The following is a 48,550-nucleotide window of genomic DNA, read 5'->3' as shown; positions in this document are numbered from 1 at the left end:
CTGCTAATCTCCCCCCTTGCGGGGGAGATGGCCGGCAGGCCAGAGGGGGGTGGGCGGGAACTCGACGCGGATAATGCTTCCGTCCTATTCACGCTATCCCGTGTGTTTGGTTAGGCGGAATGCCAACACCCCGTCCCAGCGACCCCCGCGTCACCGCCGGCATTGTCGCGCTCGCGGCAATCGCGCTGCTGATCGGCGGCGCCTTTGCCGGCCTCATCCTCGAAGGCGCGCACGATCTCCGCGGTGCTGCGTCCGCCTTCGATCTCTATCTCCTGCGCGTCGTCCGCTTCACGCTCTGGCAGGCAGTCCTTTCGACGCTGCTTTCCGTCGTGCCGGCGCTGTTCGTGGCGCGTGCTCTGTCGCGGCATCCGCGCTTCTTGGGCCGCGGTTTCATCCTGCAACTGTTCACCGTGCCGCTGGCACTGCCGGCCATTGTCGCGGCGCTGGGCATACTGGCGCTCTATGGCCGGGCCGGCTACTTCGCCGCGACCGGTGGCCAAAGCTGGCCCGATATCTATGGCCTGTCGGGCATCCTCGTCGCTCATGTCTTCTTCAATCTGCCGCTGGCAACACGGCTGTTCCTTGAGGCACTGGGCACTGTGCCTGCCGATCAATGGCGGCTGGCAAGCCAGCTCGGCATGGGGGCGAGACCAGCCTTCAGGTTGATCGAATGGCCGGTGCTGCGATCGGCTCTGCCGGGCGTCGCCGGCCTTGTCTTCATGCTTTGCATCACCTCCTTCACCATCGTGCTCATCCTCGGCGGCGGGCCGGCGGCGACGACGCTGGAGGTCGCCATCTACCAAGCGCTGCGCTTCGACTTCGATCCCGCGCGTGCTGTGACGCTGACGGTGCTGCAGATCGCGCTGACCTTCGCCGTTGTACTGGCGCTGACGCGGCTTGGCGCCAATGTGACTGGCGACGCCAACCTGCCCGTGGCGCCGCGCCGCTACCTCTCGGCCGGCACAACTGAAACGGCGCTCAACGCCACCCTGATCGTGTTCGCCTTGCTGTTCGTCGCCGGGCCGATGGCGGCAACCGTCACTTCAGGCCTTGGCGCCGATCTCAGCCGGCTGGCCGGCGAGAGCGCGGTGCGCCAGGCGACGCTGACCAGCGCCATTCTCGGCCTGCTGGCGGCGTTGCTTTCGGTGGCGCTGTCGCTGTCGCTGATCATGGCGCGCCGGGCGCTGTCCCTACACCGCCGTGGCGGCGCTCGCCCGCTGCTCGAACATGCCACCGACACCGGCGCCGGTTTTGTCCTCGTCGTGCCGCCTATCGTCGTCGGCGCCGGTTGGTTTCTCCTGCTGCGCACGATCAGCGACGTCTTTGCCATCGCGCCCGTCATGGTCGTCACCGTCAACGCGGTGATGGCGATGCCCTTCGCCATCCGTGCGATGCGTCCGGCCTATGATGCGGCAAGCGAACGCCATGAAAAGCTGTGCGCACAGCTCGGCATTTCGGGCTGGAGCCGGCTGCGGCTGGTCGACTGGCCGTCGCTGCGGCGGCCGCTGGCCACCGGCTTTGCCTTCGCCATGGCGCTGTCGCTCGGCGATCTCGGCGTCATCGCGCTGTTCGGCAGCGATTCAGTGCAGACATTGCCCTATCTCCTCTTGGCGCGCATGGGCAGCTACCGCACAGCCGACGCCGCCGGGCTGGCTTTGCTGCTCGGGGCGGTCTGCCTGGCTCTGGTGGTCGCCGCGGATTGGTTGGGACGAGGAGAAAGATCGTGACTTCCGCCATGGAAAAAGGCGCGGTCGTGCGGCTAGACAAGGTGTCGTTCAGCTATGGCGAGGCGCCGTTCCTGTTCGATGTCGAATTCGCCGCCTCGAAAATCACCGCCATCATGGGGGCGAGCGGTTCGGGAAAATCGACCCTGCTCAACCTGGTGGCCGGCTTCGAGACGCCGCAATCCGGCCGCGTTCTGATCGGCGGTGCCGATGTCGGCGCTTCCGCGCCATCGGCTCGACCGGTGTCGATGGTGTTCCAGGAAAACAATCTGTTTGCCCATCTCTCTGTCGAGAAGAATGTCGGGCTCGGCCGCTCGCCGTCGCTTAGTCTGACGCAAACCGACCGCGCCGCAATCGCCGAGGCCCTGAGCCGTGTCGGCCTTGCCGGCAAGGAAAAGCGCCTGCCGCGAGAACTCTCCGGCGGCGAAAGGCAGCGTGTGGCGCTCGCCCGCGTGCTGGTGCGCGACCGGCCGGTGCTGTTGCTTGACGAGCCGTTCGCCTCGCTTGGGCCCGCACTGCGCGACGACATGCTCGACCTCGTGGTCGGCGTCCATGCCGAGCGGGCGATGACGGTGTTGTTCGTCACGCATCAGCCGGAAGACGCGCGCCGCATCGGAGAGCAGATGGTTTTTCTGGACAATGGCAGGGTTGCCTCAACGGGATCTGCCGCCGATTTTTTCGACGGCACTGGTCCTGAAGCGTTTCGGCGCTATATCGGCGCAAGTTCGGGCGGATCACGCGATATTGCCCGGAAGCGGACATAATTTACGACCAAACCGGCTACAGGTGATGTGGCGCTTGCTTGCCATGGTCCAACTGATGTGGCTAGGTCCGGCCAGTATTGGTCCGGCACGAGCCGTGATTTGCCCCCTACAGCGCCGCATCCATCCGGGTGTGTAAAACGCTGTAGGTTTTTTTGATTTGTGCAGGATTGCCACCGAAAAATTCGATTTTCGCTGGCGCGGACCCTTGGGTCCAGGTCATGCGCCGAGAGCTGAAGGGACGCCGTGCTGTCGACCGGCACTGACACTTTGAGACGCAGGCCGCTGGCGCGCTTCCTCGCGCTGGCCGGCCTTGCCGTGGCGCTGGCCAGTTGCCAGATGTTCACGCCTCCGGAAGTGCAGGAATCCGGCTTCCAGCCGTCCGACAAGCCGATCACCGTCGACAATGTCGCCGCCAACAGCAAGCTCGCCGAACTCGCAAAGGCGCAGCATCCGCGCATCCTCGCCACCTATGGCGGGGAATATTCCGACCCCAAGCTCGAGCGCATGGTGGCCAAGGTCGTCGGCAGCCTGACCGTGGTGTCGGCCAATCCGACCCAGACCTATCGCATCACCATCCTCAATTCGCCCAACGTCAACGCCTTCGCGCTGCCGGGCGGCTATCTCTACGTCACCCGCGGCCTCTTGGCGCTGGCCAATGATTCGGCCGAACTCGCCGCCGTCATCGCGCATGAGATGGGTCACGTCACCGCCAATCACGGCTTGCAGCGCCAGCAGCTCGAGGCCGAGGAAGGACTGGCGACCAAGGTGGTTTCCGATGTGCTCGGCGACAGCCCGACCGCCAAGGCGGCATTGATCCGCGGCAAGCTCAGGCTGGCGCAGTTCTCGCGCAACCAGGAGTTGGAGGCCGACGCCATCGGCATCAAGTCAATCGGCGAAGCCGGCTACGATCCCTATGCCGCCGGCCGCTTCCTGCAGTCGATGTCGGCCTATACCGATTTCCGCTCGATCAGCGGCGCCACCGATGCCAGCCTCGACTTCCTGGCCACGCACCCCAACACGCCGCAGCGCATCGATCTGGCGCAGCGCCACGCCCGCCAGTTCGGTGCGCCGGGCGTCGGCACGCGCGACCGCGATTCCTTCCTGGCAGGCATTGACGGCCTGCTCTACGGCGACACGCCGGAAGAAGGTTATGTGCGCGGCCAGACCTTCCTGCATCCGGGGCTCGGCGTATCGTTCACCGTGCCGGACGGTTTCATCATCGACAATACGGCCGCAGCGGTGACGGCGACCGGGCCGGGCGACATGGCGATCCGCTTCGACGGCGTGTCGATCGACAAGGATCGTGCGCTCACCGACTATATCAGAAGCGGCTGGGTGGCCGGTCTCGACGAGACCAGCGTGCGCCAGGAGACGATCAACGGCAATGAGGCGGCGACCGCGCATGCCGGCGCCGATGGGTGGCAGTTCGACATTGCGGTAATCCGTGCCGGCGGCCAGGTCTACCGGCTGTTGACGGCGGCGCCCTCGGCAAGCACCACACTCGATCCGGTGGCGCGCTCGGTCAGCGGCTCGTTCCGCATCCTGAGTGCGGCTGAAAAGGCGGCGCTGAAGCCACTGCACATCCGCGTCGTCACCGTTCAGGCCGGCCAGACCATGGGCTCGCTTTCGGCGCAAATGGTCGGCGTCGACCGCAAGCTCGATCTGTTCAGGGTGCTCAACGCGATGTCGCCGGGCGCCTCGGTTTCGGCCGGCGACAAGGTCAAGATCGTCACGGACAAGTAGCGCAGCCCGGCTTCGGTGGGGCCTGCCGTGCGAAGCAGGGCTGCGGTCACTGTACGCTCAGAGGTTGCTGTCGGTGTCAGTGTCGGTACCGCTACCGGTACCGCTGTCGCCATCGGTGCCTTCGCTACTGGTGTTCTCGCCACCACCGGGATTTGCAGAACGGTGCTCGGAACCATCACCGTTGTTGCCGGCCCACGATACCCGGCCGGTTTGCGGCTCGGGTTTCGGGGCCTTCGGTCTTGGCGCGGGTATGGGAACTACCTTTATTTTCGTGATGATTTTCGGGGGCCGGACCTTGCACGCCGGGATCGCCAAGGCGACCCGCTTCGGTGTGCTGAGAACACCCAGGGAATACATCTCTTGCCGCTCCATCCCGGCCCTGAAGAAGGCGAGCGCACGGTCCGGATCAGCCGGAACACCATTGCGACCTTCCATGAAGATCGACGCGAGATCGTTCATGGCATCGATATGCCCCATCGCCGCGGATTTGAGCAGCAAGTCCAATCCCTTGGCGGCATCACGCTGGACGCCTCTGCCATTGAACAGGGTGCGTCCCCACGCGGTCATGGCGTAGGGGTCACCCTTTTCGGATGCGTCTGAATAGAAGCGGTTAGCCTGTTCGGGATCCGCGGCCGTCCCTATTCCCGACGAGACGATGGAACCGAGCGTGAAAACCGCGCGGACGTATCCCTTGTCGGCGGCCTGCTGGATTGCCTGCCTGGCCTCATTGACCTTGCCCGAGGCCAGCAACGCCCGTCCGAGTTGGTAACGGAAGCGGGCAATCTCCGGATAGGCCTTCACCGAGGCCTGGCAGAGCTCAACCGCGTCGTCGCCAATCTCGTTCGCCAGCCGGCCCGGGACAATGCCTTGCAGGTCGAGAGGTTCGCCCGCCGCTCGATCGCAGGGATCGACGCTTGGGGACAGTTTCAGCGTCGCCTGCTTCGATGCGTTGTCGGCACGGATCTGAAAGCCGATCTCGACCGGCGTTGCGGAACCGATCTGCGGCTCGTAGCGCAATTTGTCGACATCGTCGGCCATCAGGCTCGATTGAGGCGACAGGATGCGGTCCGGCAGGGACAGTGTCCCGGTTGCCGGATAGCTTGCAAGCTTCACGGTGATCGACGGGTCCTTGGCCGGGAAATCCAGCTTGAGCGGAATCGGGCCGACGCCGACGGGGATTTCGATGTCGCGGTTTTCGATCGCTTCGGCGGCGCCGGCGATACGAATGCCGCGCTCAACCACCGCCTGCTTTTGCTCGGCGGCGATTGAGGCCATGAGTTGCTTGGCCTCGGCGCCCGCGCCGTTTCTGATCCGCAACAACAGAACGCCTTGGGATTCGCCACCCCACTCGTTGTGCGTGGTGTAGGCAAGCGTATCCACCTGTTCCTGCCAACCCGCCAATTCGGGGGCGTCCATGCGCAGACGCGGCAGGTCGGTGCCCTCGATCCTTTCGCCCCTGGCCAAGGGCTTGCCATCAAGCGTCAGCCGTCCGAGTGCCGGCAGGCTTTCGATGCTGACGCTGACCGCGCCACCATCGACGTCTACCGGCGCCGGCAGATCCAGCGCGACTGGCCCGATGCCGGACGGCACGATTTTCTCCAGCACCGGCGGCAGCGCCGGGCGGTTGGCGCGGGGCATCAGAAAGACATCGTCGAGAAGCGAGGAATTCTCCCATGGAACCTGCTTGCCATCGGTTGCCTTGACGACGTCGCGGCGCACAGCAGCCATGACCGCCCTGATCTCCTGGTTCGGCGCCAACGCACGACGGGAGAAGGCGGAGGAAAATGGGCTGAGATTGCCGCTCCCGTCATAGGCAACGGCTCCCGGCTCGGTGGCAAAGGCGATCAGCGCGTTCTCAGACCCCTTCACCTGCGCCAACCCGCTACTGCTGGCGACGATCAGCTGGTCGCGAAGCCAATAGTTCTTACGCGGAAAAGGATTGTTGCGGCAGGCGTCGAGGATGATCACCTGGATTTTCGATTTCGAGCGCAACTGCTGCAACATGTCGTCGAGCTTGATTGCCTGGACTTCCACGTCGGCGGCATCCTTAAGCGTGGCGTCGACCGGGATGAGAAAGTTCTCGCCGCCGATCTGGAAGCCGTGACCCGAATAATAGACCACGGTGAGATCAGCGCCGTCGGCCGCCGCGAGATAGGTGCGGAAGCGCACCTCGAACTGAAGCCTGGTCAAATCCTTGGCGACGAAAACGTCGAAGCCGGCCGTCCGGAACGTGTTTGCGATGTCTCCGGCGTCCTTGTCCGGGTTCTTGAGCGCCGGAAGCTCCCGGTATTTGGAATTGCCGATCACAAAAGCAACCTTTCGATCGGCACTAGCCTCGAAAGTCGTCAGGGTCACAAGGATCAAAGCTGCAAGAAACACGCAGAGTCGCGACATGGCAAAATCCTCATCCGCTATGATCTGGTGAACCCCAACAGACACCCTGCAGCTCAGCAGGTCTGTTAAAGAATTCACAATCTGCGAATGAGAGGCGAGGAAATCTGATGTGCTGGTCTTATATGCTGATCGGAAAATATCTTAATACTGCTGCCAACCGGGAATTTCAGGCTGCCTGCGTCTGAAATTCCGGGTTCTGCTTGACCAGCGCGACCTTCAGCTTTTCCATGGCGCGGGCCTCGATCTGGCGGACACGCTCCTTGGAAATGCCGAGCGTCTCGCCGAGCGCTTCCAGCGTAGCGCCCTCGTCGGTCAGCCGGCGTTCCTCGATGATCCTTAGTTCGCGGGCATTGAGCGCGCCAAGCGCTGCTCTCAGCCAGAGCAGGCGGCGTTCGAAATCGATGGTGTCGCTGGCGACTTCGTCCGGCAGCGGATCGTCCGAAATCAGGAAGTCCATGCGCTCGGTGGTGCCGCTGTCGTCGGCGAGCGGCGCATTGAGCGAGGAGTCAGGCGCGGAGAGCCTGGAATCCATCATCGCCACGTCGGCCTCGGAGACGCCGAGCGCTACCGAGACTTCGCGATAGAGCGTGGCATTGGAGATCGGCTCGGCGCCATTGGCCAGCCGGGCGCGCAAGCGCCGCAGATTGAAGAACAGCGCCTTTTGTGCCGAAGAGGTGCCGCCGCGCACGATCGACCAGTTGCGCAGGATGTAGTCCTGCATCGAGGCGCGGATCCACCAGGTCGCATAGGTCGAGAAGCGCACCTCGCGCTCCGGCTCGAAGCGCGCCGCCGCTTCCAGCAGCCCGACATGGCCTTCCTGGACCAGATCGCCGAGCGGCAGTCCGTAGTGGCGGAATTTCGAGGCCATGGAGATGACCAGCCGCATATGCGCGACGGTGATCTGGTGCAGCGCCTGCTGGTCCTGGTCTTCCTTCCAGCGCAAGGCGAGAACATGTTCCTCGTCGCGCTCGAGATAGGGGGCCTTCATCGCCGCGCGGACTATGGTCCGTCCTGCCGTGTCTTCGATCATGCCGCGCTCCTGCTCCCGGACATTTTCGGACGGCCTGGCGGCCGCTGGCTCTATCTTGACGCAATCCCGGACGGAAAACCGGTTTCCCACTTTTCCTGGAATTGCTTTGGGTCTGGCGCAGCTAGGGTTCTTGAAATGGAAACGCAGCGCCCTACAACAGGGCATGAACGTGCCACACCGGGGATTGGTTCCGCCGCCGATGGTGGTTGTTTTATGCTATCCGACAGGGCGCGCCGACAGCACAAAAAACGGGGCGATCGGCACCAATCTGAGTTACTCTGAGAATCTGATTTCTGGATCGCCATTTTTTTGAAATCTGGTTCCTTATTTTGCGGCTCTCTATCTGTCAGTTTCCGGCTCTCACAAGCGCCGGACACCGGCCAAGGACGGGATCACAGAAAAATGAAATGGCTCAATTCGCTCATCGTCGCCGGAACGCTGCAGGTTCTGGCTGTCACAGCCGGCCATGCCGGCGCCAACCTCGACCAGATCAAGCAGGCCGGCACCATCAAGGTTGGCACCGAAGGCACCTACGCACCCTTCACCTACCATAATGATGCCGGCGCGCTGGTTGGCTTCGACGTCGAGATCGCCAAGGCGATCGGCGACAAGCTTGGCGTGAAAGTCGAGTTCCTCGAAGGCAAATGGGACGGGCTGATCGCCGGTCTCGACGCCAACCGCTACGACGCCGTCATCAACGAGGTCGGCATCACCGACGCACGCAAGGCCAAGTACGACTTCTCCGATCCGTACATCGCTTCCAAGGCGGTGCTGATCGTGCGCGGCGACAACACCGACATCAAGACCTTTGCCGATCTCAAGGGCAAGAAGGCGGCGCAGTCGCTGACCTCGAATTTCGGCAAGCTCGCCGAGACCAATGGCGCCGAGCTGGTTGGCACTGACGGCTTCGACCAGTCGATCCAGCTTTTGCTCACCGGTCGCGCCGATGCCACCATCAATGACAGCCTGTCCTTCCTCGACTTCAAGAAGCACAAGCCCGACGCCAATGTGAAGATCGCCGCGCAGGAAGAAAACGCCGACTATTCCGGCGTCATCGTGCGCAAGGGCGATCCGGAGCTAGTGGCCGCGATCAACAAGGCGCTGGCCGACATCAAGGCCGACGGCACCTACAAGAAGATCGCCGACACCTATTTCGGCCAGGACGTTTCGCAGTAACGAAGGTCTCCCGGCGGTTTGCCGGCAACGACACAATAGCGGCGGGCCGTCTTTGACGGCTCGCCGTTTTTCGCATGATATGACAATCGCACAATTGCACTGCCGGACCGGTCTAGACGGCATTTGCAAGGAGAGGAGCCGCTCGTGCCGCACTGGCTGCAACTGATGCTGGACTCGTTGCCGACACTGTTGTGGGCGGCGCTGATCTTCACCGTGCCGCTGACTCTGCTGTCGTTTGCGCTCGGCCTGTTCGTAGGCCTGGTTGTCGCCTTGGTGCGGCTGTTCGGGCCGAAGCCGCTGGTCGCCGTAGTCCGCTTCTATGTCTGGATCTTTCGCGGCACGCCGCTTCTGGTGCAGCTGTTCCTGATCTTCTACGGCCTGCCCTCGGTCGGCATATTGCTCGATGCCTTTCCGGCGGCGCTGATCGGCTTCACCCTCAACATCGGCGCCTACAGTTCCGAAATCATCCGCGCCGTGATCGGCTCTGTGCCGAAGGGCCAGTGGGAGGCAGCCTATTCGATCGGGATGACCTGGAGCCAGGCGATGCGGCGCACCATTCTGCCGCAAGCCGGCCGGGTCGCGGTGCCGCCGCTCTCCAACACCTTCATCTCGCTGGTCAAGGATACGTCGCTGGCTGCGGCCATCACCGTGCCGGAAATGTTCCAGGCAGCGCAGCGCATCGTCGCCACCACCTATGAGCCGCTGATCCTGTATGTCGAGGCGGCGATCCTCTATCTGGCAATGAGCTCGGTGCTGTCTGCCCTGCAGACGCGGCTGGAGGAACGGCTCAACCGTTACGGCGGCTTCCTGGAGGCGCGCTCATGATCGGCCTCACCGACATCGAAAAGCGCTTCGGCGACAATCTCGTGCTGAAGGGCGTAACGGTCACCATTGCCGAAGGCAGCGTCACCGCGCTGGTCGGTCCGTCCGGCGGGGGAAAGAGCACGCTGCTGCGCTGCATCAACCTCCTGGAGATCCCGACCTCGGGCATGGTGCGCATCGGCGACGAGACGCTGGAATTCCGTCCCGGCATCAAGATCCCCAGCCGGGACATCCAGCGCCTGCGGCTGCAGACCGGCATGGTGTTCCAGAATTTCCAGCTGTTCCCGCACCGTACCGCCATCGAGAACGTCATGGAGGGGCTGGTGACGGTGCTGAAATGGCCAACGGCAAAGGCGCGTGAGCGGGCGCTGGCGCTGCTCGAGAAGGTGGGGATGGCGCACAAGGCCGATGCATGGCCGGCGACTCTGTCGGGCGGCCAACAGCAGCGCGTGGCGATTGCCCGCGCGCTGGCGCCGTCGCCCAAGGTGCTGCTCTGCGACGAGCCGACCTCGGCGCTCGATCCTGAACTGGCACAGGAAGTGGTCGACGTGCTGGGTAAACTCGCCAGCGAAGGCACGACCATGGTGATGGCGACGCACGACCTGCGCCTCGCCTCGAAGATCGCTCAAGAAGTGGTGTTTCTCGACGCTGGCGTGGTCGTCGAGAAGGGGCCGTCCGCCGTGGTGTTCAGCAATCCGGAGCGCGAACGGACGAAGCGCTTTATCGCAACACTGAAGCAGGAAGCGGCGAAGGAAGCCGGCGGCTGAGCCCTCTACCTCCCCCTTGTGGGGAGGTCGGACCGAAGGTCCGGGTGGGGGGCCGTGCCGCACCTCAGGCCCAAGAACAAAAAACCCGGCGCGAGGCCGGGTTTTTCATGAATTCAAATGTGAAAGCGATCAGGCAGCTTCTTCCTGTTCGGATTCCTCATTGTCGGCCTTGGCGCCGCGCTTAGGGCCCTTGTTGAGGTTGACCTCGATCAGGCGCACGGCTTCGGTTTCCGACATGCGATTGACCGCGGCGATCTCACGGGCCATGCGGTCGAGTGCCGCCTCATAGAGCTGACGCTCGGAATAGGACTGCTCCGGCTGGTTGTCGGCGCGGTAGAGGTCGCGCACGACTTCCGAGATCGAGATCAGATCGCCCGAATTGATCTTGGCATCATATTCCTGGGCGCGGCGCGACCACATGGTGCGCTTGACCCGGGCGCGGCCCTGCACGACCTTCAGCGCGCGCTCGACATAATCCTCCTCCGACAGCTTGCGCATGCCGATGGAGGTCGCCTTGGCGACCGGCACTTTCAGCCGCATCTTGTCCTTCTGGAAGTCGATGACGAACAGTTCCAGCTTGTGGCCCGCAACTTCCTGCTCGTCGATCGAGACGATCTGGCCGACGCCGTGCGCCGGATAGACGATGTACTCGCCGGTCTTGAAACCGTGACGTGCCGCGGTGGACTTCTTCTGCGGGGTGATCGTTGCCATTACGCCCTGAACTCCTTGTTGTGGCACCGGCGGCCTGCCGGTCCGAACGCGTGCGATCGGGGACGCCGATCGTTAGCCGCACAACAGATGAACCCATCGGAAAAAGCCGGGACCGGCAAACCGCGTACATAGCGACTGCCTAGCCCAGATTGCTCTGGTCCGATTGGGGAGTTCACCTTTCAGTGATTTGGGGCGCTTGCGCCATAAATCGACGTTGTGTCACCGGCATGTTTCAGCAGATGTAGCACAAAAAGTAGGAAGAATCAAGGTTTTGCTGCAAACGCGAAGGTCGAGCGACATCACCGCCTGTCAAGGCCGTTGATGTATGGTGCGCGTTACGCTGCGTTATGACGGCCGAGTCGGCCGTAGCATCAGTCGCCTTCGCCTGGCTCAGCGGAGAAATATTTCTCGAACTTGCCGGCCTCGCCGTCGAAGGTCTTGGCGTCTGCCGGAGGCTCCTTCTTGGCGGTGATGTTGGGCCACTTCTCGGCGTATTCGGTGTTGACCTGCAGCCACTTGTCGAGACCCGGCTCGGTGTCGGGCTTGATCGCATCGGCCGGGCATTCCGGTTCGCAGACGCCGCAGTCGATGCACTCGTCGGGATGTATGACGAGCATGTTCTCGCCTTCGTAGAAGCAGTCGACCGGACAGACCTCGATGCAGTCCATGTACTTGCATTTGATGCAGTTGTCGGTCACGACATAGGTCATTGGTCGGCTCCGGGACGTCCCGTTCTAGTCAGGCTTTTTTGGTGAGGTAACGCCTTTGCCTGCCGCTTGCAAGGGCGGCCATGCCTGGCGGGACCGGCGCTTCCGAAATGGAATTCCAGATCGCGGGCATGGCGAAGAGCGCCAAGGCTTCAGTCTTCACCGAACAGGCGGTCGGTTTGTCTGCGCTCTTTCTTGGTCGGCCGGCCGCTGCCGGCCTCGCGCAGCGGGGGAATGGCATCGGCAACAGCCTCACCTTTCGGCGCCGGCGGCGGTGACATGTCCTCGTAGAGCGTGCGGGCTTCCTCGGCCGGGCCGCGCCGCGTCCCGGTGCCAAGCACCTTCCAGACGAAGATGCGGCGCTCGTGCGTGATGGTCAAAACATCGCCGGCTTTGACCAGATCCGACGCCTGCGCTGCTTTGTCGCTATTGATGCGGACGCGTCCGGCGACCACCAGCTTGGCCGCCAGCGAGCGCGATTTGACCGCACGCGAGAAGAACAGCCATTTGTCGATGCGCTGGCGACCCTCAGCAACCATCGAACCGTGCCGTGCCTACTTCTTCAGCTGGTCGCGCAAGGCGGCGAGCTTGGCGAAGGGCGAGTCTGGATCGAAACGCACCGGACGTTCCTCGCGCGGCTTGGCCTGGAAGGCCGGCTTGCCGCCTTGTGAGCCGCCTTTGCCCTCCGGCCTGCCGCCTTTCCAATCCGGCCGGCCTTCGCGAGGACGCTCGCCTGGCGGCTTGCCATCGCGGCGCTGTTCGCCTTCGGCCTGCGGCTTGGGCTTGAACTTCGAGCGGTCGAAGCGCGGCTTGGCGGCACCGTCGCGCTGGTCGCGCCGGCCCTGATAGGCCGGCCGCCCGCCCGGTGCCGGCTGTCCGCCAGCAGCGTCGGCAGGCGCATCGGTTCGGGCTGCCTGGCCGTTGCGCGGGCGATTGTCTCTGCGGTTTTCGTGGCGATGACGCGGGCGCTGCTCGAAACGGCCCTGCCGCCACAACAGGATCGGTTTTGGCTCTTCAGCCTCTGGCGCGGCTTCGCCAGTCCCACTCTCCCCCTCGTGGGGAGGGTCGGCGCGCAGCGCCGGGGTGGGGGCAGCGCCGGCGTCGTCAGTTGCATCTCCAGCGTCGGCGGCGTCAGCACGACCTGCTTCGTCAGCGCCGTCACCCCCACCCGCGTCGCTTCGCGCCGCGACCTCCCCCATCGAGGGAGAGGTAAGGGCGTCGGCGCTTTCGGCGACGGTGACGTCGGCAACAGCTTCTGTAACGGGCGGGACTCCTTCAGCGATTTCCGCGGGAGCTTCGATTTGATCTTCAGAAACAGCCGCTGCCGGTTGGGCGACGGACTCTGCGGTATTCTCTGACGTAACTTCTGCGGCGGTAGCTTCAACAGCCGCATCCGGCTCCGCACCCTCGGCCGGTGCTTCGGTGACAGCATCCGCTGCGGCGGCTTCCGCCGCGGCCTTTGCAGCCGCTTCCGCCAGCTTTGCCGCAGCCGCTTCCCGCGCCGCATTGTCCTGCGCTTCCAGCCGCGCCTTCACCTCTGCAGGCGGCTTCGGCTCGGCGCGGTAGCCGAGACCCTTCAGGATCTCTTCCATGTCGTCGGCGGTGGCGCCGAGGATCGACATCATCGGCGGCGTCACCATGAAGGACTGGCCGTCATAGGCGCCATCCGGGCGCTGGCCGAGGCCGGGCTTCCAGTTGGTCGCGGGGCGGATCAGGTCGGCCAGCCGTTCCAGAATGTCGATGCGCACGGCGCGGCGGCCGAGATTGCGGTAGCCGGCGAGCTTGTAGAAGGTCTTGTCGAAAGCCGGGTCGATGACCACCGAGGTGCGGCCGGAGGCCAGCGCGTGCACCACGTCGCCGAAGCCGGGCTTGTCCTTGCCGTCATTCTTCAGCGCCCACAAAAGCGTAATCAGGCCGGCGGGTGCAGGCTTGATCAGCGCCGGCACGAAGACGTGGTAGGCGCCAAAACGCACACCGAGCCGGCGCAGGGCAGCGCGTCCCTCCTGGTCGAGCGACTTCATCTCTTCGGCGATGTCGCGGCGGTTGATGAGGCCGAAATGCTCGACGAGCTGGAAGGCGATGCCACGGCCGATGCCGGTGATCTGCTCGGCATTCTTCAAGTCGACCAGCGGCTTCAGCAGCGACTCGATCTGGAAATTGACGAAACGCTCGGCGCGCGCAGCAACCTTGTCGCGGGCGGGGCCGGTCAGCTGCTCGTCGGCCAAAAGCACGAGGCGCGGCTTCAGCGCGTCCTCGCCGGCAACCAGCGTGCCGATCGGCGCGCCGATCCAGCGCAGCGTGCCGTCGGAGCCGAGCGCCAGGTCGCCATTGGCGCAGGCGCCGAAGCGTTCGGCGCGCGCCTCGAACTCGGCGGCCAGCGCCTTTTGCGCTGCCGTACGCACGGCCTTGGCGTCTTCGCCGCCGGCGCTCTGGTCGGCGGTGAAGCGGAACCCTTGCAACTCGCCGACATGATGGCCTTCGACAAGGACGGTTCCGGTAGGACTGATTTCGGCTTCAGGCATTGTATTTTCTCTAAGGCGCCGCATGAGGACGGAAGTCCTGCGGTCTACAAACCGTTTCGTCAACCGCTCATGCAGCGCATCCGACAATCTGTCTTCGATTTCGCGCGTCTTTTCCTGCCAGTGTGCCTGATCGGCCAGCCAGCCGGGCCGGTTGGACACGAATGTCCAGGTGCGGATCTGGGCAATGCGGTGCGACAGCGTATCGATATCGCCTTCGGTCGTGTCGGCCCGGCGCACCTGCTCGGCCATGTAGTTCTCGTCGACATGGCCGTGTTTGGCGAGGTCCGTGTAGATCGAGGCGATGAGGTCGGAGTGCTGGGCCGGCGCGATCTTGCGGTAGTCGGGCAGGGCGCAGGCTTCCCACAGCAGCGCCACGCGCTTGGCGTTGGTGGCGAGCGCGCGGATGTCCTCGTCGCGGGAGAGATGCTCGAGCGCCTGCGCATCGACCGCCGGCAGCGCCCGCGTCAGCCCGTCGACCGGGGCGTTGATCTCGATCGAACGCTTCAGTGCGTCGAGGCTGGCAAAATCGAAATGCGCGGTGCGCCATTGCAGCACCTTCACCGGGTCGAACTCATGACCCTCGATGCGCTTGACCAGTTCCTCGTCCAGCGGATCGACCTGGCCGGTGACGCCGAATGTGCCGTCACGCAAATGCCGGCCGGCGCGGCCGGCAATCTGGCCGAGCTCAGCCGCCGTCAGATTGCGGTACTGGTAGCCGTCGAATTTGCGGTTCTGGGCAAAGGCGACATGGTCGAGATCGAGGTTGAGACCCATGCCGATGGCGTCGGTGGCAACGAGATAGTCGACGTCGCCCGCCTGGAACATTGCCACCTGGGCGTTGCGGGTGCGTGGGCTGAGGGCGCCGAGCACGACGGCAGCGCCGCCCTGCTGGCGGCGGATCAGTTCGCCGATGGCGTAGACCTCGTCGGCGGAGAAGGCGACGATGGCGGTGCGACGCGGCAGGCGGGTCAATTTCTTCGAGCCGGCATAGGCGAGGTGCGACAGCCGCGGCCGCGTCACCACCGAAACGCCCTTCAGCAGGCGCTGCAGGATGCCATGCATGGTGGCGGCACCAAGCAGCAGCGTTTCCTGGCGGCCGCGCAGGTGCAGGATGCGATCGGTGAAGATGTGGCCGCGTTCGAGGTCGCCGGCAAGCTGCACCTCGTCGATGGCGACGAAGGCGGCGTCGGTCTCGCGCGGCATGGCCTCGACGGTGCAGACCGAATATTTCGCGCCGGGCGGCTGGATTTTTTCCTCGCCGGTGATCAGCGCCACCTTGTGAGCGCCGACTTTTTCGCAGACGCGGGCGTAGACTTCTCGCGCCAGCAGCCGCAGCGGCAGGCCGATGATGCCACTCTCATGCGCGACCATGCGCTCGATGGCGAGATGGGTCTTACCGGTGTTGGTCGGACCCAGCACGGCGGTCACGTCGCGGCCCGACAGGATCAGTGGCTGGGTGTGTTTCGGCTGGATGTTCATCGGCCTGGAAATGAGGCTTTCTGCATCGTGTTGTCGGGAGCGCGCCTCGCATGGCGCGTATGACAGGCGACACATAGGGATTTCGGGCGCGAAGCGAAAGCGGAATGTTCCGGCCGTCAGTTCGGGAGTCTCGTTCGAGGTCCGGATTGGCTCCCGATTAACAGTTGGAACGAGTCTGGAACGAATCGGCTACGAATCAGTGACTCCAGCAGATTCAGCTTTTGTTCACGGCTACATGTGGATTTTGCGACCGGGAGTCTCACCACATGCTGAATCCATTGAACTGGCCCGATTCATGCAGGGCGGGCTTTGCCATTAACCTTCGCCGGCGAAGAATGGCCACTGCTCAGCGGTCGTTGGCCAAGGTTATGAAATTATTGTCTTTTCTTAACCAGCTTTAACCATTTGGCAGAGCTTTTCGGCCTTCGCCATTAACGTTTCGGTCAAAGCCGGAACGAATCGGAGACGAATCAGCGATGGGCGGGTTTTCCCGATTTGTTCACCCCAATATGTTGTGTTATCCACAGCTTGCCCACCGAGAATTCACAGCTTTTGAAGCGGGTTTCGCACAGGCCAGGCGGACCCCGTTAATCTTTGCGTGCCGGAACGGGGCAATCGCCACGACAGCACTCTCGGTGACCGACGGTCAACCCGCGTCGTGGCCTGTTGCATAACGTTGCAAAACCGGTCCGACATTTCGGATGATTTCCTCATGCGATAGGGCCACGACGGGCGCAAGCCGCAACAGATATCGGCACGTCGCCAGGCCCAGCAACTGGCTGGCAACCAGCCCGGCGCGCCGTCCGGCGTCGGCTGGGTCGCCTATCGACGCAACCATCGGCCTCACCTGGTTGGCAAAGACGTCCCGGACCTTCTCGGCCGCGTGCTCGTTCGACGCAGCCGAGCGCAGCAGGATTATCATGCCGGGCCCGTTGGCCGGACCTTCCCAGTTTACGAGAAAGCGCCTGATCAGCGTGTCGCCGATCATAGCCGGGTCGGTCCGCTGATCGGGCAGTTTCAGGTCGACGACCGCCGCCCTGGCGAACAGCTCATCCTTGCTGTGGAAATAGCGGATCACCATGGCTGGATCGATCGAAGCCTGCGCGGCGACATCCCGAATGGATACCCCGTCATAGCCGCCCTCGGCGAAAAGGCGGCGCGCAGCTTCGAGGATCTGGGCCCGTGTGCGGTCCGACTTGGTGATTTTTTTCGGGTGATTCTCGGTCATGAACATGCATATGCCAACACCTGTTGACAAATGCAACCGGGCTCATTAGAAAGTCAACGATTGTTGATAAATGGAGATGGGGAAATGCTGCCCGAGACAACGGAAGTCCTGATCATTGGCGCCGGCCCGACCGGCCTGGCGCTGTCCATCGCGCTGCATCAAGCCGGCGTCGATCATGTGCTGATCGACAAATTGGCGCACGGCCTGCAGACCTCGCGCGCCGGTGTCATACATGCGCAGACGCTGGAATCGCTTGAGCCGTTGGGCGTCACGCAGCGGCTGAGCGAGCTTTCGGTGAAGCTCGAGAATTTCGCCATCCGCGACCGGAACCGGGCGCTGCTCAAACTCGATTTCGGCAAGCTTCCATCAAGATATCCCTACCTGATGATGCTGCCTCAGAACCTGACCGAGCAGGTGTTCGCCGAACGGATCGCAACCTTGGGCGGCGTCATTCATCGCGAAGTCGAGGCCGTGGCGGTCGTTCAAGACAGGGACGGCGCTCGGGTAACAGTGGTGGAGCATGGCAGCGAAAAACTCATATCGGCACGCTACGTCGTCGGCGCCGACGGCATGCAAAGCCTCGTGCGCAAATCGACCGGCATCGAGTTCGACGGCGAGGCCTATGACGGTTCCTTTGTGCTGGCCGACGTTCGACTCGACTGGCCGGTCGGACCGACCGAAGTGTCGCTGTTTTTCGCATCGGCGGGACTGGTCGTGGTGGCGCCGCTGCCGGATGGATCATACCGTGTGGTCGCGACAATGGAGGACGCTCCAGAAAAGCCTGATGTCGTCGACATCCAGGCATTGCTCGATAGCCGTGGGCCAACCACGACGAGGGCCCGCGTGCTCGACCTGACGTGGAGTTCGCGTTTCCGGGTGCATCACCGCCTGGTCAGGGCATATCGCAAGGATCGGCTGTTCCTGATGGGCGATGCCGCGCATGTCCACAGTCCCGCAGGTGGGCAGGGCATGAATACCGGCATCATCGATGCGGTTGTGCTCGGCCAGTTGCTGGGCGATGTGGTGAACGGTGCGCGCTCGGAGGCCGAACTCGACCACTACGAGACGCTGCGCCGGCCGGCGGCGCAGGAGGTCCTCGACCTTGCGGGCCGGATGACCGGGATGGCGCTTGCGCGAAATCCGGTGAGGCGGTTCGTGCGCAATCTGGCGCTTTCGGTGGTGAACCTCAGCCCGTTCCTGAAGCGCCGCATCGCGCTGAAACTGTCGGGGCTCAGCCGGGCGCTGCTCGCGCGGCTGCCGGCGCCCGCAGGCAAGCCGGGATTTTTCGATCGTGCCAAGCCTGCTGAAAAACCGAACCTGAAACACGCCGCCTGACGACGTCAGGCGGCTGGCCTCAGATCGGGGGGCTCACATCGTGCCGGCTGCAAGGATTTGCAGCGGTCGAAGTATCAGGCGAAGTACTGGCCGCCATTGGCGGTGATGGTCGAGCCGGTGATGAAGCCGGCGTCCTCGGAGGCGAGGAAGACGACGCAGCGCGCGATCTCTTCCGGTTCGCCGAGGCGGCCAACCGGGATCTGCGGCAGGATGCGCTCGTTGAGCACCTTCTCGTCGATCGCTTTGACCATCTCGGTGGCGATGTAGCCGGGGCAGATGACGTTGACGGTGATGCCCGCGCGAGCGCCTTCCTGGGCAAGCGCCTTGGAGAAGCCGATGTCGCCGGCCTTGGCGGCGGAATAGTTGACCTGGCCGGCCTGGCCCTTCTGGCCGTTGATCGAGGAGATGGTGATGACGCGGCCGAACTTGCGGTCGCGCATGCCGCCCCACAGCGGATGCGTCATGTTGAAGACGCCGGAGAGGTTGGTGTCGATGACTTCTTTCCACTGCTCGCGCGTCAGTTTGTGGAACATGGCGTCACGGGTGATGCCGGCATTGTTGACCAGCACCGAGACCGGGCCGAGGTCGGCCTCTACCTGTTTGATCCCGGCGGCGCAGGCATCGTAGTCGGCGACCGACCATTTGTAGGTCTTGATGCCGGTTTCCCCGCTGAACTTCCCCGCAGCCTCGTCATTGCCGGCATAGTTGGCGGCAACCGTGTAACCCGCATTCTTCAGACCGATCGAAATGGCGGCGCCGATGCCGCGCGATCCACCGGTGACGAGCGCTACTTTGGTCATGTATCCTCCCAGGCATTAAAGTTGATCGCATGTTCGAGTGGGTATTCCTCTTTCCCCACTCGATTGTCCGTCGATACCTTGTCTCGTTCTTACAGCGCTTCCACGCACAAGGCGACGCCCATGCCGCCGCCGATGCAGAGCGTGGCGAGGCCTTTCTTGGCGCCGCGGCGGTGCATTTCGAAAACCAGCGTGTTGAAGACGCGCGCGCCGGAGGCGCCGATTGGATGGCCGATGGCAATCGCCCCGCCATTGACGTTGACGATCGACGTATCCCAGCCCATGCCCTTGTTGACGGCACAGGCCTGTGCGGCGAAGGCTTCATTGGCCTCGACAAGGTCGAGATCCTTGACCGACCAGCCGGCCTTCTCCAGCGCCCGCTTCGAAGCGGGAATAGGTCCGGTGCCCATGATCGCCGGATCGACGCCGGCAGTCGCCCATGACGCGATGCGCACCAGCGGGGTGATGCCGCGCCGCGATGCTTCGGCCTCGGTCATCAGCAGCGCGCCGGCAGCGCCGTCATTGATGCCGGACGCGTTGGCGGCGGTCACCGTGCCGTCCTTGTCGAAGGCCGGCTTCAGCTTGGTCATGGCGTCAATGGTGGCGCCGTGGCGGATGTATTCGTCCTGGTCGACGACAGTGTCGCCCTTCCTGCCCTTGATGGTGACGGCGACGATCTCGTCCTTGAACTTGCCGGCCTTCTGTGCTGCTTCAGCCTTGTTCTGCGAGGCCAGCGCGAACTGGTCCTGGTCGTCACGGGTGATCTGGAACTGGCGGGCGACGTTCTCGGCGGTGTTGCCCATGTGGTAGCCATTGAAGGCGTCCCACAGGCCGTCCTTGATCATTGTGTCGATCATCTTGTAGTCGCCCATCTTGACGCCGGCGCGCAGGTGCTCGGCGTGCGGCGACAGCGACATCGATTCCTGGCCGCCGGCGATGATCACCTTGGCGTCGCCGGTGGCGATCTGCTGCATGCCGAGTGCGATGGCGCGCAAGCCCGAGCCGCAAACCTGGTTGAGCCCCCAGGCGGTGGTCTCCTTGGGCAGGCCGGCATTGATCGAAGCCTGGCGGGCGGGGTTCTGGCCCTGGGCTGCCGTTAGCACCTGGCCAAGAATGACCTCATCGACTTCGCCCGGCTCGACACCGGCGCGCGACAAAAGCTCCTTGATGACGACCGCGCCAAGCTCATGCGCCGGGGTGGCGGCGAAGGCGCCGTTGAAGGAGCCGACAGCGGTGCGCGCGGCGCTGGCGACAACGATTGAATTGGCAGCGGACATGTTTCTCTCCAGACTTCGAGGTCGTGTTCTCTAGTGTTGTTGGGACTTTTCTTGCCCGTTCCACACCCCAAGTCAAACCGGAAATGGGCATGCCGGCCATGCGCCGCAAGCAGGGCACGAGCGGCCAGCGCGGTCCCCGGGCCTTTGCTGCGCAGCATATTTTGCCTGCCATGCAGCATTAAATGATGCCGCACTGCACAAACCGCTTGGAATTATGGAGCTTTTGCGGATATCCTTAAAAATGGCGCAATCGTTACCGGCGGCTTACTCAGGCACGCCGGTGTCCCGGGAGGATGCTGATGGCCGCGAAAGACGACCCAATCATTATCAAGAAATATGCCAACCGCCGGCTCTACAACACCGGCACCAGCACGTATGTGACGCTCGAGGACCTGGCCGAAATGGTCAAGAAGGGCGAGGAGTTCACGGTGCAGGACGCCAAGACCGGCGACGACATCACCCATCCGGTGCTGACCCAGATCATCTTCGAGCTGGAGAACAAGGACGGGCAGAACATGCTGCCGATCCCGTTCCTGCGTCAGCTGATCGCCTTCTATGGCGACCAGATGCAGATGATCGTGCCGAGCTTCCTCGAACAATCGATGATCGCCTTCTCCAAAGAGCAGGAGCGCTTTCGCGAGCAGATGAAGGGCGCCATCGGCAAGTCGCCGCTGGATGTGATGAAGATCGCCACGCCGATCAAGGCGCTGGAAGAGCAGACGCGGCGCAACATGGAAATGTTCCAGAACGCCATGCGCCTGTTCACGCCGTTCCCGCCAGCCGCCTCGAATGGCACTGCCGCGGCTGCGCCCGAGCCGGCCCGCAAGGAAGCGCCGGAAAAGGGCGGCGACGACCTTCAGGAGTTGAAGGAACAGATCGCCGCCATGCAGCGCAAGCTCGACACGATGTCGTAAGCGACCGCCGCATGGTCGGCCGCCTCGATTGGTTGAGGCGGCCTTGCCCTCACGGGTCGATTTTCAGCTGCCACGGTTCCCAGATATCGTCGGGCTGCCCGCTGAGTGAGCGGTAGAAGGCCTTCGCCGGCATGTTGGATTTCAGCACCGTCCATTTGATCGCGGACGCGCCGATGCCGGCGGCGTATTGGCGAAGCTGTTCAACAAGCGCATGGCCGACCGCCATGCCGCGCGCTGCCTCGGCGACGTAGAGTTCCTTGAGCCAGACAACCGGCTTCAGGTCGTAGGTCCACGGGATAATGTAGTGGACGGCGATGCCGACGATCACGCTCTCTCGCTCTGCCACGAGCACGCCGAACCGGGGCGATGGCCCCAGCCCGTGTTCGACAAGGTCCGCTTCGGTGAGGCGGAACTTGTCGTCATAGCCCTCGAAGATGGCCAGCGCCCGCATAAGCGCGAGCACCGCGCCAACATCCTGCCGTCCGAACGGACGGACCATAATCGCCGCCATCTGCCTGCCTTCGCTTGTCTGCAAGGTCGACCATATCGCGTACACGCTCCCGCGCCAGCCTAGAGCATGATCCCGAAAAGTGGAATCCGGTTTTAGGAAAAGATCATGCTCAAACAAAGAGATAGAATGGTTCGGCGGTTCCGTGAAACGATGAGCCGCTCTGGTGCTGAACCAAGGCTCATGCGTGCAAGACGCCTGGCTCCTTGCCGGAAGTGAAGGGGAGTTCCTCGTCCTGCCAACCGGTTATGCCGCCGATCATGATCTTCACGGGACGACCAAGGCCGGCCAGCTTGAAGGCGGCCCGATCCGCGCCATTGCAATGCGGTCCCGCGCAATAGACGACGAACAGCGTCTCTACCGGCCACTCTGCCATCCGTTCGGCCGATATTTCGCGGTGCGGCAGACGCAGCGCGCCCGGCACGTGCCGGCGTTCATAGGCTTCCGGCGAACCCACCACATGCAAAAGGACAAAATCTTGATCGCCGCTGCGCAGCGCCGCGGCGACGTCGGAACAGTCGGTCTCGACGGAAAGCCGGCGCAGGAAATGGTCCCGGGTGATTTCCGGCGATGCCGCCGGAATGTCTGTCACGTAGCTCATTCGCGTATCTCCATTGCTGATGCGTTGGAGATAAAGCAGGAAGCAGAGCGATTGCAGCTGGCAGCTTTGCCATATATCGTCAAGATCATGCCAAATATGCCTTCCGCCAATCCGCGCCCTGCGAACCCTCTCGTCGTTGCCATTGCCTATGACGGTCTGTGCACGTTCGAGTTTGGCGTGGCGGTTGAGATCTTCGCCTTGCCCAGGCCGGAAATGGGAACGGATTGGTACCGTTTTGCCGTTGCCGGGATCGATGCCGGCGAAATGCGCGCGCTGGGCGGTGTGCGCATCGTTGCTGACGGCGGGGCTGATCTGATCGGCCAGGCCGACACGGTGATCGTGCCTGGCTGGCGCGGATCGGAGGCGCCGGTGCCGCCGGCGCTGATCAAGGCGCTTCGCAAGGCGAACGAGCGCGGCGCCCGCATTCTTTCGATCTGCTCGGGCGTGTTCGTGCTTGCCGCCGCGGGCCTGCTTGCCGGCAAAAGGGCGACAACGCATTGGCGCTATAGCGATAAGCTGACGGAGATGTACCCAGACATCACCGTGGTTCCAGATGTTTTGTACATCGATGAGGGAAAGGTCCTGACATCGGCCGGCAGTGCCGCGGGCATCGACCTTTGCCTGCATCTGGTGCGGCGCGACTTCGGTACCAAAGCGGCAAACATGGTGGCGCGTCGTCTGGTGGTGCCGCCGCACCGCGACGGCGGTCAGGCGCAATATGTAGAGAGTTCCGTTCCCGAGCCACATGAGCGCAGCCGGCTCGGGCCTTTGATCGACAGAATGCGCGCCAATATTTCGGCCGACTATCCCGTCGCCGTCCTGGCCGAACTAGCCGGGATGAGCGAGCGGACATTTCTGCGCCGGTTCGCGGCCGCAACCGGCGTTACGCCGGCGCGCTGGCTGCTCTCGGAACGGCTTTCGCGGGCGCGCACGCTGCTGGAAGACACCGCCATGCCGATCGAGCGGATTGCCGAGACTGCCGGCTTCGGCGCGGCAGGCACGTTGCGGCATCATTTTCGTCAGCAGTTCGCCACGACGCCCGTCGCGTACCGTGCGCGGTTCGGGAGCACTTTCAGGTCGGGCTGAGGGGGTTCTATTTTACGCAATTCCGGACGGAAACCGCTTCACACTTTTCCTGGAATTGCTCAGGTCAAAGACCCTTCATAGCGGCCGCGCGGCCTGATGATGCCGCCGCTCACGATCTGCTCGACCGTATGCGCGGCCCAGCCGACGCTACGCCCAAGCGCAAACAGCTGGAATGGCGCATCGCGCGGCAGGCCGAAACTGCGCGTCAGCGCGGCCAGGGCGAAATCGATGTTCGGGTGCGTGCCGGTCGCGGCAATGGCAGCTTTTTGCAGCTGCTGCAGCGTCTCGTCGACTGGAATAACTGCAAGAAGTGCGGTGGCACGGGGGTCGCCATCGGGATAGAGCGGATGGCCGAATGCCGGCAAGGGCCGGTCGTGGCCGAGCCAGCGCCGGGTCGCCGCCTCGGCGCCATGCCGAGCCGCATCCTCCGCCAGTTGCATCACCGCTTCGCCGGCGCCGCCATGGCGCGGGCCGGTCAGCGTCGCCAGGCCAGCCAGCAGGCATGCGGCGGGCGAGGCCCCGGTCGAGGCGGCGACGCGGGCAGTGAAGGTCGATGCGTTGAGTTCATGATCGGCAAGCAGGACAAGGGCGCAACGGATCGCTTCCGCGCTGGTATCGTCCGCCGACCAGCCCCGCGCCAGACGCCGATGCGTAGGCTCCGTGCCGCCCGCGGCTCCTAGCGATTGCGCCAGCGCCCCTATTGTGTGCGCGGCCTCGGTACACAGCGAGGCGGCGCTGCGTCCAAGCGACGGCCGCCCCTGGCTTGCAAGCATGGCAAGCTGCGCAAAAGCCGAAGCGCGACCGGCCGGATGAGGCGCCTCAGACGATGGTGTTTTGAAAGCCACCGGTTCGGGCAGGGCCCAGAGCAGAGCGGCGGTTTCCTCCAGCGTGGCGGATTTGGACAGCGCGACGGCATCCTGCCCCCGGTAGATGAGGCGACCGCGCAAAACAGTCGAAATCGCCGTTGCGATCGACGGCTCGCCCCAGGCGATCGCGCTCTCGGCGATGGCCGACGGACTGCGGCCGCGCGCGCGCCGGGTGGCAAGTGCAGCGATGTCGTCAAGGCGATATTGACTGCGGCGCGGGTCGGTCTCGTCGGGCCGCATGCCGATGCGGCCACGGCTGACATAGGCGTAGAGCGTCTGCGGCCGGACCTTGAGCCTTTCCAGCGCCTCTTCCCGCGACAGCCATTCGGACATTTTGACCCCTGATATTGATTATGTTGATCAAGATTGATGAGCGCGTGGTCAACTTTTATATTTCGCCGAGCAAAGCTGCAAGGAGATGAGACATGGCGAACGGGCTCGATGATGTGGTGGCGGCGGAGACGGTGCTCTCCGATGTCGATGGCCTCGGCGGCCATCTGACGATAAGGGGCCATGCCTTGCCGGAATTGGCCGGCCGGTGGCGCTACGCGCAGGTGGTTCGCCTGCTGCTAGACGGTTTCTTCGACGATCTGCCCAGCGATGCGGAACTGGCGGCAAGACTGGGCGAAGCTCGCGTCGAGGTGTTCGAGCGGCTCAAACCTTCGCTGCCGCTTCTGGCGCCGCTTGACGTCTACAGCGCCATGCGCGCCGGCATGGCGCTGCTGCCGGACGGCGAGACGCTGGCGGACGCCCTGCGGCTGATCGCGGCGCCCACGGTGCTGACGCCGGCCCTGCTGCGCTTCAAGCGCGGCGAGCGGCCGATCGCACCGGACGCCAAGGTCGATCATGCAGCCGACATGTTGCGAATGCTCAAGGGGGCGGTCCCGTCGCCGGCTTTGGCAAAAGCGCTCGACACCTATCTGGTGACCGTCTGCGACCACGGCCTCAATGCCTCGACTTTTGCTACCCGCGTCGTCGCTTCGACGCAGGCCGGGCTGACATCTTCTATCCTGGCCGGGCTTGGCGCCCTCAAAGGGCCGCTGCATGGCGGCGCCCCCGGCCCGGTGATCGAGATGCTCGATGCAATCCAGGCGCATGGCGATGCCGCCACCTGGCTGCGCGACGAAGTCCAGCATGGCGAGCGCATTATGGGCTTCGGCCATCGCATCTACCGCGTGCGCGATCCGCGCGCCGATGTGCTGAAAGCGGTGGTGCGGCAACTTGGCGGTGAAGGCGATACCGGCCGCCGGCTGGCCTTTGCCGAAAAGGTCGAGCAGACCGCGCTCGAGGTGCTTCGCATCGCCAAGCCGCAGCGCTCGCTGCAGACCAATGTCGAGTTCTACACCGCATTGGTGCTGGAGGCGGCGGGCTTTCCGCCAGCGGCGTTCAGCAATGTCTTTGCCGCCGGACGCGTCGCCGGCTGGATCGCGCATGCGCGCGAACAGCAGACCACGGGCCGGCTGATCCGGCCGCAGTCGCGCTATGTCGGGCCGGTGCCGAAGCTTGTTGCCTGAGGCTCCAGGCCTATTTCGGAAAAACATGGCCTCTCCGCCTCACGGCGGAGAGGCTTTTCTTTTATGACCAAAATTTCATGTGATCACGCGACCGTGTTCGTGTTCTTGCCTCGGCCATCCCTTATATGCTGCACTGCAACATAAGTCCGCTGCAGTCGAACCCGCCCGATTCCCGGGCGGGATAAGGCAGCAGCGACCAAACCGATACAGGAACGCCATGACGAAGAACGGCAAGGCGGAGGAAACCAAGAAGATCAACATCGCGCTGCAGGGCGGCGGCTCGCATGGGGCTTTCTCCTGGGGCGTGCTCGACCGGCTGCTGGAGGATGGCAGGCTCGACATTGCAGCGGTGTCCGGTACCAGCGCCGGCGCCATGAATGCGGTGGCGCTGGCCGACGGGTTGGTGCGCGGCGGCGTCGACGGCGCGCGGCAGAAGCTCGACGATTTCTGGCGCGCGGTGGCGGCGAAGGGCCGGTTCAGCCCGGTGCAGCGCATGCCCTGGGACGTCGCCTGGGGCAACTGGTCGATCGAAAACACGCCCGGCTATTTCTTCTTCGACACCATGTCGCGGGTATTTTCGCCCTATGTCGCCAATCCGCTCGGCCTCAACCCGCTGCGCGACGTGGTCGAACAGGAGATCGATTTCGCCAATGTCCGCGCCTGCAAGTCGATGGAACTGTTCATCTCGGCGACCAATGTCGAGACCGGACAGTTGCGCGTCTTTTCCGACGGCGAGATCGATCTCGACACGGTGATGGCCTCGGCCTGCCTGCCGCAATTGTTCCGCGCCGTCGAGATCAAGGGCGTGCCCTATTGGGATGGCGGCTATGGCGGCAATCCGGCGCTGTACCCGTTCTTCAAGACGGCGGCTTCCGAGGACGTGCTGCTGGTGCAGATCAATCCGGTGGTGCGCGAAGGCACGCCGAGAAGCGCCAACGAGATCCAGAACCGCATCGACGAGATCACCTTCAATGCCGGGCTGCTGAACGAATTCCGTTCGATCGCCTTCGTCAAGGAACTGATCGCCGCCGGCCGCCTGCCGCGTGGCGAATACCGTGACATCCGCATGCATCGCATCGATGCCGACGAGGCGTTCAAGGATCTGTCGGCGTCGTCGAAGGTCAACGCCGAATGGGCCTTCCTGACCTATCTGCGCGATCTTGGCCGCATAGCGGCGAGCGACTGGCTGGAAGAGAACTACGACGCTGTCGGCAAGCGCCCGACGCTCGATCTTTCCGGCGAGCTCGACGACGGCTTCAAGCCGGTGCGCGGGCCGGCGCCGGGTCGGCGGGTCAAGGAATTCCTCGCCGCGCGCAAGAAGCCCGAGGCAGAGCGCCGTCAGGCCTGAAGGGCGAGGTCGATCACCTTGACCAGCGCGGCCACGGCCGTGCGCTGTTCGTCCGGGTCGCTGATGCGCGCCTTCATGCCTTCGAGCCCGTCAAGCAGCATGTCGGCGAGCAGTCGCGCCGACAGGCCTTTGGCCGCCAGGTCGGTGCCGTTGCGCCTGGCCTCGTTCTCGATCGCCGTGGCGATATGCGCGCCAAGGCCGTCGCGCCAGCAGCCGACGAGATCGGCAAGGCTCGACTTCATGTCGAGCAGCTCGGCGCCGTGCGGCGAGGCAATGACGGTGCGCATCATCGAGATCAGGGCTTCGTCAATGGCTTGCGTCATCCGCTCGGCGAAGGCGCGATCGCCGGCCAGCGCCACTTTTGCCGCCTCGACCGAGCGCGACAAAATCATCATCGCTATGGCGCGAAAAATGTCGGTCTTGTTCTTGAACAACAGATAGAGCGCCGGCCGCGACATGTCGGCGGCACGCGCAATGTCGTCCATGGTGGTGCGCGAAAAACCATAGGCCAGGAACACCTTCAAGGCGCCGTCCAGAATGCGGGTGCGCCTGGGGTCTGTGGTGGTGATGTCTTCGATCTGATTCACGGCCGCGACACTATCTGCGGAACCTCTATTGACAAAATTACGAAATTTGTCAACTTGTAAGAGCGAGATGGCAGTCGACCATTTCGCCCGGGCTATGGACGACAACGAAGGGTATCCCTATGCGCCTCACAGTCGACGGCCAGTCGTTCGACATCGATGCCGATCCCGAAATGCCGCTGCTGTGGGCGCTGCGCGATCTCATCGGCAAGACCGGGCCGAAATTCGGCTGCGGCATCGCCGCCTGTGGCGCCTGCACGGTACATGTCGACGGCCAGCCGGTGCGTTCCTGCTCACTGGCGGTTGGCCAGGCGACAGGCGCCATCACCACCATCGAGGGCATCGGCACGCCCGGCAAGCTGCATCCGGTGCAGCAGGCCTGGCTGGAGGAGCAGGTCGCGCAATGCGGCTATTGCCAGGCCGGCCAGATCATGAGCGCGGTGGCGTTGCTCGACGAAGTCGCCGATCCGACCGACGCCGACATCGACAATGCCATGGGTGGCAATCTCTGCCGCTGCGGCACCTATCCGAAGATCCGCGCCGCCATCAAGAAGGCGGCCGTCCTCAAGACGGCGAGGCTCTGATCATGGCCAGTGTCGGAAAGATCGCGCGGCGCAGCTTCCTCATCGGCGCGGCCGCCATCGCCGGAGGTGTCGCCGTCGGCTATTACTACTACCGCAAGCCCTATCCGAACCCGCTGCAGGGCGATCTCGCCGCTGGTGAGGCGACTTTCAACCCCTATGTGAAAATCGGCGCCGACAACACCATTACCATCGTCGCCCCGCGCGCCGAGATGGGACAGGGCATCTCGACGACGCTTGCCGTCATGGTCGCCGAAGAGCTCGATATCGATCTCGACCAGGTCAAGGTCGAACACGGCCCGGCCTCCTACGCCTATTACAATGCGGCGATCCTGGAAGAGGGCGGCCCGTTCGCTTTCTTCGACGAGAGCATGACCGCGGAGGCGGTGCGTTCTGGTCTCGGCGTGGTCGGCAAATTCCTCGCTTTGCAAGGCACCGGCGGCTCGGCCTCGACGCGCGATGGTTTCAACAAGATGCGGCAGGCGGGCGCTGCCGCGCGGCAGATGCTGATCGCGGCGGCGGCGCAGAAGCTTGGCGTCGCTGCTGCCGATCTGGAAACGGCCAACGGTTCAATCCTGCACAAGGCCTCAGGCAAGTCGTTGACCTATGGCGAAGTGGCGGCAAACGCTGCCGCGATGGCGCCACCGGCCGAAGTCCGGCTCAAGGACAAAGCCGACTGGAAGCTTCTGGGCAAGCCGCAAAAGCGGATCGACATGCTTGCCAAGGTTGCCGGCGCGCCGATCTTCGGCATCGACGTCAGCCTGCCGGACATGGTCTATGGCACGGTGAAGATGAGCCCGCGCTTTTGGTCGAAGCCGGTCAGCGCTGACCTCGCCAAGGCCGAAAAGATGCCCGGCGTGATCAAGATCGTGCCGCTCGAAACCAACTATGGCCATGGCTTCGGCATCATTGCCGAAAACACCTGGGCGGCATTCAAGGCGGCGGAAGCGATCGACGCCCAATGGGCCGATGCCGAATATCCGCCGGACAGCGCAGCGATTGCCGGGGTGCTGAAGCAGGCGCTTGGCGCCGAGGGCTCGGCGATGCGCGACAATGGTGATGTCGCCAAGGCCTTTGCCGGCGCACCGCCCGAAAAAATCATCGAGGCCGACTATGCCGTGCCCTATCTGGCGCATGCAACGATGGAGCCGATGAATGCGACGGCGCGGCTGAAAGACGGCGTGCTCGACATCTGGTGCGGCAACCAGGCGCCAACCTTGGTGCGCCAGCTCTGCGCCAATATCCTCGGCATCGAGCAGGACAGAGTGATGGTTCACACCACCTTCATGGGCGGCGGCTTCGGCCGCCGAATCGAGATGGACTATGCGTTGTGCGCGGCGCTGATGGCGAAAGCGGCCGAGGGACGACCGGTCAAGGTGACGTGGACGCGCGAAGAGGACATGCGCCACGACGCCTATCGGCCGGCGGCTGTCGGCAAGTTCCGGGCGCGGCTCGGCGATGACGGCCTGCCGGTCGCCGTCGACATGACGATCGCCTCGCCATCGGTGATCGCCGGCACCTTGCGCCGGCTGTTCCCTTCGATATCGCCGATCGGGCCAGACAAGACTATCGTCGATGGCGCCTACGACCAGCCCTACACCATCCCGAATTACCGGGTGAGCGCCATTGCCGCCCCGGTCACCATCCCGGTCGGCTCATGGCGCTCGGTTGGCAGTTCGATCAACGGCTTCTTCCACGAAGGATTTCTGGACGAAATCGCGGTGGCCGGAAAGACCGATCCGGTCGCGTTGCGCAAGACATTGATGGCCGCCTATCCGGCGGCGGTGGCGGTGGTCGAGAAAGTCGCCGCGATGGCGAAGTGGGATGAGGCGCTGCCGCCCGGCAAGGCCAAAGGCATGGCGTTCTCGCTGTCCTTCGGCAGTTGGGTCGGCGAGATCGTTCAGGTCGCCGACACGCCCGCCGGCATCCGCATCGAGAAGATGTGGATCGCCGCCGATGTCGGTACCGCGCTCGACCCAGGCATCATCGAGGCGCAGCTTATCTCGGCCGCCATTTATGGGCTGTCGGCGGCCATGGGTCAGGAAATCACCTTCGCCGATGGCATGGTCGAACAGTCGAATTTTCACGACTTCGATGCCATGCGCATCTTCCAGTGCCCGGCCTTCGAAGTCGCGATATTGGAGAATTTCCACAAGATGGGCGGTGTCGGCGAGATCGGCACGCCGCCGGCGGCTCCGGCACTGGCCAATGCCATTTTCGCGCTCACCGGCAAACGCATCCGAACGCTGCCGCTGTCGAAGGCGGTGGCCTTCGCATGACAAAGCTCCTCATCATCCTGACGTCTGTTGCCACCCTGTTGTCAGCGGCGCTCTTCGCAACCGCACAAGAAAGCCAGACATCGGCGCCGATGGCGGTCGACACCGCCAAAGGCTTGCCCGAATGGGACAAGATCTACGCCGTGTTCTCGCATCCGCGCTGCGCCGACTGTCATGTCGCCGACGACCGGCCGCGCTGGTCCGGCGCTCATTATGGCGGCACGCGCGTTCATGCCTTCAACGTCCAGCGTGGCGCCGACGGCTCCGGCTTCGGCAATCCGGGCCTGCGCTGCACCACGTGTCATTTCGCCAGCAATTCCAGTGCATTGCACGGACCGCCCGGTGCCGAGAACTGGCATCTGGCGCCGACCGAGATGGTCTGGTTTGGGAAATCCTCGGCGGAAATCTGCGCCCAGATCAAGGATCGCAACCGCAATGGCGACCGCAGTTTGGAGGATGTTGCGCTGCATGTGCGCGACGACAAACTGGTCGCCTGGGGCTGGGCGCCAGGTGCCGATCGTGAACCGGCGCCCGGCTCGGCCGAAGCGACCTATCAAGCAATCGAGAACTGGATGGCGGCAGGCGCGCCGTGTCCCTGACGCAATGATCGCGCAACTTTTGTGACTATATTGCGCCGCAACTTTGATGTAGAAGCGCGGGTCGCCGTTCACGGCAAATTGAACACGGCCCAGCGCGCACCCATATCGGCGACGCGCCCGAGTTGAAAGACGCGGAAGCTACTACAAGACGGCCCTCTGTTAGAAAACGATTTGGCCGAACCCCGCAGTGGAAAAACAATGATGCCGAAAATCAGGTTTCACAAGCTTGCCGCTATTGTTGTGCTCATCGGTTTCGCCGCCTGGATGGGCACAGGCGCGTTCTCGTCCGTCGGCAGCGCCGCTGTCGATGGCGCGGCCAAGAGAGGCGATCAGGCGAAACCAGGCGATCAGGCGAAACCAGGCGATCAGGCGAAGCCTGGCGATCAGGCGAAGCCTGGCGATCAGGCCAAGGCGCCGGATGCAGCCAAGGCCAAGGCCGCAGAGGCCGAGCCCAAGGCGCCGCTGCGCACCGTCGCGGTGGTGACGCCGCCGCGCAAGACCTATTCCCGCGCCATCCGCATTTCCGGGCTGACCGAGGCCGACAAGCGCGCCGTGCTGGCGACGCGCGTCGCCGGTGTCATCGAAAAGCTGCCGGTCAAGCAGGGCGATCACGTAAAGACCGGTGATCTGGTGCTGATGCTGGCGGCGGAAGAAAAGATCTCGATGGTCGACAACGCCAAGCAGCTCGTCGTGCAGCGCCAGGCCGAACTGGACGCATCGCTGCGGCTGATGAAGTCAGGCAATTTGCCCAAGCTGCAGCTCGACACCGCGCGCTCGAACCTGACCGCGGCGCAGTCCCAGCTGGAAACGGCGCAGGCGGAGCTCGACCGCAATCTGGTCAAGGCGCCCTTCGATGGCGTCATCGACCGGGTGCCGGTGGAACTCGGCAGCTCCGTCATGCAGGGCGGCGAAGTCGCCACCATTCTCAAGCTCGATCCGGTGATTGCGCGTGGCGAAGTCAGCGAGCGCGACCTCGGCTATCTCAAGCTCGGCGACAAGGCCACTGTCCGGCTGGTCAGCGGCCAGATCGTCGAAGGCACCGTGCGCTACATCAGCCGCGACGCTTCGTCGGCAACCCGCACCTTCCGCATCGAGATTGCCGTTCCCAATGCCGACGGCGCGGTGCCGGCCGGCATGACGGCCGAGATTTCACTCCGCGCGCAGCCGACCGACGCCGTCATGCTGCCGCGCTCGGTAGTGACGCTCGGCGACAAGGGGGACCTCGGCATCCGCGCCGTCGACAAGGACAACAAGGTGGTGTTCTTCCCGATCGACCTGGTCGACGATTCACCTGGAGGCCTGGTGCTTGGCGGCATTCCCGCCGATGCCCGCGTCATCGTCGCCGGCCAGGAGCTGGTCAAGGAAGGCGACGTCGTCAAGCCGGTCGAGGCCGACCAGGCGACCATCCAGAAACTGTTGGGCGAAGCGACAACGCAGTAGCGCCGGGATTTGCCCCCGGGAGGGACAACCGGCTGCAAACACGGCTCCTGAAATCTTGAGAACAGGCGTTAGCCATGGATATCGTCAAACTCGCGATCAACAATGCCCGGCTGACCATTTCGGTCCTGGTGTTCCTGCTGCTGGCGGGCTGGGTCGCCTATGAGTCGACGCCGAAGGAAGCGGAACCCGACGTTCCGATTCCGATGATGTATGTCAGCCTGGTCTATCAGGGCATTTCGCCGGAGGATTCCGAGCGCCTTCTGCTGCGGCCGATGGAAAGCAAGCTGAAGAGCCTGAAGGGCCTCAAGGAAATGCGCTCGGCCGCCTTCCAGGGCGGCGGCTATGTGCTGGTCGAGTTCCAACCGCAGACCAATCTGGCGACCGCGCTGCAGGACACGCGCTCCAAGGTGCAAGACGGCAAAGCCGACCTGCCGCAGGCCGCCGAAGAGCCTGTCGTCACCGAGGTCAACATTTCCGAATTCCCGGTGCTGGTGGTGACGCTGTCAGGCGAATTGCCCGAGCGCGTGCTGACGGCCGCCGCGCGCGAATTGCGCGACCGCATCGAGGAAGTGCCGGGCGTTCTCGAAGGCTCTCTGCAAGGTTCGCGCGACGACCTCGTCGAAGTCGTCATCGATCCGATGAAGCTGTCGTCCTATGGCCTGCAGCTCGACCAGCTGATCGGCGCGGTCGGCGCCTCCAACAGCCTGGTCGCGGCCGGCAACATCGAAGGCTCGGAAGGCAAATACGCGGTCAAGGTGCCGTCGCTGATCGAAACGCCCGAGGATGTGGCGTCCTTGCCGGTTGTCGCCGGCCCCAATGCCGTTGTGCAGGCCAAGGACATCGCCACGGTGCGTTCGACCTTCGCCGACGCCGAGACGATCACCCGCCTCAACGGCAAGCCGGCCATCGCCATCGAAGTCAAGAAGCGCATCGGCGCCAATCTGATCGACACGCTGGCCAAGGTGCGGGAAGTATCAGACGCCTACGTCAAGACCATGCCGGAAGGCATGAATATCACCTACACGCAGGACAAGTCGGTCTTCGTCAACCAGCTGCTCGGCGACCTGCAGAACCACGTGATGATCGCCGTCATCCTGGTGTTCATCGTCATCCTCTATGCGCTGTCCGGCCGCGCCTCGCTGCTGATCGGCCTTGCCATTCCGTCATCCTTCCTGATCGGCATCCTGCTGCTCGCGATGATGGGCTACACGATCAATATGATCGTGCTGTTCAGCCTCATCCTGGCGGTCGGCATGCTGGTCGACGACGCCATCATCGTCACCGAATTCGCCGAACGGCGCATGGGCGAAGGCATGCCGAAGACCGAAGCCTTCGCGCTCGCCGCCAAGCGTATGGCCGGTCCGGTCATCGCCGCGACGATGACGCGCATCGCGGCGTTCTCGCCGCTTTTGTTCTGGCCCGGCATCATCGGCGACTTCATGAAATACATGCCGATCACGCTGATCGTGACGCTGTCGGCCTCGATGCTCTACGCGCTGGTGTTCGCGCCGACGCTTGGCGCGATCTTCGCCAAGGCGCCGGAGCATCACGAGGGCGACAATCGCGACGGCTGGTACATGGCGCTGGTCAAGCAGGCGGTGCGCTTCCCCATCACCGTGCTGGTGCTCACCGCCGTGCTTTTGACCGGCGTCGGCTTCGCCTATTCGAAATATGGCGCCGGCGTCGAGTTCTTCCCCAGCGTCGAGCCCGATTACGGCCTACTCTATGTGCATGCCCGCGGCAATCTTTCGTTGACCGAAATGGATACGGCAACCAAGATCGCCGAAAACCGGCTGCTCGGCTGGCCCGGCGTCAAATCGGTCTACACCCGTGTCGGCAAGACGCAGGGCGGCGGCCAGGACGTGCCCGAAGATGTCGTCGGCGTCATCCAGTATGAGTTCATCGACTGGCGCGAGCGCAAATCGGCGAACCACATCCTGGACGAGTTGCGCGCCGTCATGGCCGGCATTCCCGGCGTTGATGTCGAGGTGCGCGTGCCGGAGGCAGGTCCGCCCACCGGCAAGGCGATCCAGCTCCGGCTTTCGGCCATCGATCCCAAGGGGCTCGACGACCAGGCCCGCGCCGTTGCCGCGCGCATCGCCAAGGTGCCCGGCGTCATCGACATTTCCGACGGTCTGCCGCCGCCCGGCGTCGACTGGGCGCTCGAGGTCGACCGCGCCAAGGCGGCGCAGTATGGCATCAGCCCGACCTCGGTCGGCACGGTGGTGCAATTGGTGACCAACGGGCTGAAGCTGTCGGAATATAGGCCGGCCGGCGCCGACGATGCAGTCGACATCCGGCTGCGCCTGCCGGAGGACCGGCGCACGCTGTCGACGCTCGACGAGCTCAGGGTGCAGACCTCGCAAGGCTCGGTGCCGATCTCGAACTTCGTCGTGCGCAAGCCGGAGCCGACGGTCGGCATCCTCAACCGCATCGACGGCGCCCGCACCGTGGTGGTGCAGGCCAACGTCGCCGCCGGCACGCAGGTTGCGGCGGTGCAGGCGGAGGTGGCCAAGGCGGTCACCGACATGAAGCTCGGCAGCGGCATACGCTGGAAGCTCGCCGGCTCGAACGAGGACAGCGCCGAAGCCAGCGCCTTCCTCGGCAAGGCTTTTGGCGCGGCGATCTTCCTGATCTTCCTGGTGCTCTTGATGCAGTTCAACAAGTTCACCAGCGTGCTTCTGGTGCTGTCCTGCGTGGTCATGGCGACGATCGGCGTGTTCCTGGGCCTGCTTCTGACAGGCGAGGCGTTCGGCATCGTCATGTCGGGCATCGGCGTCATCGCACTGGCCGGCGTGGTGGTGAACAACAACATCGTTTTGATCGACACCTATGACCGGCTGCGTGAGGAAGGCTGGGACAAGATGGAGGCGGTGCTGCAGACCTGCCGCGAGCGCGCCCGCCCGGTCGTGCTGACGGCGGTGTCGGCCATTCTCGGCGTGCTGCCGATCGCCTTCGGCCTTGGGCTCGAAATCTTCCACCACGAGACGACGATCAACGCGCCGTCGACGCAATGGTGGATTTCGCTGTCCTCGGCGATCGTCTTCGGCCTGTCCTTCGCTACTTTGCTGACGCTGGTGGTGACGCCATCCATGCTGATGATCTTCACGCGCAGCAAGAACAGCCGCTTCTATGCGTTCTTCCGCAGGATATCCGGCCGCGACAAGAAACCCGATGCCCCCTCGAGTCCGAGACCCGGTCCGCTCGACGAGCCGGCAATCGCCTTCCCGAAAGCCGCCGAATAGGCCAGCTTCGATCAGTCAGACAAAGGCCGTCCGGAACAACCGGGCGGCCTTTTGCATTGTCCCATATATCCGCATTTCGCGGCGAGGGATTCTTAATGACCGTCAGCACCATCCTCATCATTGTTTTGATCCTGATCCTGATCGGCGCCGTGCCGGCCTGGCCGCACTCGCGCTCCTGGGGTTATGGCCCGTCGGGTCTCGCCGGCGTCGTGCTGGTGGTGCTGCTGATATTGGTGCTGATGGGCAGGATTTGATTGGAGGCAATCGCGGTAGCGGGTCTCTATGCAGCTAAGCCGGAGGCAGCATGGTTCGCTGCAGACGACAAGCACGCGCTGCGCCCCCTTGGCCGGGTAGCTCCCTTGCATATACGTTGTCCGCAGGACAATCATCGAGGAGCCATCGAGGTGAACGCAGACGCCGCCAGCCCGCCAAGGCCTCTCGCCGAGATCGCCAGCTATCACGCCCATATCTACTATGACGGGCCGGCCGAGCGGCAGCATGCCGAATGGCTGCGCCAGCGCATCGGCGAACGTTTCCGCGTGCGGCTGGGAAATTGGCGCGACGAGCCGGTCGGCCCGCACGAGCAGGCCATGTACCAGGTCTCCTTCGCCACCGAGATTTTCGCCGCGCTGGTTCCGTGGCTGATGCTGAACCATGGCGGTCTCAGCATCCTCATCCATCCAAACACGACAAACCCCAAGCGCGACCACCTAGTCGACCCGATCTGGATCGGCCGACCGCTGGGGGTGCATGGCGAGGTGTTGGGCGAGGAGGATGAGGCGGAAGAGGCGCTGGAGGTGAATACCGAGCCGACGCTGGGGGCTTAGGGATAGGCAGCATTCGGCGTGTAACGGCTCGGCCTCGGACGGCATTCGCCGAGGGGCTGAGGGGCCTTGGCTGCGGCGGCACAGGTTCCGCGCTGAACCTGCCGAGCGGCTATAAGTCCCGACAGGTTTTAGAAGGTGGTAAAAATTTCGATCTATCACTCACTTGAATGAACCATTTGTCGCCTACACCCCATACACTGAGAGAACCGGGGCGATAAATGTGTTGCAGGAAGCTAGAGGGCTGCGCGGTGGATCTGAGCGAAGACGAAGCGCGGCTTGCTGAACGCTATCGCCTTCTTTGCAGCCAGAACCATGCGTCTTCAGGTTATAACCTGGTCGCCCTGATCGCCCTGCTTGCAGGCGGCGTGTTTATCGTCACCGCGCTATTCTTTGGTGGCGGAGAGGAAGGCGACCCTCTCTTCATACTCGGTGTCGGCTTATGCTGTCTTATCGGTGGCGGCGGCCTTTGGTTCCATAGGCGCCAGGCCGAGAAGCGCCGCTGGAAGGAAATCAAGTCGATCATTCACAGGTTTCGCAGTCGCGGGCTTGGCGTCCAGTTGAACGGCCAAGTGCATCGCCTGTTCGGATAGCAATGCAGCAGCGCGGTTGCAGAGAATCTGCACACCACGCGTCGTTGCGGTACCTTGGCCGAATGAGCACAGCCGTTCTACTGCGCCGTGTTATGTGCCTTGAACGCCGCGCGAAGGCTTAGCGCCTCTGGGCTGGTACTGCCCAGCTTGGTGTCCCCGTTCTGCGATCCCCACGCGTAGGCAAAATCAAACACGGGATTGGGTGAGTAAACGGCCCAGCGCGCGAATATCTGGTTCGCCTGGTCCGGTGTCGGTAGTTCATAAACGTCCATGGACGCGCCGGTATGGGTCTTCCATTTGCCGCCGCCGAAGGCCTGGAACACAGGCACAATTCTGTCGAGCGGGATGCCGGCAGCAACGGCCGCCTCGACCGTCCGGTCGATGAAATCCAGATCGAAAGCTTTGCCGCGTACGGGATATGGATCAAGACCGAAGAAATCGATTCCGGTGTTGGCCGGATTAAACGTGTTCATAAAACCGGGGGCTTCGAAAGACCCCATGTCCATAAGGGTGATAAACGTCACCGCTCCTGGGACATTGGCCTTTATCCACTCGGCTTCGGCCTTGAGCGCCGCCGGGCTAACTGACGGAGGATGATACTTGCCGGTAATATCCGGCTCATCACAGAGGCGAAAACCAAACAGCCTCGGGTTGCCTATAAAGGGCTTGACCTTCGCGATAAAGCGCGGCGTCACTCCGCCGGATTCGTCCAGCCATATCAGTCCCTTCATTCCCGCAGGCAGGGCATTGAGCTGCTCGACATATTGTACGTCAGCGAGGTTGAAGCCTGCGGTCACGATTGCAGCTCCTGAGCCGCCAGAGGTGTAATGAAGGGTCTTGTCGTGCTCTTCAGCGGACAGGGTGGATTGGCCGTAAATCAATATGATGAGCAATGCCGATACGCATAGGTTGCTCATGCGTGTGAGCGTTGGTGGCAGCGTTGTTGGCATGGCACGTGCCTATTTTCTGGTCCGCGCGGGTGGGGACGCCATGCCTGCAGGTTGAGCTCAGCGGCAGGCCAAAATTATCCAGCAATTCGTCCCGCATCGTTCGCCTTATAGTCTGTGTGAACGAACCCGGCCTCATCTGTTCGGCCGATGGCTCAACTTCGGGCGACTCCTGCCCTTCCAAGACAAAGTTTGTGCTAGCCATCTGGCTTCGCCTCTCATTGGGCGCAGGCGATGAATGGCACGACAAACAGATCGGCGCGCAGAGCAGGTCATGTACAAGATCATCTTCGCGGCCGGGACTGCAGTACGGTCAAGCCGTCGGTGCCACGCCGCGCCGCTCGTGCGCGGTCTTGCGGATGATTTCCGCGATCTCCGGGCTGCTGCTGCACAGCATCTGGAAATCCACCGCGTGCAGCGACAGGAGGGAGACCGCCGTTGCGGCGCTGACGGTCGCCATACGCGGTTCGCCGCTGATCAGCGCCATCTCGCCGAAGAAGGCGCCAGGGCCAAGCTCCACCGGCTTCGGCGTCGCGACGGTGACGCGCCCCTCCACGACGAAGAACATCCGATCACCGGGCTCGCCAACGCGGCAGATCACGGCGCCCGCCGGCACCGTGCGAGGTCTTAACGCGGCCACGATCTCGACCAGCACGGCCGGGCCGAGCTTTTGAAACAACGGCACGCCGGCGACCAATTGCCAATTGCGGACGAATTCCCCGCGACGAACTTCCTGATAGAAGCCCGTGGCAAGAATGCCGGCCCAGAGCGCGAAGATGCCGATGCCACTCATCATGACCGCCCCGGCTAGGACGCGGCCGGCGAAGCTTTGCGGAATTTCGTCGCCATAGCCGGTGGTGGACAGCGTGACCACCGCCCACCACATTGACTGGGGGATGCTGCCGAACTTTTCCGGTTGGATGTCGCGCTCGATGACATAGCCCGCGAGCGCGACACCGAACAGAACGACGCCGAACAGCGTGGTGACACCGATCAGGTTGCGCGCTTCGTTGGCCAGCACCCTGCCCAGCACCGGGAAGAAGGTCGAGTCGCGCAGCGGTTTCAGCAGCCAGACAGCACAGTAGAGGCTCCAGTCGGGCGTGCCCACGAGCAGAGATGCGGCGAGTGGAACCAGGACCGCGAGCACATCGATGGCGATTGCCGGCGTCCTGTCCTGAAGGTCTCCCGCCCGGCGCTTGAGCAGCGTCGCGACCATCTGCACGAGATAGGCGCCCCAAATGACAGCGAGCAGGGCAACCAGAGCCAGCCTGCTTCGTCCCGAAATGTTCGGTGACGTGAGCGCAGCCACCGCCAGCAACCCGGGCGCAGCCAGCGCCGCGTTAAGCGGCGCGTAAATTCTCAGGAATGGCAGTACCGACATTTTATGCCCACGAGCGGCGATTACCCTGCAGAATAGGATGGCTTCAAGGCAAGCGCAAAGATGCCTGCTGCGGCTGCGATGCGCATCACCGACGCTGTGATAAAATCCACGCCGGAACCGTGCTAGGATGGCTGCCGCACGCGATCTGTCGTGCTTCAAATTGGCCAGGAACGATTGTCATGCTCAATCCGATTTCCATCATGGCCGACCGGCTCGGCGACCATCTGTCGGAACTCTATCTGCAGTATTTCTCGCATCGCAATTCGGAGTATGCGGCCTACATAGGTGGCGCGGCCCGCCTTGTCCTGGAGCGCATCGGCAATTCGAACGCCCTCTATCACAACATCGAGCACACGCTGATGGTGACGCTCGCCGGCCAGCAGATCATCCGCGGCCGGCTGCTTTCGGAATCCCTGACCCCCGATGACTGGCTGCATTACACCTGCGCGCTGCTGGTCCACGACATCGGCATGGTGCACGGCATATGCCCGGGCGACAGCGACGACAGCTTCGTCATCAACGAGGCCGGCGAGCGCCATACGCCACCGCGCGGCGCTTCCGACGCGGTGCTCGCGCCTTATCATATCGAGCGCGCCAAGATCTATGCGCGCCAACGCTTTGGGTCCTCGAAGTTCATCGACGAGGAGCGCATTGTCGCGGCGATCGAGATGACGCGCTTTCCGGTACCAAGCGATCCGGCCTACCAGGCCACCAACACCGAGCCGGCGCTGGTCAGGGCCGCGGATCTGATCGGCCAACTCGCTGATCCCTTCTACCACCGCAAGCTGCCGGCCCTGTTTGCCGAGTTCTCCGAGACCGGCATGGCGGAAAAGCTCGGCTGCAAGACCGCCGCCGATCTCGGCGCCATCTTCAGCGATTTCTTCACGCTGAAGGTCGAGCCGTATATTGGCGACGCGATCCGCTATCTGGAGCTGACGACCGAAGGCAAGCAGTGGGTCGCCAACCTCCACAGCAACCTCTTCCAATCCGGGCATCGTCCGGCCAGGATCGGGCCGTTCCCCGGCGCGTTGCAGCCGGCGAGCCTTTCAGTGGTGACTTAAGCGCGTCAGACTCGTCTCTCCCACGTGATGATCTGTGTTGGTGCCGGGTGTGGCCGATGCAACGCCGGAAAGCGGTGCTTCCACGCGGTTCAATTCAGAACTGTCACCGGCTTTATCTGTATCTGATCTGCTGATACATAACCCGTGTGACGAGTGCGGGCCATATGTCGAATGAAATCATGGTTGTCGATCCGCTTGAGCGGCTCGACTTGTTGAAGAGCCTTGCGAGCGAGGTCCGGGTCCGGATTCTCGATCTGCTGCACCGCAAGGGGCCGAAAAACGTCAATCAGGTGGCCGAAGAACTGGGTCTTCCGCAATCGACAATTTCCGCAAACATCCAGGTTCTTGTCGATGTCGGCTTGATCGAGACGAAATCACAAAAGGCGCGCAAGGGAAGCCAGAAGGTCTGCTATTCGACCTTCTCCGAGTTGGTTGTCGTCTTTAAGGACCGCACCCCGGCGCAGGATCTCGGTGTCATAGAAGTGGCGATGCCGCTTGGACTCTACACAAGATGCGAAGTTTCCGCTCCCTGCGGCCTGTGTTCAAAGGACGGCGTCATCGGACTTCTCGATGTGCCCGACACCTTCCTCGATCCTGACCGTATGCGGGCTGGGCTGCTGTGGTTCACGCGCGGCTTCGTCGAATACCAGTTTCCCAACAATGCGACGCTTGCCAATGCCAAAGTCGGCGGGTTGGAGCTGGCGATGGAGCTTTCGTCCGAGGTGCCGGGCACCTCGAAGGATTGGCCATCGGACATCACGGTCGCGATTAACGGACACGAGATAGATACCTGGACGGCGCCGGCCGACTATGGCGACAAGCGCGGCAAGCATACGCCCGGCTGGTGGAAGCTAGCCGGATCGCAGTATGGCGACCTCGTACACTGGCGCGTCACGAATAACGGCACCTATCGCGGCGATGACAAGGTTTCCAAATGCTCGCTGGCTGATCTGGAACTCGAGCGGCACCGCTCGATCCGGATACGAATCGGCGTGAAGGAAGATGCGCGTCACCCCGGCGGCATAAACATCTTCGGCAGCGGCTTCGGCAATTACAGCAACGACATCGTTCTGCGCCTGCTCAAGGCTTGAGAGCATACTGGACCCTTGACGGGCGGATGAACTCCGCCCTTAACTGACCCACGACCCGGATACAAACCGGAAAGTCGGATTGATAGTCCGCAGTGGGAGGGATCATGAAAGCCAGAGTCACGGCGAACGCGGCCTACGCCGTCGCGGATATCGACAAACGTCTTTACGGATCGTTTCTCGAGCATCTTGGCCGGGCGGTCTATACGGGCATCTATGAGCCCGGACATCAGCAAGCGGACGCAGAGGGGATGCGCAAGGACGTGATCGAGTTGGTGCGTGCGCTCGACACTCCGATCTGCCGTTACCCGGGTGGCAACTTCGTGTCCGCCTACAATTGGGAAGACGGCATAGGCCCAAAGGAGAACCGCCCGCGGCGCCTCGATCTTGCGTGGCGCACCACGGAGCCGAACCTGGTTGGAATCCACGAATTCGCCGACTGGGCCGAAAAAGCCGGCACCGAGATGATGCTTGCGGTCAATCTCGGTTCCCGCGGCCTCGACGAGGCGCGGGCCTTCGTTGAGTATGTCAACCACCCGGGCGGCAGCTACTGGTCCGACCTGAGGGCCAAGAATGGACGCACGCAGCCCTGGAACTGCCGCCTCTGGTGTCTCGGCAATGAAATGGATGGTCCCTGGCAGGTCGGCCACAAGTCGGCGAGCGAATACGGCCATCTCGCCAACGAGACCGCCAAGGCGCTGCGCGGCCTCGACCCGACAGTGGAACTGGTCGTCTGCGGCTCGTCGCATTCCAATATGCCGACCTATCCGCAGTGGGAAGCAACAGTGTTGGAGGCGACCTACGAGCAGGTCGATTACATCTCTCTCCACATGTATTTCGAGAATTACGAGAAGAATACGGCCGAATATTTGGCTCTTCCCGCCAAGCTCGACCGCTACATTGGCACGGTCGCGGGCATCATCGACTACGTGAAGGCCAAGACCCGCTCGAAGCGAGACGTGAAAATCTCCTTCGACGAGTGGAACGTCTGGTACCATCAGCGCAAGCTGGACGCCGAGCGTATGCGCGCCTGGGACTGGCCGGAAGCGCCCAGGCTTTTGGAAGACATCTACAATTTCGAGGACGTGCTGCAGGTCGGCTGCATCATCAACACCTTCATCCGACGGTCGGATATTGTTCGCATCGCCTGCATTGCGCAGCTGGTGAACGTTATCGCGCCGATCATGACCGATCCCGGCGGCGGCGCCTGGCGGCAGACGATCTACTGGCCTTTCATGCTGGCCTCCAAGCATGGCCGCGGCACCGCGCTGCAGCTTGCGGTCGAGGTGCCTACCTATGACGCGGCCGCGGCCGACAAGGTGCCATGGCTCGACATTGCCGGCGTGCATGATTCGAACGCCGGCACGCTGACCTTCTTCGCAATCAACCGGCATGGATCCGAGACGATAGAGGCCGACGTCGCCCTCGAGCGGTTCGCTGCCAAGTCCATCGAGCATACGATCATCCGTCATGACGATCTCGAGGCCTGTAACACCAAGGACGCGCCGGACACCGTATCACCGGTCAAAGGCAACGGGGCAGCGCTCAGCAGCAAGGGAATGACGTTGAACTTGCCGCCGCACTCCTACTCGATGGTGCGTGTGACACTCTGAGTCAATATCCGACTATCAGATATATACCGTAAAATCCGTTGCAGGGGGTTTGGTTTGGTGTAGCATTGAAACGTTCAAGGCGGATCTAACCGCCGTACTCGGGAGGAAGCTGAGATGAACTTTCGCAGGATGATGGCCATAGCGGTGGTTGTGGCCGGAGGATTTTGGGCCGTCGCGGCCCAGGCCGAAGAAACCGTCATATGGTGGGATTTCCTCGGCGGCGGTGACGGTGTGCGCATGAAGCAGATGATCACCGACTTCAACACCGCCCACGCCGGCAAGATCAAGATCGACGCCACGACGCTGGAGTGGGGCACGCCCTTCTACGCGAAGGTGCAGACCTCGGCCGCGGTCGGAGAGGCGCCAGACGTCATGACCTATCATGCCAGCCGCATCCCCTTGGCGGTGAGCCAGGATATTCTCGAAGAAATCACCGCCGACGACATGAGCAAGATGGGCCTCTCGGCCTCGGACTTTGCCCAGACGACGATGGGCGCCGTGACGGTCGACGGCAAGCAGTACGCAGTGCCGCTCGATACCCATCCAATCGTCCTGTACTACAATCGCGCCCTCCTGAAGAAGGCAGGCGTGCTCGGCGACGACGGTCGTCCCGTGGGCATGGGCAACAAGGAGGAATTCACCGCGACACTGCAGAAGTTGAAGGACGCCGGCGTCGAGTTCCCGCTGGGCAGCGTCACCGCCGACGGCAACTTCATGTACCGCACCATTTACTCGCTGGTGTGCCAGCAAGGTGGCGAGCTTCTGACGGGCAACGAGTTCCTCGCCGGCGACAACGCTGAAAAGCTGGCGAAAGCGTTAGCGGTTCTGCAAGGGTGGACGAAAGCTGGGCTGCAGTCGACCTATACGGACTATCCGGCAACCGTCGCCCTATTCACCTCGGGCAAGGCCGCAATGATGATCAACGGCGTCTGGGAAGTTCCTACGATGACCGACCTCGCCAAGCAAGGCAAGCTGTTCGACTGGGGCGCCGTCGAGATCCCGGTGATCTTCGACAAGCCATGCACCTATGCGGACAGCCACTCGTTCGCGATCCCGAAGAACAAGGGCAAGGAGATCACTCCTGAAAAGCGTGCCACCGTTCTCGAGGTGATCTCATGGATGGACAAGCACTCGCTTTTCTGGGCCACGGCAGGCCACATCCCGGCCTACAGGCCGGTCACCGAGACGGCGGAATACAAGGCAATGGAACCCAATGCGACCTACTCGACGCTGACGGCCAACATGATCTTCGATCCGAAGTCGCCCAAGGCTGGTGTCGCCGGGCCGATCTTCGACATCATGTCCAATTATTTCGTGCCGACCCTCAATGGAGAGATGGACCCGGGCGAGGCGGTGAAATCCATCAAGGAAGAGCTGAACAGCATGTAGGGCTCAAAGGCTGGGACCCCCCCGCCCAGGGCGGTCCCAGCCATATTTGAGGAAGAGCCATGCTTCGCAACTCCCGAACTGAATGTCTTGTCGCGCTGGTGCTGGTCGCTCCCTTCCTTGCGATCTATCTGCTGGCGTTCGTCTATCCGACGGTTCAGATGTTTCGCATCTCCTTCACCGACGCGCCGCTGATCGGCGAGGGTCGGTGGGTTGGTCTCGACAACTACCTGCGGCTCGACAACGACCCGATGTTCCGGCGCGCGGTCTGGAACACCGCTTACTTCGTGCTGATGACGGTCGTCCCGGGAACACTCATCGCCCTGCTGATCGCGGTTGGCGTGTCACGCCTCAAGGGCCGGTTCCAGGCGACCGTGCTGGCGCTGTTCTTCCTGCCCTACATCCTGCCGGTGTCCGTGGTCTATTTGATCTGGGACTGGACGCTGAATTTCCAGTTCGGGATTGCGATGCATGTGCTGGACTGGCTGGAAATCCCGCGCGTACCGGTCTTTAAGTCGCGCGCCTGGTTCCTGCCGGCGGTGGCCGGGGTGACGATCTGGTGGACCGCAGGTTTCTCGATCCTCCTCTTCCTCGCCGGACTACGGTCCATACCAGTGGAGATCTACGAAGCCGCGGCGCTCGACAACTCGACGCGATGGACCACGTTCCGGCGTATCACCTGGCCACTGCTTTGGCCGATCACCTCGCTGGTATTGACCATCCAACTCATCCTGCAGCTCAAGATCTTCGACCAGGTCTATCTGTTCTCGATCGGCGGCCGGCCGAACGACAATATGGTGCTCGTCTACTACGTCTTCCAGAAGGCCTTCCAGCAGAACCAGGGAGGCAGGGCTGCGGCTGTCGCCGTCACCCTCTTCATGCTTGTGGTCGTCGTATCGGTCCTGCAATTCCAACTGCTCCGGCTCGCCGAAAGGCGGCGCCGATGAACGCCATGGCTGCGCAGCGCTGGAACTTTTGGGGCGGGATAATTACGGCACTGACGCTCGTCTGGGCCATCCTATGGGCATTCCCGCTTTATTGGGGTGTGATCTCATCGCTCAAACCGGACGACGAAGTCGTCCGGCCTTACATCGAACTCTGGCCGGAGACGCCGACGCTGGAGAACTATATTTCCGCCGTGACCACCACACAGATCGGCACCTGGTACGTCAATTCGGTGGCGGTCGCGGTCGGCGCAACGCTCATCACCATCTTCATCTCGATGCTGTGCGGCTACGCGATCTCGCAGTTGCGGTTCCCGGGGCGGATCGCGCTATGGTGGCTGATCCTCGCCTCCTTCATGGTGCCAATTTCGGCGCTGATCATCAATCATTTCGTGCTGGTCGCCAACCTTGGCCTGCTCAACAGCTGGGCTGGAATCATGTTGCCGCAGCTCATCCACCCCGTCATCATCATCGTGTACAAGCAATTCTTCGATCAGGTCCCGAAGGACTTCCGTGAGGCCGCGGTCATGGACAATGCATCTGAATTCGGGATCCTCTTCAAAATCTACGTGCCGATGAACTGGGGGGTAACGACGGCGCTGTCGATCGTCTGCTTCATCTGGACGTGGAACGCGTTCTTGTGGCCGTTCCTCTCTGTGACCCGCACCGAGATGATGACGATCACCGTCGGCATCACGCAGGTCAATGACGCCTTCGGCGTCTACTACGCGCGCCAGCTGTCGGCAGCCGTACTGGCCGGCCTTCCCGTGGCACTGGCCTACCTCTTCTTCCAACGCCGAGTAACCGAAGCGATAACGCTCTCGGCAGGCATCAAGGGCTAGCCTCGGCCCGCAAACGAAGCGCAATGCCAAGGGGGGCACGACCCCGGCCGGCGGGTTCAGGCCAGGTCAGCGCGCGTGCCAGGTCGATCCGTCCGCGGCGAAAAGATGGAGGGCGGCGGTGTCGAACTTCAGCCGAACGGCGTCACCCGGTTTGACGCTCGAGAGCCCGCGATCCTGTGCTGTAACCTGCGTCCCATCCGCGAGCCGCGCATAGACGAGCGTTCGCTCGCCAAGGCGCTCGACAACCGTGGCCGTGGCCGATGTTTCACTGCCCTCGGAGACGACAGTCAGCGATTCCGGCCGCACTCCCAGTTCGCGCCAATCCATGTTGACCGGCGCGCCGGGAAGGTCGACGAGCGATCCATCCGTCAAGCGCGCCTTGAGCCTGTCGCCTGAGCCTGAAACCGTAACAGGTAGAATGTTCATCGCTGGGGACCCGACGAAGGTCGCGACGAATCGCGATGCCGGACGTGCATAAACCTCGTCGGGTCTTCCCATCTGCTCTATCCGGCAATCGTTGAGGATCACAATACGGTCGGCGAGGGTCATCGCTTCCACCTGGTCGTGGGTGACGTAGATCATCGTCGACTTCAAACGCTGATGCAGTTCGGCAAGCTCGACACGTGTACGAGCTCGAAGCGCCGCGTCCAGATTGGAGAGTGGCTCGTCGAACAGGAACGCCTTGGGCTCCTTGACGATCGCACGCCCGATGGCCACGCGCTGGCGCTGCCCGCCGGAGAGCTGCGACGGCCGCCGGTGGAGCAACGCTTCGATCTCCAGGATACGCGCAGCCTCAGCGATCCGTTGGCGTATAACATCCGGCGCGACCCGAATGTTCCTCAGCCCAAAGGCCATGTTCTCCGCGACTGTCATATGCGGGTAGAGCGCATAGTTCTGGAAGACCATCGCAACGTTGCGCCTGCCCGGCGCCAGTTTCTCCGAGCGCACCCCGTCGATCGTCAGCGTGCCCTCGTCAATGCTTTCGAGACCGGCGATCATCCGGAGCAGCGTCGTCTTGCCAGAACCGGACGGGCCGAGAAACACGACCAGCTCTCCTGGTTCAATGTCCAGGCTAACCTCGCGGATCACTTCGACTGCGCCAAAATGCTTTGATACGCCCGACAGCGCGATTCCGGTCATGCCTGCGATCCTTCTTTCCTCCATAATTTCGGATAAATACCCGATGTCAAGGAACGTGGGGAGCTACGGCACAAGGTTTCCAAGATGTCGGTCCCATCACGACGCTTCGAGACCTTGAGGACGGAGGCATTCCCTGGTTCGAAATGAAGCAGTGCTCGTTCTCGGAGGAACGCCGCCGGAGGTATTGCGACGAGCACCAGGCAATCCTGGATTGTCTGGTGCGCCGCGCTCCGGAAGGTGCGAAAAATGCGATGCTGGCGCAGCTGAAAACCGTCGAACGAAATCTACTGGGGCGGTAAGCCGGCGCATCGCCGCAGACCTGCAGCAAGAGGCCGCTGAGCCCGCAGCGCGGACGCCGCCCGGCTCGCGCTGGTAGTAGGGCGGCAGGACGACCGCCCCCCCCCCCCCGGGTTCATGGCAGGCGAGTGCGGTGCCGATTGTAGGGCCCCATCAGGCGACGGCGGCCAACTTCGCGCCTAGCCCCCTAGCGAAGCTGCTCCTTACCTTCCGATTTGCGACGCGACCGACATCATCGCCTCAGAGCTCGGGCGGGCGCCCAAGCCGCCATCGTAAACCTCGGAGAACGTCCAGCGAACGACGCCGTTGCGGTCGAGCAGGAACTGGCCCATGAGCTGGCCCACGCCGGTCGCCATCATTTGCTGGTCCGCTTCAGTGATATCGTAATTGTCTTTT

At 63.1% G+C, this 48,550-nt stretch carries 42 protein-coding genes and 1 pseudogene; 26 read left to right on the top strand and 17 right to left on the bottom strand.

Annotated elements, in window-relative coordinates:
- Nucleotides 1–119: 119 nt before the first annotated feature.
- From thiP to AC04SG_RS29165, 3 genes are all read left to right on the top strand, one after another.
- Nucleotides 120–1,727 (top strand): thiamine/thiamine pyrophosphate ABC transporter permease, encoded by a 1,608-nt coding sequence (gene thiP, locus AC04SG_RS29175; RefSeq protein ID WP_488553869.1) that lies wholly within the window; start codon nucleotides 120–122, stop codon nucleotides 1,725–1,727.
- 8 nt (nucleotides 1,728–1,735) lie between these two features.
- On the top strand, nucleotides 1,736–2,488 hold the full coding sequence (thiQ, locus tag AC04SG_RS29170) for a thiamine ABC transporter ATP-binding protein (protein ID WP_488553871.1): 753 nt from the start codon (nucleotides 1,736–1,738) through the stop codon (nucleotides 2,486–2,488).
- 336 nt (nucleotides 2,489–2,824) lie between these two features.
- A complete protein-coding gene (locus AC04SG_RS29165; RefSeq protein ID WP_246750080.1) occupies nucleotides 2,825–4,231 on the top strand; it encodes a M48 family metalloprotease in 1,407 nt (468 codons plus the stop codon).
- Nucleotides 4,232–4,288: 57 nt separating this feature from the next.
- Here the strand turns inward: AC04SG_RS29165 and AC04SG_RS29160 are convergent, their stop codons facing one another.
- A complete protein-coding gene (locus tag AC04SG_RS29160) occupies nucleotides 4,289–6,625 on the bottom strand; it encodes a caspase family protein (RefSeq protein WP_488553868.1) in 2,337 nt (778 codons plus the stop codon).
- A 166-nt stretch (nucleotides 6,626–6,791) separates the two neighbouring features.
- A complete protein-coding gene (locus tag AC04SG_RS29155) occupies nucleotides 6,792–7,655 on the bottom strand; it encodes an RNA polymerase factor sigma-32 (RefSeq protein ID WP_488553867.1) in 864 nt (287 codons plus the stop codon).
- Between the two features lie 402 nt (nucleotides 7,656–8,057).
- On the opposite strand from AC04SG_RS29155, the gene AC04SG_RS29150 reads away from it, so the two are divergent.
- From AC04SG_RS29150 to AC04SG_RS29140, 3 genes are all read left to right on the top strand, one after another.
- Complete coding sequence (locus tag AC04SG_RS29150) at nucleotides 8,058–8,831, top strand: amino acid ABC transporter substrate-binding protein (protein WP_192247523.1); 774 nt, start codon at nucleotides 8,058–8,060, stop codon at nucleotides 8,829–8,831.
- 144 nt (nucleotides 8,832–8,975) lie between these two features.
- Nucleotides 8,976–9,656 (top strand): amino acid ABC transporter permease, encoded by a 681-nt coding sequence (locus AC04SG_RS29145; RefSeq protein WP_192247526.1) that lies wholly within the window; start codon nucleotides 8,976–8,978, stop codon nucleotides 9,654–9,656.
- Nucleotides 9,653–10,420, top strand: a complete 768-nt coding sequence (locus AC04SG_RS29140; protein WP_488553866.1) for an amino acid ABC transporter ATP-binding protein — start codon at nucleotides 9,653–9,655, stop codon at nucleotides 10,418–10,420. Before AC04SG_RS29145 ends, AC04SG_RS29140 begins: the two co-directional genes overlap by 4 nt.
- A 129-nt stretch (nucleotides 10,421–10,549) precedes the next feature.
- Here the strand turns inward: AC04SG_RS29140 and AC04SG_RS29135 are convergent, their stop codons facing one another.
- The 5 genes from AC04SG_RS29135 to AC04SG_RS29115 all read right to left on the bottom strand — a co-directional run bounded on the left by AC04SG_RS29135 (nucleotide 10,550) and on the right by AC04SG_RS29115 (nucleotide 17,073).
- Nucleotides 10,550–11,131, bottom strand: a complete 582-nt coding sequence (locus tag AC04SG_RS29135; RefSeq protein WP_112559634.1) for a CarD family transcriptional regulator — start codon at nucleotides 11,129–11,131, stop codon at nucleotides 10,550–10,552.
- 371 nt (nucleotides 11,132–11,502) lie between these two features.
- The gene (fdxA, locus tag AC04SG_RS29130; protein ID WP_027031582.1) at nucleotides 11,503–11,841 is read right to left on the bottom strand and encodes a ferredoxin FdxA; all 339 of its coding nucleotides are present in this window, start codon (nucleotides 11,839–11,841) and stop codon (nucleotides 11,503–11,505) included.
- 149 nt (nucleotides 11,842–11,990) lie between these two features.
- A complete protein-coding gene (locus AC04SG_RS29125) occupies nucleotides 11,991–12,377 on the bottom strand; it encodes an RNA-binding S4 domain-containing protein (RefSeq protein WP_488553865.1) in 387 nt (128 codons plus the stop codon).
- Between the two features lie 15 nt (nucleotides 12,378–12,392).
- Nucleotides 12,393–15,839 (bottom strand): helicase-related protein, encoded by a 3,447-nt coding sequence (locus AC04SG_RS29120; RefSeq protein WP_488553864.1) that lies wholly within the window; start codon nucleotides 15,837–15,839, stop codon nucleotides 12,393–12,395.
- 646 nt (nucleotides 15,840–16,485) lie between these two features.
- Nucleotides 16,486–17,073, bottom strand: a complete 588-nt coding sequence (locus AC04SG_RS29115; protein WP_488553863.1) for a TetR/AcrR family transcriptional regulator — start codon at nucleotides 17,071–17,073, stop codon at nucleotides 16,486–16,488.
- A gap of 78 nt (nucleotides 17,074–17,151) precedes the next feature.
- On the opposite strand from AC04SG_RS29115, the gene AC04SG_RS29110 reads away from it, so the two are divergent.
- Nucleotides 17,152–18,402, top strand: coding sequence for an FAD-dependent oxidoreductase (locus AC04SG_RS29110; RefSeq protein WP_488553862.1), 1,251 nt, complete (start codon nucleotides 17,152–17,154; stop codon nucleotides 18,400–18,402).
- A 74-nt stretch (nucleotides 18,403–18,476) separates the two neighbouring features.
- Here AC04SG_RS29110 and phbB read toward each other — a convergent pair whose 3' ends face one another.
- Entirely contained in the window at nucleotides 18,477–19,202 is a 726-nt protein-coding gene (phbB, locus tag AC04SG_RS29105) for an acetoacetyl-CoA reductase (protein WP_203280765.1), read from the bottom strand.
- 89 nt (nucleotides 19,203–19,291) lie between these two features.
- Nucleotides 19,292–20,476, bottom strand: a complete 1,185-nt coding sequence (locus AC04SG_RS29100; RefSeq protein ID WP_488553861.1) for an acetyl-CoA C-acetyltransferase — start codon at nucleotides 20,474–20,476, stop codon at nucleotides 19,292–19,294.
- A 299-nt stretch (nucleotides 20,477–20,775) separates the two neighbouring features.
- Between AC04SG_RS29100 and phaR the strand changes: the two genes are divergently transcribed.
- Entirely contained in the window at nucleotides 20,776–21,390 is a 615-nt protein-coding gene (gene phaR / locus AC04SG_RS29095; RefSeq protein ID WP_488553860.1) for a polyhydroxyalkanoate synthesis repressor PhaR, read from the top strand.
- Nucleotides 21,391–21,439: 49 nt separating this feature from the next.
- Here phaR and AC04SG_RS29090 read toward each other — a convergent pair whose 3' ends face one another.
- Complete coding sequence (locus AC04SG_RS29090) at nucleotides 21,440–21,946, bottom strand: GNAT family N-acetyltransferase (RefSeq protein ID WP_488553859.1); 507 nt, start codon at nucleotides 21,944–21,946, stop codon at nucleotides 21,440–21,442.
- A gap of 133 nt (nucleotides 21,947–22,079) precedes the next feature.
- The gene (locus tag AC04SG_RS29085) at nucleotides 22,080–22,499 is read right to left on the bottom strand and encodes a rhodanese-like domain-containing protein (RefSeq protein WP_192247550.1); all 420 of its coding nucleotides are present in this window, start codon (nucleotides 22,497–22,499) and stop codon (nucleotides 22,080–22,082) included.
- Between the two features lie 87 nt (nucleotides 22,500–22,586).
- On the opposite strand from AC04SG_RS29085, the gene ftrA reads away from it, so the two are divergent.
- Nucleotides 22,587–23,585, top strand: a complete 999-nt coding sequence (gene ftrA / locus AC04SG_RS29080; protein WP_488553870.1) for a transcriptional regulator FtrA — start codon at nucleotides 22,587–22,589, stop codon at nucleotides 23,583–23,585.
- A gap of 59 nt (nucleotides 23,586–23,644) precedes the next feature.
- Here the strand turns inward: ftrA and AC04SG_RS29075 are convergent, their stop codons facing one another.
- Nucleotides 23,645–24,784 carry a citrate/2-methylcitrate synthase gene (locus AC04SG_RS29075; protein WP_488553858.1) on the bottom strand — a complete coding sequence of 380 codons (1,140 nt, stop codon included), beginning with the start codon at nucleotides 24,782–24,784 and terminating at the stop codon, nucleotides 23,645–23,647.
- 92 nt (nucleotides 24,785–24,876) lie between these two features.
- Between AC04SG_RS29075 and AC04SG_RS29070 the strand changes: the two genes are divergently transcribed.
- Nucleotides 24,877–25,965, top strand: coding sequence for a citrate synthase/methylcitrate synthase (locus tag AC04SG_RS29070; RefSeq protein ID WP_488553857.1), 1,089 nt, complete (start codon nucleotides 24,877–24,879; stop codon nucleotides 25,963–25,965).
- A gap of 217 nt (nucleotides 25,966–26,182) precedes the next feature.
- Nucleotides 26,183–27,313 (top strand): patatin-like phospholipase family protein, encoded by a 1,131-nt coding sequence (locus AC04SG_RS29065; RefSeq protein ID WP_488553856.1) that lies wholly within the window; start codon nucleotides 26,183–26,185, stop codon nucleotides 27,311–27,313.
- Here the strand turns inward: AC04SG_RS29065 and AC04SG_RS29060 are convergent.
- A complete protein-coding gene (locus tag AC04SG_RS29060) occupies nucleotides 27,304–27,900 on the bottom strand; it encodes a TetR/AcrR family transcriptional regulator (protein WP_488553855.1) in 597 nt (198 codons plus the stop codon). The two genes, AC04SG_RS29065 and AC04SG_RS29060, sit on opposite strands and share 10 nt — an antisense overlap.
- Nucleotides 27,901–28,019: 119 nt before the next feature.
- On the opposite strand from AC04SG_RS29060, the gene AC04SG_RS29055 reads away from it, so the two are divergent.
- The 8 genes from AC04SG_RS29055 to AC04SG_RS29020 all read left to right on the top strand — a co-directional run bounded on the left by AC04SG_RS29055 (nucleotide 28,020) and on the right by AC04SG_RS29020 (nucleotide 37,455).
- A complete protein-coding gene (locus AC04SG_RS29055) occupies nucleotides 28,020–28,481 on the top strand; it encodes a (2Fe-2S)-binding protein (RefSeq protein ID WP_488553854.1) in 462 nt (153 codons plus the stop codon).
- A gap of 2 nt (nucleotides 28,482–28,483) precedes the next feature.
- The gene (locus AC04SG_RS29050; protein ID WP_488553853.1) at nucleotides 28,484–30,757 is read left to right on the top strand and encodes a xanthine dehydrogenase family protein molybdopterin-binding subunit; all 2,274 of its coding nucleotides are present in this window, start codon (nucleotides 28,484–28,486) and stop codon (nucleotides 30,755–30,757) included.
- Complete coding sequence (locus tag AC04SG_RS29045) at nucleotides 30,754–31,353, top strand: hypothetical protein (RefSeq protein WP_488553852.1); 600 nt, start codon at nucleotides 30,754–30,756, stop codon at nucleotides 31,351–31,353. The genes AC04SG_RS29050 and AC04SG_RS29045 overlap by 4 nt, the downstream gene beginning before the upstream one ends.
- Nucleotides 31,354–31,554: 201 nt before the next feature.
- On the top strand, nucleotides 31,555–32,793 hold the full coding sequence (locus tag AC04SG_RS29040; RefSeq protein ID WP_488553851.1) for an efflux RND transporter periplasmic adaptor subunit: 1,239 nt from the start codon (nucleotides 31,555–31,557) through the stop codon (nucleotides 32,791–32,793).
- 74 nt (nucleotides 32,794–32,867) lie between these two features.
- Entirely contained in the window at nucleotides 32,868–36,038 is a 3,171-nt protein-coding gene (locus AC04SG_RS29035; protein ID WP_488553850.1) for an efflux RND transporter permease subunit, read from the top strand.
- Between the two features lie 95 nt (nucleotides 36,039–36,133).
- Complete coding sequence (locus tag AC04SG_RS29030; protein WP_488553849.1) at nucleotides 36,134–36,292, top strand: DUF3309 family protein; 159 nt, start codon at nucleotides 36,134–36,136, stop codon at nucleotides 36,290–36,292.
- 150 nt (nucleotides 36,293–36,442) lie between these two features.
- Nucleotides 36,443–36,865 (top strand): DOPA 4,5-dioxygenase family protein, encoded by a 423-nt coding sequence (locus AC04SG_RS29025; protein ID WP_488553848.1) that lies wholly within the window; start codon nucleotides 36,443–36,445, stop codon nucleotides 36,863–36,865.
- A 248-nt stretch (nucleotides 36,866–37,113) separates the two neighbouring features.
- Nucleotides 37,114–37,455, top strand: a complete 342-nt coding sequence (locus AC04SG_RS29020) for a hypothetical protein (protein WP_488553847.1) — start codon at nucleotides 37,114–37,116, stop codon at nucleotides 37,453–37,455.
- Nucleotides 37,456–37,532: 77 nt separating this feature from the next.
- Here the strand turns inward: AC04SG_RS29020 and AC04SG_RS29015 are convergent, their stop codons facing one another.
- Together AC04SG_RS29015 and AC04SG_RS29010 are read right to left on the bottom strand one after the other, a co-directional pair.
- Nucleotides 37,533–38,405: a hypothetical protein gene (locus tag AC04SG_RS29015; protein WP_488553846.1), complete on the bottom strand. Its 873-nt coding sequence runs from the start codon at nucleotides 38,403–38,405 to the stop codon at nucleotides 37,533–37,535.
- Between the two features lie 310 nt (nucleotides 38,406–38,715).
- Nucleotides 38,716–39,783 (bottom strand): cyclic nucleotide-gated potassium channel, encoded by a 1,068-nt coding sequence (locus AC04SG_RS29010; protein WP_488553845.1) that lies wholly within the window; start codon nucleotides 39,781–39,783, stop codon nucleotides 38,716–38,718.
- Between the two features lie 179 nt (nucleotides 39,784–39,962).
- Here AC04SG_RS29010 and AC04SG_RS29005 point away from each other — a divergent pair, with 179 nt between their 5' ends.
- The 6 genes from AC04SG_RS29005 to AC04SG_RS28980 all read left to right on the top strand — a co-directional run bounded on the left by AC04SG_RS29005 (nucleotide 39,963) and on the right by AC04SG_RS28980 (nucleotide 46,717).
- Nucleotides 39,963–40,844 carry a metal-dependent phosphohydrolase gene (locus AC04SG_RS29005; protein ID WP_488553844.1) on the top strand — a complete coding sequence of 294 codons (882 nt, stop codon included), beginning with the start codon at nucleotides 39,963–39,965 and terminating at the stop codon, nucleotides 40,842–40,844.
- 164 nt (nucleotides 40,845–41,008) lie between these two features.
- Nucleotides 41,009–41,935, top strand: coding sequence for an ArsR/SmtB family transcription factor (locus AC04SG_RS29000; RefSeq protein WP_192247587.1), 927 nt, complete (start codon nucleotides 41,009–41,011; stop codon nucleotides 41,933–41,935).
- Nucleotides 41,936–42,039: 104 nt separating this feature from the next.
- Complete coding sequence (gene arfA, locus AC04SG_RS28995) at nucleotides 42,040–43,545, top strand: arabinosylfuranosidase ArfA (RefSeq protein WP_488553843.1); 1,506 nt, start codon at nucleotides 42,040–42,042, stop codon at nucleotides 43,543–43,545.
- Between the two features lie 114 nt (nucleotides 43,546–43,659).
- Nucleotides 43,660–44,934 (top strand): extracellular solute-binding protein, encoded by a 1,275-nt coding sequence (locus tag AC04SG_RS28990; RefSeq protein WP_488553842.1) that lies wholly within the window; start codon nucleotides 43,660–43,662, stop codon nucleotides 44,932–44,934.
- Between the two features lie 59 nt (nucleotides 44,935–44,993).
- Nucleotides 44,994–45,878: a carbohydrate ABC transporter permease gene (locus tag AC04SG_RS28985; protein WP_488553841.1), complete on the top strand. Its 885-nt coding sequence runs from the start codon at nucleotides 44,994–44,996 to the stop codon at nucleotides 45,876–45,878.
- Nucleotides 45,875–46,717, top strand: coding sequence for a carbohydrate ABC transporter permease (locus AC04SG_RS28980; protein ID WP_488553840.1), 843 nt, complete (start codon nucleotides 45,875–45,877; stop codon nucleotides 46,715–46,717). The genes AC04SG_RS28985 and AC04SG_RS28980 overlap by 4 nt, the downstream gene beginning before the upstream one ends.
- 66 nt (nucleotides 46,718–46,783) lie before the next feature.
- Here AC04SG_RS28980 and AC04SG_RS28975 read toward each other — a convergent pair whose 3' ends face one another.
- Nucleotides 46,784–47,857, bottom strand: a complete 1,074-nt coding sequence (locus AC04SG_RS28975) for an ABC transporter ATP-binding protein (RefSeq protein ID WP_488553839.1) — start codon at nucleotides 47,855–47,857, stop codon at nucleotides 46,784–46,786.
- Nucleotides 47,858–48,000: 143 nt separating this feature from the next.
- Here AC04SG_RS28975 and AC04SG_RS28970 point away from each other — a divergent pair, with 143 nt between their 5' ends.
- Complete coding sequence (locus AC04SG_RS28970) at nucleotides 48,001–48,156, top strand: FCD domain-containing protein (RefSeq protein ID WP_488553838.1); 156 nt, start codon at nucleotides 48,001–48,003, stop codon at nucleotides 48,154–48,156.
- A gap of 201 nt (nucleotides 48,157–48,357) precedes the next feature.
- Here AC04SG_RS28970 and AC04SG_RS28965 read toward each other — a convergent pair.
- Nucleotides 48,358–48,550: pseudogene (locus tag AC04SG_RS28965) on the bottom strand (AhpC/TSA family protein); the annotation flags it as partial.

Source organism: Mesorhizobium sp. CNPSo 4684 (genome assembly GCF_057784315.1).
The sequence above is the reverse complement of the archived record's forward strand: the minus strand, read 5'-3'. Positions and strand labels throughout refer to the sequence as shown.

What these genes read in the sequence shown, in the direction of transcription:
- ftrA (WP_488553870.1), top strand. Translation starts at nt 22,587, where the DNA reads ATGCCAAATATGCCTTCCGCCAATCCGCGCCCTGCGAACCCTCTCGTC.
- AC04SG_RS29160 (WP_488553868.1), bottom strand. Translation starts at nt 6,625, where the DNA reads ATGTCGCGACTCTGCGTGTTTCTTGCAGCTTTGATCCTTGTGACCCTG.
- AC04SG_RS29155 (WP_488553867.1), bottom strand. Translation starts at nt 7,655, where the DNA reads ATGATCGAAGACACGGCAGGACGGACCATAGTCCGCGCGGCGATGAAG.
- AC04SG_RS28990 (WP_488553842.1), top strand. Translation starts at nt 43,660, where the DNA reads ATGAACTTTCGCAGGATGATGGCCATAGCGGTGGTTGTGGCCGGAGGA.
- AC04SG_RS29055 (WP_488553854.1), top strand. Translation starts at nt 28,020, where the DNA reads ATGCGCCTCACAGTCGACGGCCAGTCGTTCGACATCGATGCCGATCCC.
- AC04SG_RS29085 (WP_192247550.1), bottom strand. Translation starts at nt 22,499, where the DNA reads ATGAGCTACGTGACAGACATTCCGGCGGCATCGCCGGAAATCACCCGG.
- arfA (WP_488553843.1), top strand. Translation starts at nt 42,040, where the DNA reads ATGAAAGCCAGAGTCACGGCGAACGCGGCCTACGCCGTCGCGGATATC.
- AC04SG_RS29150 (WP_192247523.1), top strand. Translation starts at nt 8,058, where the DNA reads ATGAAATGGCTCAATTCGCTCATCGTCGCCGGAACGCTGCAGGTTCTG.
- AC04SG_RS29140 (WP_488553866.1), top strand. Translation starts at nt 9,653, where the DNA reads ATGATCGGCCTCACCGACATCGAAAAGCGCTTCGGCGACAATCTCGTG.
- AC04SG_RS28970 (WP_488553838.1), top strand. Translation starts at nt 48,001, where the DNA reads ATGAAGCAGTGCTCGTTCTCGGAGGAACGCCGCCGGAGGTATTGCGAC.
- AC04SG_RS29100 (WP_488553861.1), bottom strand. Translation starts at nt 20,476, where the DNA reads ATGTCCGCTGCCAATTCAATCGTTGTCGCCAGCGCCGCGCGCACCGCT.
- AC04SG_RS29050 (WP_488553853.1), top strand. Translation starts at nt 28,484, where the DNA reads ATGGCCAGTGTCGGAAAGATCGCGCGGCGCAGCTTCCTCATCGGCGCG.
- AC04SG_RS29005 (WP_488553844.1), top strand. Translation starts at nt 39,963, where the DNA reads ATGCTCAATCCGATTTCCATCATGGCCGACCGGCTCGGCGACCATCTG.
- AC04SG_RS29135 (WP_112559634.1), bottom strand. Translation starts at nt 11,131, where the DNA reads ATGGCAACGATCACCCCGCAGAAGAAGTCCACCGCGGCACGTCACGGT.
- AC04SG_RS29015 (WP_488553846.1), bottom strand. Translation starts at nt 38,405, where the DNA reads ATGCCAACAACGCTGCCACCAACGCTCACACGCATGAGCAACCTATGC.
- AC04SG_RS28975 (WP_488553839.1), bottom strand. Translation starts at nt 47,857, where the DNA reads ATGACCGGAATCGCGCTGTCGGGCGTATCAAAGCATTTTGGCGCAGTC.
- thiP (WP_488553869.1), top strand. Translation starts at nt 120, where the DNA reads ATGCCAACACCCCGTCCCAGCGACCCCCGCGTCACCGCCGGCATTGTC.
- AC04SG_RS29115 (WP_488553863.1), bottom strand. Translation starts at nt 17,073, where the DNA reads ATGTTCATGACCGAGAATCACCCGAAAAAAATCACCAAGTCGGACCGC.
- AC04SG_RS29125 (WP_488553865.1), bottom strand. Translation starts at nt 12,377, where the DNA reads ATGGTTGCTGAGGGTCGCCAGCGCATCGACAAATGGCTGTTCTTCTCG.
- AC04SG_RS29010 (WP_488553845.1), bottom strand. Translation starts at nt 39,783, where the DNA reads ATGTCGGTACTGCCATTCCTGAGAATTTACGCGCCGCTTAACGCGGCG.
- AC04SG_RS28980 (WP_488553840.1), top strand. Translation starts at nt 45,875, where the DNA reads ATGAACGCCATGGCTGCGCAGCGCTGGAACTTTTGGGGCGGGATAATT.
- AC04SG_RS29065 (WP_488553856.1), top strand. Translation starts at nt 26,183, where the DNA reads ATGACGAAGAACGGCAAGGCGGAGGAAACCAAGAAGATCAACATCGCG.
- AC04SG_RS28985 (WP_488553841.1), top strand. Translation starts at nt 44,994, where the DNA reads ATGCTTCGCAACTCCCGAACTGAATGTCTTGTCGCGCTGGTGCTGGTC.
- thiQ (WP_488553871.1), top strand. Translation starts at nt 1,736, where the DNA reads ATGGAAAAAGGCGCGGTCGTGCGGCTAGACAAGGTGTCGTTCAGCTAT.
- phaR (WP_488553860.1), top strand. Translation starts at nt 20,776, where the DNA reads ATGGCCGCGAAAGACGACCCAATCATTATCAAGAAATATGCCAACCGC.
- AC04SG_RS29120 (WP_488553864.1), bottom strand. Translation starts at nt 15,839, where the DNA reads ATGAACATCCAGCCGAAACACACCCAGCCACTGATCCTGTCGGGCCGC.
- AC04SG_RS29040 (WP_488553851.1), top strand. Translation starts at nt 31,555, where the DNA reads ATGCCGAAAATCAGGTTTCACAAGCTTGCCGCTATTGTTGTGCTCATC.
- fdxA (WP_027031582.1), bottom strand. Translation starts at nt 11,841, where the DNA reads ATGACCTATGTCGTGACCGACAACTGCATCAAATGCAAGTACATGGAC.
- AC04SG_RS29030 (WP_488553849.1), top strand. Translation starts at nt 36,134, where the DNA reads ATGACCGTCAGCACCATCCTCATCATTGTTTTGATCCTGATCCTGATC.
- AC04SG_RS29000 (WP_192247587.1), top strand. Translation starts at nt 41,009, where the DNA reads ATGTCGAATGAAATCATGGTTGTCGATCCGCTTGAGCGGCTCGACTTG.
- phbB (WP_203280765.1), bottom strand. Translation starts at nt 19,202, where the DNA reads ATGACCAAAGTAGCGCTCGTCACCGGTGGATCGCGCGGCATCGGCGCC.
- AC04SG_RS29035 (WP_488553850.1), top strand. Translation starts at nt 32,868, where the DNA reads ATGGATATCGTCAAACTCGCGATCAACAATGCCCGGCTGACCATTTCG.
- AC04SG_RS29110 (WP_488553862.1), top strand. Translation starts at nt 17,152, where the DNA reads ATGCTGCCCGAGACAACGGAAGTCCTGATCATTGGCGCCGGCCCGACC.
- AC04SG_RS29045 (WP_488553852.1), top strand. Translation starts at nt 30,754, where the DNA reads ATGACAAAGCTCCTCATCATCCTGACGTCTGTTGCCACCCTGTTGTCA.
- AC04SG_RS29165 (WP_246750080.1), top strand. Translation starts at nt 2,825, where the DNA reads ATGTTCACGCCTCCGGAAGTGCAGGAATCCGGCTTCCAGCCGTCCGAC.
- AC04SG_RS29075 (WP_488553858.1), bottom strand. Translation starts at nt 24,784, where the DNA reads ATGTCCGAATGGCTGTCGCGGGAAGAGGCGCTGGAAAGGCTCAAGGTC.
- AC04SG_RS29070 (WP_488553857.1), top strand. Translation starts at nt 24,877, where the DNA reads ATGGCGAACGGGCTCGATGATGTGGTGGCGGCGGAGACGGTGCTCTCC.